The 57671-nt window shown below is 61.7% G+C and carries 46 protein-coding genes (2 of these 46 cut by a window edge); 29 read left to right on the forward strand and 17 right to left on the reverse strand.

Annotation, left to right across the window (positions count from 1 at the left end; all coding sequences use genetic code 11):
* The 13 genes from CAF73_RS22990 to CAF73_RS23050 form a co-directional block, all read left to right on the forward strand.
* A protein-coding gene (locus CAF73_RS22990) for a cytochrome c5 family protein (protein WP_085683848.1) crosses the window boundary here: on the forward strand, positions 1-245 show its 3' portion. It extends 109 nt beyond the left edge of the window; only the last 245 of its 354 coding nucleotides appear in the window; the start codon falls outside the window, past its left edge; it ends in the stop codon at positions 243-245.
* Between the two features lie 76 nt (positions 246-321).
* On the forward strand, positions 322-1650 hold the full coding sequence (locus CAF73_RS22995; protein ID WP_176247759.1) for a D-arabinono-1,4-lactone oxidase: 1329 nt from the start codon (positions 322-324) through the stop codon (positions 1648-1650).
* 74 nt (positions 1651-1724) lie between these two features.
* Positions 1725-2933, forward strand: coding sequence for a DSD1 family PLP-dependent enzyme (locus CAF73_RS23000; protein WP_176247760.1), 1209 nt, complete (start codon positions 1725-1727; stop codon positions 2931-2933).
* 186 nt (positions 2934-3119) lie between these two features.
* Complete coding sequence (locus CAF73_RS23005; protein ID WP_085703965.1) at positions 3120-3746, forward strand: transposase; 627 nt, start codon at positions 3120-3122, stop codon at positions 3744-3746.
* A gap of 55 nt (positions 3747-3801) precedes the next feature.
* The gene (locus CAF73_RS23010) at positions 3802-5397 is read left to right on the forward strand and encodes a ShlB/FhaC/HecB family hemolysin secretion/activation protein (RefSeq protein WP_085700723.1); all 1596 of its coding nucleotides are present in this window, start codon (positions 3802-3804) and stop codon (positions 5395-5397) included.
* A 14-nt stretch (positions 5398-5411) separates the two neighbouring features.
* Positions 5412-7211: a DUF2341 domain-containing protein gene (locus CAF73_RS23015; RefSeq protein WP_085703967.1), complete on the forward strand. Its 1800-nt coding sequence runs from the start codon at positions 5412-5414 to the stop codon at positions 7209-7211.
* 11 nt (positions 7212-7222) lie between these two features.
* The gene (locus CAF73_RS23020) at positions 7223-7648 is read left to right on the forward strand and encodes a biopolymer transporter ExbD (RefSeq protein WP_007955109.1); all 426 of its coding nucleotides are present in this window, start codon (positions 7223-7225) and stop codon (positions 7646-7648) included.
* A 3-nt stretch (positions 7649-7651) separates the two neighbouring features.
* On the forward strand, positions 7652-8356 hold the full coding sequence (locus CAF73_RS23025) for an energy transducer TonB (RefSeq protein WP_085700721.1): 705 nt from the start codon (positions 7652-7654) through the stop codon (positions 8354-8356).
* A gap of 39 nt (positions 8357-8395) precedes the next feature.
* A complete protein-coding gene (locus CAF73_RS23030) occupies positions 8396-10093 on the forward strand; it encodes a putative porin (RefSeq protein ID WP_085703969.1) in 1698 nt (565 codons plus the stop codon).
* 16 nt (positions 10094-10109) lie between these two features.
* Positions 10110-10739: a DNA repair protein gene (locus CAF73_RS23035; RefSeq protein ID WP_085700719.1), complete on the forward strand. Its 630-nt coding sequence runs from the start codon at positions 10110-10112 to the stop codon at positions 10737-10739.
* A 29-nt stretch (positions 10740-10768) separates the two neighbouring features.
* Positions 10769-11236, forward strand: coding sequence for a YbjN domain-containing protein (locus tag CAF73_RS23040; protein ID WP_085703970.1), 468 nt, complete (start codon positions 10769-10771; stop codon positions 11234-11236).
* Positions 11237-11247: 11 nt separating this feature from the next.
* Positions 11248-12180 (forward strand): peptidylprolyl isomerase, encoded by a 933-nt coding sequence (locus tag CAF73_RS23045; protein ID WP_371918980.1) that lies wholly within the window; start codon positions 11248-11250, stop codon positions 12178-12180.
* A gap of 171 nt (positions 12181-12351) precedes the next feature.
* On the forward strand, positions 12352-13329 hold the full coding sequence (locus CAF73_RS23050; RefSeq protein WP_085703974.1) for a LysR family transcriptional regulator: 978 nt from the start codon (positions 12352-12354) through the stop codon (positions 13327-13329).
* A 164-nt stretch (positions 13330-13493) separates the two neighbouring features.
* On the opposite strand, the gene CAF73_RS23055 is transcribed toward CAF73_RS23050, so the two are convergent.
* Entirely contained in the window at positions 13494-13865 is a 372-nt protein-coding gene (locus tag CAF73_RS23055; RefSeq protein WP_085703976.1) for a DUF6124 family protein, read from the reverse strand.
* 380 nt (positions 13866-14245) lie between these two features.
* On the opposite strand from CAF73_RS23055, the gene CAF73_RS23060 reads away from it, so the two are divergent.
* A complete protein-coding gene (locus CAF73_RS23060) occupies positions 14246-14764 on the forward strand; it encodes a GNAT family N-acetyltransferase (protein WP_085700714.1) in 519 nt (172 codons plus the stop codon).
* A gap of 158 nt (positions 14765-14922) precedes the next feature.
* Here CAF73_RS23060 and CAF73_RS23065 read toward each other — a convergent pair whose 3' ends face one another.
* Together CAF73_RS23065 and ccoN are read right to left on the reverse strand one after the other, a co-directional pair.
* On the reverse strand, positions 14923-15144 hold the full coding sequence (locus CAF73_RS23065; protein WP_085703978.1) for a CcoQ/FixQ family Cbb3-type cytochrome c oxidase assembly chaperone: 222 nt from the start codon (positions 15142-15144) through the stop codon (positions 14923-14925).
* 15 nt (positions 15145-15159) lie between these two features.
* Positions 15160-16587: a cytochrome-c oxidase, cbb3-type subunit I gene (ccoN, locus tag CAF73_RS23070; RefSeq protein WP_085703980.1), complete on the reverse strand. Its 1428-nt coding sequence runs from the start codon at positions 16585-16587 to the stop codon at positions 15160-15162.
* Between the two features lie 319 nt (positions 16588-16906).
* Between ccoN and CAF73_RS23080 the strand changes: the two genes are divergently transcribed.
* From CAF73_RS23080 to CAF73_RS23095, 4 genes are all read left to right on the forward strand, one after another.
* Positions 16907-18580: a nitrite/sulfite reductase gene (locus CAF73_RS23080; protein WP_085703982.1), complete on the forward strand. Its 1674-nt coding sequence runs from the start codon at positions 16907-16909 to the stop codon at positions 18578-18580.
* On the forward strand, positions 18577-19056 hold the full coding sequence (locus CAF73_RS23085) for a DUF934 domain-containing protein (protein ID WP_085700710.1): 480 nt from the start codon (positions 18577-18579) through the stop codon (positions 19054-19056). Before CAF73_RS23080 ends, CAF73_RS23085 begins: the two co-directional genes overlap by 4 nt.
* Positions 19057-19185: 129 nt before the next feature.
* Positions 19186-20160, forward strand: coding sequence for a hypothetical protein (locus tag CAF73_RS23090; RefSeq protein ID WP_085700709.1), 975 nt, complete (start codon positions 19186-19188; stop codon positions 20158-20160).
* A 156-nt stretch (positions 20161-20316) separates the two neighbouring features.
* On the forward strand, positions 20317-20988 hold the full coding sequence (locus CAF73_RS23095) for a DUF3313 domain-containing protein (protein ID WP_085703984.1): 672 nt from the start codon (positions 20317-20319) through the stop codon (positions 20986-20988).
* 49 nt (positions 20989-21037) lie between these two features.
* Here CAF73_RS23095 and CAF73_RS23100 read toward each other — a convergent pair whose 3' ends face one another.
* The 3 genes from CAF73_RS23100 to CAF73_RS23110 all read right to left on the reverse strand — a co-directional run bounded on the left by CAF73_RS23100 (position 21038) and on the right by CAF73_RS23110 (position 24263).
* Entirely contained in the window at positions 21038-22033 is a 996-nt protein-coding gene (locus tag CAF73_RS23100) for a DUF3829 domain-containing protein (protein WP_085703986.1), read from the reverse strand.
* On the reverse strand, positions 22030-23688 hold the full coding sequence (locus CAF73_RS23105) for a J domain-containing protein (RefSeq protein WP_085703988.1): 1659 nt from the start codon (positions 23686-23688) through the stop codon (positions 22030-22032). Before CAF73_RS23105 ends, CAF73_RS23100 begins: the two co-directional genes overlap by 4 nt.
* Before the next feature lie 149 nt (positions 23689-23837).
* Positions 23838-24263 (reverse strand): YciI family protein, encoded by a 426-nt coding sequence (locus CAF73_RS23110; RefSeq protein ID WP_074690904.1) that lies wholly within the window; start codon positions 24261-24263, stop codon positions 23838-23840.
* Between the two features lie 270 nt (positions 24264-24533).
* Here CAF73_RS23110 and tpx point away from each other — a divergent pair, with 270 nt between their 5' ends.
* The 7 genes from tpx to CAF73_RS23145 all read left to right on the forward strand — a co-directional run bounded on the left by tpx (position 24534) and on the right by CAF73_RS23145 (position 37418).
* On the forward strand, positions 24534-25034 hold the full coding sequence (gene tpx / locus CAF73_RS23115; RefSeq protein WP_085700705.1) for a thiol peroxidase: 501 nt from the start codon (positions 24534-24536) through the stop codon (positions 25032-25034).
* A 187-nt stretch (positions 25035-25221) separates the two neighbouring features.
* Positions 25222-26529 carry an MdtA/MuxA family multidrug efflux RND transporter periplasmic adaptor subunit gene (locus CAF73_RS23120; RefSeq protein WP_085703990.1) on the forward strand — a complete coding sequence of 436 codons (1308 nt, stop codon included), beginning with the start codon at positions 25222-25224 and terminating at the stop codon, positions 26527-26529.
* A complete protein-coding gene (locus CAF73_RS23125; RefSeq protein WP_085700703.1) occupies positions 26526-29630 on the forward strand; it encodes an MdtB/MuxB family multidrug efflux RND transporter permease subunit in 3105 nt (1034 codons plus the stop codon). The genes CAF73_RS23120 and CAF73_RS23125 overlap by 4 nt, the downstream gene beginning before the upstream one ends.
* Positions 29627-32734: an efflux RND transporter permease subunit gene (locus tag CAF73_RS23130; protein ID WP_085703993.1), complete on the forward strand. Its 3108-nt coding sequence runs from the start codon at positions 29627-29629 to the stop codon at positions 32732-32734. Before CAF73_RS23125 ends, CAF73_RS23130 begins: the two co-directional genes overlap by 4 nt.
* A complete protein-coding gene (locus tag CAF73_RS23135) occupies positions 32731-34200 on the forward strand; it encodes an efflux transporter outer membrane subunit (protein ID WP_085703996.1) in 1470 nt (489 codons plus the stop codon). The genes CAF73_RS23130 and CAF73_RS23135 overlap by 4 nt, the downstream gene beginning before the upstream one ends.
* Before the next feature lie 304 nt (positions 34201-34504).
* Positions 34505-36586, forward strand: a complete 2082-nt coding sequence (locus CAF73_RS23140; protein WP_085700700.1) for a bifunctional diguanylate cyclase/phosphodiesterase — start codon at positions 34505-34507, stop codon at positions 36584-36586.
* A gap of 85 nt (positions 36587-36671) precedes the next feature.
* Positions 36672-37418 (forward strand): SDR family oxidoreductase, encoded by a 747-nt coding sequence (locus CAF73_RS23145; RefSeq protein WP_085700699.1) that lies wholly within the window; start codon positions 36672-36674, stop codon positions 37416-37418.
* Between the two features lie 130 nt (positions 37419-37548).
* Here the strand turns inward: CAF73_RS23145 and mapR are convergent, their stop codons facing one another.
* The 3 genes from mapR to CAF73_RS23160 all read right to left on the reverse strand — a co-directional run bounded on the left by mapR (position 37549) and on the right by CAF73_RS23160 (position 40965).
* Positions 37549-38958, reverse strand: a complete 1410-nt coding sequence (gene mapR, locus CAF73_RS23150) for a GntR family transcriptional regulator MpaR (protein ID WP_039772397.1) — start codon at positions 38956-38958, stop codon at positions 37549-37551.
* 132 nt (positions 38959-39090) lie between these two features.
* On the reverse strand, positions 39091-40521 hold the full coding sequence (gene ccoG, locus CAF73_RS23155; RefSeq protein ID WP_085703999.1) for a cytochrome c oxidase accessory protein CcoG: 1431 nt from the start codon (positions 40519-40521) through the stop codon (positions 39091-39093).
* Positions 40522-40716: 195 nt separating this feature from the next.
* Complete coding sequence (locus CAF73_RS23160; protein ID WP_085700697.1) at positions 40717-40965, reverse strand: DUF3203 family protein; 249 nt, start codon at positions 40963-40965, stop codon at positions 40717-40719.
* A gap of 122 nt (positions 40966-41087) precedes the next feature.
* Here CAF73_RS23160 and CAF73_RS23165 point away from each other — a divergent pair, with 122 nt between their 5' ends.
* A complete protein-coding gene (locus tag CAF73_RS23165; RefSeq protein WP_085700696.1) occupies positions 41088-41624 on the forward strand; it encodes an MgtC/SapB family protein in 537 nt (178 codons plus the stop codon).
* Here CAF73_RS23165 and CAF73_RS30260 read toward each other — a convergent pair whose 3' ends face one another.
* Positions 41625-41783, reverse strand: coding sequence for a hypothetical protein (locus CAF73_RS30260; RefSeq protein WP_007952133.1), 159 nt, complete (start codon positions 41781-41783; stop codon positions 41625-41627).
* A 218-nt stretch (positions 41784-42001) separates the two neighbouring features.
* Here CAF73_RS30260 and CAF73_RS23170 point away from each other — a divergent pair, with 218 nt between their 5' ends.
* From CAF73_RS23170 to glgB, 3 genes are all read left to right on the forward strand, one after another.
* Positions 42002-43999 carry an alpha-1,4-glucan--maltose-1-phosphate maltosyltransferase gene (locus tag CAF73_RS23170; protein WP_085704001.1) on the forward strand — a complete coding sequence of 666 codons (1998 nt, stop codon included), beginning with the start codon at positions 42002-42004 and terminating at the stop codon, positions 43997-43999.
* A 167-nt stretch (positions 44000-44166) separates the two neighbouring features.
* Positions 44167-47508 carry a maltose alpha-D-glucosyltransferase gene (treS, locus tag CAF73_RS23180; RefSeq protein WP_085704004.1) on the forward strand — a complete coding sequence of 1114 codons (3342 nt, stop codon included), beginning with the start codon at positions 44167-44169 and terminating at the stop codon, positions 47506-47508.
* 2 nt (positions 47509-47510) lie between these two features.
* A complete protein-coding gene (glgB, locus tag CAF73_RS23185) occupies positions 47511-49751 on the forward strand; it encodes a 1,4-alpha-glucan branching protein GlgB (protein ID WP_085704006.1) in 2241 nt (746 codons plus the stop codon).
* Positions 49752-49944: 193 nt separating this feature from the next.
* Here glgB and CAF73_RS23190 read toward each other — a convergent pair whose 3' ends face one another.
* The 7 genes from CAF73_RS23190 to CAF73_RS23220 all read right to left on the reverse strand — a co-directional run.
* A complete protein-coding gene (locus tag CAF73_RS23190) occupies positions 49945-51015 on the reverse strand; it encodes an autotransporter outer membrane beta-barrel domain-containing protein (RefSeq protein WP_085704009.1) in 1071 nt (356 codons plus the stop codon).
* A gap of 323 nt (positions 51016-51338) precedes the next feature.
* Positions 51339-53942 carry an autotransporter outer membrane beta-barrel domain-containing protein gene (locus CAF73_RS23195; protein WP_256574795.1) on the reverse strand — a complete coding sequence of 868 codons (2604 nt, stop codon included), beginning with the start codon at positions 53940-53942 and terminating at the stop codon, positions 51339-51341.
* 112 nt (positions 53943-54054) lie between these two features.
* Positions 54055-54852 (reverse strand): endonuclease/exonuclease/phosphatase family protein, encoded by a 798-nt coding sequence (locus tag CAF73_RS23200; protein ID WP_085704053.1) that lies wholly within the window; start codon positions 54850-54852, stop codon positions 54055-54057.
* Between the two features lie 91 nt (positions 54853-54943).
* Entirely contained in the window at positions 54944-55705 is a 762-nt protein-coding gene (locus tag CAF73_RS23205) for a PIG-L deacetylase family protein (RefSeq protein ID WP_085700689.1), read from the reverse strand.
* A 183-nt stretch (positions 55706-55888) separates the two neighbouring features.
* Complete coding sequence (locus CAF73_RS23210; protein WP_085700688.1) at positions 55889-56548, reverse strand: glycosyltransferase family 2 protein; 660 nt, start codon at positions 56546-56548, stop codon at positions 55889-55891.
* Complete coding sequence (locus CAF73_RS23215; RefSeq protein WP_085704014.1) at positions 56545-57144, reverse strand: SAM-dependent methyltransferase; 600 nt, start codon at positions 57142-57144, stop codon at positions 56545-56547. Before CAF73_RS23215 ends, CAF73_RS23210 begins: the two co-directional genes overlap by 4 nt.
* Positions 57141-57671 carry the 3' portion of a PIG-L deacetylase family protein gene (locus tag CAF73_RS23220; RefSeq protein ID WP_085700686.1) on the reverse strand. It continues 228 nt past the right edge of the window, so 531 of the gene's 759 nt are visible here — the last part of the coding sequence; its start codon lies beyond the right edge, outside the window; it ends in the stop codon at positions 57141-57143. Before CAF73_RS23220 ends, CAF73_RS23215 begins: the two co-directional genes overlap by 4 nt.

Consider the following 57671-nt stretch of genomic DNA (forward strand, 5'->3'; position numbering starts at 1 on the left):
CGGCGCTGGCGCAGATCTACGCCAACAGCTGCCAGCTCTGCCACGCCAACCCTGCCGCGAATGCGCCGTTGACCGGTGACCGCAAGGCCTGGGAACCGCGCATCCAGCAGGGCGCCGACACGCTGCTCGACCACGCCATCAACGGCTACAACGGCATGCCGCCGATGGGCCAGTGCGTCGAGTGCTCGGAAGAACAATTCCTTCAGTTGATCGGCTTCATGGCCGACCAGCCGCTCCCACAATAAGGATCCTGGCATGCCGATAGATCTGACACGCCGGCAGCTGTTGCAACGGGCAAGCATCGTCGGCGCTTTCAGTGCGCTGGCGACGAATCCGGCCTTGGGCCAATTGATGCGCGCGCCCCGGTTGATCCCGTGGCGCAACTGGTCGGGCGGCCAGAGCTGCCTGCCGACGGCGCGGGTGGCGCCGAAGAATCTGGATGAACTGACGACGATCATTCAGCAGGCACCGGGCAAGATCCGCCCGGTCGGCTCGGCGCATTCCTTCAGCGCGCTGGTGCCAACCGACGGTACGCTGTTGTCGCTCAGCTACTTCAACGGCCTGCTCGATCACGACCCGAAAACCCTGCAAGCCGAATTCGCCGCCGGCACGCCGATGTCGCGCATGGGCGTGCCGCTCAAGGACGTCGGTCAGGCCCTGCAAAACATGGCCGACATCGATTATCAGACCCTGGCCGGGGCCATTTCCACCTCGACCCACGGCACCGGCAAAACCTTCCAGTCCTATTCCGCCCACGTCTGCGGGATGCAATTGGTCACCGCCAGCGGCGAGGTGCTGGATTGCGACAGCCAGCGTCATCCCGAGGTATTCAACGCCGCCCGTGTATCCCTGGGCGCGCTGGGCGTAGCGACCAAAATCCGCCTGCAAAACCGCCCGGCCTATCGCCTGCGCGAGCGACAGTGGATCGCCAGGACCGAAGAGTTGCTGGAAGACATCGACAAGAACACAAGCGAAAACCAGCACTGGGAAATGCTCGTCGTCACCCATTCCGACTACGCCTTGTCGATCGCCCTCAACGAAACCACCGACCCGCCCACGCCGCCGATCCCGCCTGAAGAGGAGGGCGGCAACGAGTTCGTGACCCTGATCGAGAAGATCGACAAGTACGGCAGCGATTTCCCGGACTTGCGCAGTTCGCTGCTCAACAGCCTGCGGCATCTGGCGAGCTTTGATGACCGGGTTGGTGACTCGTTCGACATCTACGCCAACGTGCGCACCGTGCGCTTCAATGAAATGGAATATTCGGTGCCCGCTGAACATGGCCCGGCGTGTCTGCGGGAGATTCTCAAGCTGATCCGCGACAAGGACCTGCGCACCTGGTTTCCCATCGAGTACCGCTACGTCAAGGCCGACGACATTCCGCTGAGCATGTTCGAGGGCCGCGACAGCTGCTCGATCTCGGTCCACCAGCATTACCAGATGGACCACCATAACTTCTTCGCCGCGATCGAGCCGATCTTCTGGAAGTACAACGGCCGGCCGCACTGGGGCAAATTGCACACGCTCAACGCCCGCACGTTGCAAACGCTCTATCCGCGCTGGCAGGAATTCATTCAGGTACGCCAGGCGCTGGACCCGAGCGGCAAGTTTCTCAACGGGCATCTGTCGTCGATTCTGGGGGTGAGCTGATGGCGGTCAATCGACGTAATTTCGTGCTCGGGACTTTGGGTGTCGGCGCTTTGCTGGCGGGGGTTGGCGCATGGCTGCGGCCGGGGGATCGCGGCGGGCCTTACAGCGACTATTTCCGGGCGCTGAACAATGAACTCAAGAGCAAAGGCCCGATGCGCCCGGTGTTGCTGATCGATCTGGATCGCCTCGACCACAACATCGACGTGGTGATGCGTTCGGTCAATCGTGCGGGCAAGCAGTTGCGGCTGGTGGAGAAATCCCTGCCGTCACAGGGCCTGCTCAGCTACATCGGCCAACGGGCAGGGACGCAGCGACTGATGTCGTTTCATCAGCCGTTTCTCAATCATGATGCGGTGATGTTTCCGCATTCGGACATCCTGCTCGGCAAGCCGCTACCGGTGCGTTCGGCGGAGATTTTCTACCAGACCCACAAAGGCCCTTTCGCCCCGGCGAAACAACTGCAATGGCTGATCGACAACCCCGAACGCTTGCAGCAATACCTCGCGCTGGCCCAGGGCTTGGGCACTCGCATGCGGATCAACATCGAACTGGACGTCGGCCTGCACCGGGGCGGTGTCAGCGATCTGAACGTGCTCGGGCAAATGCTCGCGCTGATCGCCGCCAACCCGCAGCATCTGGAATTCGCCGGGTTCATGGGCTACGACCCGTTCGTGGGTATGGGTGTGCCGGGGATTCTCGGTTCGCCCGAGGAACTGTTCGCCAGGGTGATGGTGATTTATCAGCGCTGCGTCGACTTTATCCGGCAGCAATACCCGGCGCTGTGGCACGACGGCTTGTGCCTGAACACTGCCGGCAGCCCGAGTTACCGCATGCATGAAAACGAGCACCTGAGCACTGAGGTGTCGGTGGGCACGGCGATGCTCAAGCCGACTCATTACGACTTGCCTTCTCTGGTTGAACACGAACCCGCCGCGTACATCGCCACGCCGGTGTTGAAAAGTACCGGAGCAGTAAACATCCCGGCGCTGGATGACAAGTCGAAACTGTTTTCGTGGTGGGACACCAACCAGCGCCAGACTTTCTTCATCTACGGCGGTAACTGGATGGCCGAGTTCGAATCGCCGCCGGGGCTTCAAAGCAATGGCGTTTACGGCCGTAGCTCGAATCAGGAGATGGTCAATGGTTCGAATGCCGTGGGGCTGACGGTGGAGGATCAAGTCTTTCTGCGACCGACCCAGACCGAAGCCGTCCTCCTGCAATTCGGTGATTTGCTGGCGGTACGTGGCGGCAAGATCGTCGATACCTGGCCGGTTTATTCCTGACCAATAAAACAAGCTCGCTCCCACAGGTTTTTATGGTGCCTGATCGATCTCATTCGATTTCTGTAATGAAGCTTTTATGACAAAAGTTCGGTAGCACATCGCCAGTCCGGTCATGCCTATGTAACGCGCTTGAGGGGCCCTTTGGGCGCTTTTCACAAGCCGAGGCGGGACGCCGGGAGTGAGGCAATGGGGACTATGGAACGCTACTCGAAAGTAGGCATGCAGGAACTCGATCAACGCCTGTCGAAGATCGTTGAAGCCGCGCGCAAGAAGCCGGTTTCGGTGTATCGCTACGGTGCGCCGTGGGTCTGGATCGTGTCGCAGGATGACTGGCAGGGCGCCTTGAAAGAGGTCTCCAGTTATATTCCGCCGGGTCATTCGCTGGTGCTGCTGCGCCCGCAGATCGACGACCTGCTCGATGCCCATCGCGACCTCCTGCACGACCTCGATGCCCAACCCGGCATGCTGATCGCCCCGCAGACGGTCATGCATATCCTGCTGCTGCAACTGCTGTATTCGGTGCCCAGCGAGCAGCAGCTCTATGAACAGCTCAATTACAACCTGCTGTTCCGCTGGTTTGTCGGCCTCGGCCTGAACCAGAAAGTCTGGAGCTTCAACGTCCTCAGTCGCGACATCGCCACGCTGCTCAACGAGCCGCGGGCGGTGCAGCTCATCCAGAAAATCATCGGTGAAGTGTTCTGCGGCGCGCTGCTGCAAATGCCCGAGTTCTCGCTGAACTTCGCGCTGCTGCACACCTGGCTGGGCAAACACACCGGGCCCCGCACGTCAGCAATTAACAACGCCAGTAATTGACGCACACGCAAGGCGCATGAGCGCCAACAGGTCATCGCGAATTTCAGGGGGTAGTGTGGAGCAGATTTTCACGTCACGGCTGGCGCTGTGGGGCTGGCTGCTGGTGACGGCCGGCGTGCAGCCGGCGTTCGCCGAGGAGGCCGCAAACGCAGGTGCGCAGCGGCTGGTGGACGTCAACGAATACTTCGTGCGCGGCAACACCGTGCTCGATGCCCGGGCCATCGAAGAAGCGGTGTACCCGTTCCTCGGCCCGCAAAAGGCCTTGAGCGACATCGAAGGCGCGCGAGACGCCTTGCAGAAGGTCTATCAGGAACGCGGCTATCAATCGGTGTTCGTCGAACTGCCGGAGCAAGCGGTGGCCGACGGTATCGTCTATCTGCAAGTCAGCGAAACCAAGGTCGGCCGGGTGCGTGTGGTCGGCGCCAAACACTATTCGCCGCTGGACATCCGCGACAACGTCCCGGCCCTGAAGGAAGGCGAGGTGCCGGACTTCGCCAAGGTCCAGGGCGAACTGGCGCAACTCAACAAAACCCCGGGCCGGCAGGTAATGCCGCTGGTGCGCGAAGGGCAGCGCCCCGGCACCATGGACGTGGATTTGCAGGTCGAAGACCAGAACCCGTGGACCGCCAGCGTCGGCCTGAACAACGACTACAGCGCCGACACCGAAAAACTGCGTACTGTCACCAGCCTCGGCTACAACAATCTTTGGCAGTTGGGGCACAGCGTCAACCTGACGTTCTTCACCGCGCCCCAGGAAACCGACAATGCCAAGGTCTGGTCGGGCTCCTACACCGCGCCGCTGACCGAGCGCTGGAGCGTGCAGTTCTCCGGCTACCAGTCCGACAGCAACGTCGCCACCCTCGGCGGCAGCAACGTGCTCGGCAAGGGCCATTCCTACGGGTTAGCGGCGATCTACACGATCCCGTCCAGCGGCAACTGGTCGAACTCGCTGTCGGCCGGCATCGACTTCAAGGACTTCGACGAGCGCCTGACCCTGTCCGGCGAAAGCGACAAGGTGCCGCTCAAATACGCGCCGTTCACCTTCGCCTACAACGGCTATCGCTACAGCGAAAAGAGCCAGCTCGGCCTCGGCCTGAGCCTGGTCGCGGCCACTCGAAGCTTCTTCGGTTACGGCAGCTCCGACGAAGACTTCGACTACAAACGCTACCGCGCCAACCCGAGTTTCGCCGTGCTCAAGGGCGATACCAACTTCACCTGGACCTTCGACAGCGACTGGCAGAGCGCAAGCAAAGCGGCGTTCCAACTGGCGTCGGGGCCACTGGTTTCCAACGAACAATTCTCCGCCGGCGGCGCGACTTCGGTGCGCGGCTATCTGGCCGCTGAACGTACCGCCGATGACGGCTTTCTGCTGAGCGAAGAACTGCGCACACCGTCACTGGCCAAGTACGTCGGCGGCTGGATGCAGGACTGGCGCTTCTACGCCTTCGCCGAGGGCGCGCAACTCTACCTGCGCGACGAACTGCCGGACCAGGATGCCAATTACGCCCTGGCCAGTGTCGGCCTCGGCACCCGCGCCAGCCTCAGCAAGTGGCTGTCCGGCAGCCTCGACTGGGGCTACCCGCTACTCGAAGGGCCGAACACCTCGAAACAGGAATCGCGCCTGCACTTCAACCTTCAGGCCACTTTCTAACAAGGAGCACCTCCATGCAGCGCCTTTTCCTTTCGTTGTTGATCTGCCTGGGCTTTGTGCTCCCGGCCACGGCTAAGGCCTGGTGGCAGGACGACTGGCACTACCGCAAACAGATCGCCGTCGACACCACGCCGCAAGGCGCCGCGATCAATCAGGCCCTTGGCCGCACCGCGCTGCTGGTGCGCCTGCACACCGGCAACTTCACATTTGACGGCGTGAAAGAGGACGGCTCGGACCTGCGCTTCGTCGCCGCCGATGACAAGACCGTGCTCAACCACCAGATCGAAAGCTTCGACGCGCTGATGGGCATGGCGCTGATCTGGGTCGACGTGCCGAATGTCGAGGGCGGTCAGCGTCAGGACATCTGGATGTACTACGGCAACCAGAAAGCCCCGGCCACCGGCAACGGCCAACTCACGTTCGATCCGAATTACACCGCGCTCTATCACTTCGAGGGCGCCACCGGCACCCCGGCAAAAGACACCACCGCCTACGGCAACACCGCGCAGAGCGCCACTGGCAGCGCGATTGACGGTGTAGTAGGGCGGGCCTTGCAGTTCAGCGGCCAGCCGTTGCTGTTGCCGGCCAGTCCGTCGCTGCAGCACAACGCCGGCAGCGCGTTCACCTTCAGTGCCTGGTTGCGACTGGATAAGGCTAACGGCGAGCAACTGATTCTGGCCCGTCGCGAAGGCGCCCACAGCCTGCTGGTCGGTGTGAATCAGGGCGTACCGTTCGTGGAAATCGACGGCCAGCGCGCCGTCGCCACGCAACCGTTGAATCCCGGCCAATGGCAGCACGTCGCACTGACCGCCGAAGGCGCGAAAGTGACGCTGTACATCAACGGTCGCGAAGGCGCGGCACTGGCTCAGGCGACGCCGGCGTTCAACTCGGTCATGGCCATCGGCGCTGATCTGCATGAAGGTCCTTTCCAGCCGTTCGTGGGTGCCATCGATGAGCTGCGTCTGTCGAAAGTCGCCCGTCCGGCGCCGCTGTTGCTGGCTGACGCCACTTCCCAGGGCGCCGAGTCGAAACTGGTGGCTTACGGCGTCGATGAAGAACAGTCCGGCTTCGGTTTCGGCAGCCTCGGTTTCCTGCTCAACGCCGTGCCGGTCGATGCCTGGGTGATCATCGCGGTGCTGGTGCTGATGATGTTCCAGTCGTGGATCATCATGCTGCGCAAGAACCGCACCCTCAGCCGCGTCACCGCCGCCAACGAAGACTTCCGCGTGCAATTCGCCAAGGTCGGCACTCGCCTGGAAATGTTCGCCGACGACACCCAGCTCGCCCAGCGCTTGCAACATTCGCCGCTGTGGCGCCTGTATCAGGTGGCGGTGAAAGAGATCCGCACCCGTCGCGAGCAGGGCGCCGATACCTCGTCGGTTTCGGCGGCGACCATCGAAGCGATCCGCTGCTCCATGGACGGCGTGCGCACCCGGGAAAACCAGCAACTGAGTTCGAAACTCTCGACCCTGTCCAACGCCATCGCCGGCGGCCCGTACATCGGCCTGCTCGGCACCGTGCTGGGGATCATGGTGGTGTTCCTCGGCACGGCCATGGCCGGTGACGTCAACATCAACGCCATCGCGCCAGGCATGGCGGCAGCATTGCTCGCTACCGCCATGGGCCTGTTCGTCGCGATCCCGGCGCTGTTTGGCTACAACCGCCTGATCACTCGCAACAAGGAAGTCAGCGCCGACATGCGTGTGTTTGTCGACGAGTTCATCACCCGTCTGGCGGAGATGCACGGCGAAGGCCAGTCCAGTGAAGCGGCGCATCAGCGCGGTCATCACGCCAATCACTCCGTACCGGCCTGAGGAGCACTGACATGGCGTCCGTAAATGCCTCCCACGACGATGACGAAGATGCAGCGGTGGACAGCATCAACATCACGCCACTGGTGGACGTGCTGATGGTGGTGCTGGTGATGTTCATCCTCACCGCCACCGCGCAGGTCTCCGGGATCCAGATCAACCTGCCCAAGGCCAGCGCCGCCGTGTCGCTGTCCGAGGCCAAGACCAAGGCGATTTCGGTCAACGACGGCGGCCAGGTGTTCCTCGACGCCTACCCGGTGACGCTGCCGGAGCTGGAAGAACGCCTGCGCATCGAGAAGGCGCAGAACCCGGACTTCCCGGTGATCGTGCGCGGCGATGCCACGGTGCAATACCAAAAGGTTATCGAAGTGCTGGATCTGTTGCGCCGGCTCGAACTGTCCCAGGTCGGTCTCGTTACCGGCAAACCGACGCAGGGCTGAGTGATGACTGCACAACTGCCAATCGAGCCTTTACCGGTGAAGAAGTCGCCACTGCGCTACGTGAAGTGGGGCGCCGGGCTGATCCTCGGTGCGCTCGCCGCGTGGTTCCTGTGGCAGTGGGCCAACGACATGAGCGGTATCCGTCGGGAAGCGCCGAAGGTGCCGACGATCATTCCCTTGCCGCCACCGCCACCTCCGCCGCCGGAAAAACCTCCGGAGCCGGAAACCCCGGTCGAGGAAAAAGTCGTCGAGCCCGAGCCAACGCCGGAGCCGCAAGAGGTCAAGCCTGAAGAGGAAGCACCGCCATCGCCGGCCGACGACCTGGCCAACCCGATGCAGATCGACGGCGACGCCCAGAGCGGCAGCGACGCGTTCAACATCGGCGCGGGCAAGGGCGGTGGCATGGCCGGCGCCGGCGGTGGGCGACTGGGCAACGGCACCTACAGCCAGTTCCTCGCGTTCACCTTCCAGAAGCTGCTGCGCGAGAACCCCGACCTGCGCAACCTGGCGTTTTCGCTGCAGGCCGATGTGTGGCTGAGCAGTGTCGGCGAGATCACCCGGGTCGAGCTGATCAAGTCCAGCGGCAACCCCGAGATCGATACGCAAGTGCTCGCCGCGCTGCGCAACGCGCCCGCTTTAAGCGAGCGGCCACCGGCCTCCATCACCTTGCCTGTGCGCATGTCCCTGCAAGGGCGGCGTCCGGGTTAACCGAATTCATAAAGCTGTATGAAAAGGAGTTGTGTGCAGATGATTTCCAACGTGAATCGATTGTCCCTGGCGGTCGGCATGGTCATCGCGACCCTGGTCGGTCAGGCCGCGGCAGCGCCAGCGCCCTCGGAGAACGCCACGATCAATCTGATCCGCTTGCTGGTCGAGCAGGGCATTCTGAAACAGGACAAGGCCGACGCGCTGATCGCCCAGGCCCAGAACGAAGCGGCCCAGGCCAAACAGGCTGCGGCGTCCACCGCTGTGGCAGCCGGGCCGGTCGCGGCACCGGGCGATGTGCGGGTGCAATACGTGCCGGCGGCGGTGCGCGACCAGATCCGTGATCAGGTCAAGGCCGAAGTCATGGCCACCGCCAAACAGGAAAACTGGGCCGCGCCCAACACTTTCCCGGACTGGGCGTCACGCATCAGCTTTGACGGTGACATTCGTCTGCGTGACGAATCGCGCTACTACTCGGGCAGCAACAGCAACGAAATCGTCGACTTTGCCAAGCTCAACAACAACGGCCCTTACGACGTGAATCCAAACAGCAGCACCGCGTTGCCGCCGTTGCTCAACACCCGCGAAGACCGCGAAAACCTGTTCCGCCTGCGCGCCCGGCTGGGCATGAAAGCGGAGATTTCACCGCAATGGACCGCCGGCATCCGCATCGGCACCGGCTCGGACAACAACCCGGTGTCGACCACCCAGAACCTCGGCGGTGGCTTCTCGAAAAAGGACATCTGGCTCGATCAGGGTTACCTGACCTGGAAGCCGTCGGATGAGCTGACCCTGACCGGTGGCCGCTTCGCCAACCCGTTCCTGTCCACCGACATGCTGTATTCCAACGACCTGAACTTCGACGGCGTGGCGGCCATCTTCGACCACAAGCTCAACCGCGACTGGGGCGTGTTCGGCACCCTCGGCGCGTTCCCGGTGGACTACACCAACGACACCACCACCAGCAACGGCTTCGACAAGGAAGAAAGCGATAACAAATGGCTGTACGGCGCGCAAATCGGCGCCAAATGGGCGATCAACAGCAACAACCGCTTGAAAGGCGCGCTGGCCTACTACCGCTTCGACGACATCGAAGGCCAGCGCTCCAGTCCTTGCGAACCGTGGGCCGGCGCACCGGGCTGCGACAGCGACGGCACCCGCGCAGCGTTCATGCAAAAGGGCAACAGCGTGTTCCTGCTGCGTGACATCACGCCGAACCCGCTCAACCCGAGCACCACGCCGCAGCCGCAATTCGTCGGCCTGGCGTCCGAGTTCAACCTGCTGGACCTCAACGTGGTGTGGGACGCCGACCTGCCGGAAGACTTCAAACTGCGCAGCCAGGGCAACTACATCCACAACCTCGGCTACGACGAAGGCGACATGCGCAAGCGTTCGGCCGGGCAACTGGTCAACAACCTCGACAGCAGCGGCAACATCGAAAGCGGCGCCAATGCGTGGATGGTCCAGTTCACCCTCGGCAACGCGCTGGAGCTGAAGAAGCAGGGCGACTGGAACCTGTTCGCCGGCTACAAGTACATCCAGCCGGATGCCTTGCCGGATGGCTTCAACGACTCGTCGTTCCACCTGGGCGGCACCAACGCCAAGGGCTATATCCTCGGCGGCAACTACGGCCTGGCAAAGAACGTTTACGCCACCGGCCGCTGGATGAGCACCGAGGCGGTGTACGGTGCGCCGTTCGACATCGACGTCATGCAGCTTGAGATCAACACGCGCTTCTAAGCGCCGGGAGAGGGTTATGAAAATCCGCTTTTTATGGCTTGGGCTCGGGATGTTGATCGCCACCGGGGCGAGCGCCGAAGGCATGGAGGAACGCCTGCGCACGCAATTGCGCAGCACCACCCAGCAACTGCAAACCCTGCAAAGCCAGCAGGCCCAGGCCAGCGCCGCGCAACTGGCGGCGCAGAACGAAGCCAAGGCAGCACAGGCGCAAATCAAGCAATTGACCGCTGAACTGGCCAAGGCCAAAGGCCTTGCCGAGCAACTGGCCGGGCAGCAGCAAACCTTGCACAGCCAGGCCCAGGCGCAAGTCGCGGCCAGCAACGAGCAGACCGGCAAGTTCAAGAAGGCCTACGAAGAGCTGTTGGTCCTGGCCCGTGCCAAAGAGGCAGAACGGTCTAAGCTTCAAGCGCAATTGACTGAGCGTGACACACAAGTGCAGCAATGTTCGGTCAAGAATCAGCAGATGTACGGCGTGGCCAAGCAGATTCTCAGCGCCTACGAAAACATCGATGTGGCCGAGGTGATGAAGATTCGCCAGCCCTTCGCCGGCAGCGCCCGGGTCAAGTTCGATGAGCTGGCTCAGGGTTTCGGCGATGAACTGTACAAGACTCAATTCGATGCGCCGCAAGCCGCGATTGCGCACTGATTAAAAGACTCATGGACAAGGAAGACGTAATGACTCAATTGATCTCCCACGTATCCCCGCAATCCCTGACCGACGTGCTGCAAGCCGCCGGTTATCGTGTCAACCAGACCGAACAGAACGGCATCGTCCAGTTGCTCAGCGCCAGCCAGGGCATCGGTTACGCCTTGCGTTTCGGCAACCCGGCGGTGGCGGAACAGGGCAGCTACGTCGACTTCACCTTCAGCTGCGCCTTGCGCGTGCAGGGTGAGCTGCCGGCCGGTGTGGCGGAGCAGTGGAACGCGACCCGCCGCTTTGCCCGGTTGTCGTTGCAGGGCGAGTTCCTGGTGATGGAAATGGACGTGGTGGTGGCCGCTGGCGTCAGCAACGATCACCTGCGCGGCAACCTGGAATTGTGGGATCGCCTGTTGCAGGAATTCATCGTTTACCTGCGTGATTTCACCCAGAACGCCGCTGCCGCTCAGGCTCCAAAGGTTGAGCAAGAGGAAGTTGCGCTGTGACGAAACCTGCCATGGTAATCAGCGCCGCTGCGGTGGCGCTGTTGGTGGTGGCCGTGGCGCTGGTGGTGCGGCCGGGCAATGACCCGGTCGCCGCCCAGCAACCGGCGCCGGTGATTGCGGCGAACAATGGACCAGCAGTGGCCAGATTAGGCAATCAGCAGGTTTCGCCGGAAGAATTGCAGGCGCTGCTGGCCGCCGTACCGCCCCAGACCCGCGAACAACTGCGCGGCAATCGTGAGGCGCTGGAGCGCTGGATACGTTCACGCCTGGCCGAAAAAGCCGTGCTGGAACAGGCCGACGCCCAAGGCTGGGCGCAACGTCCGGACGTGGTTCGGCAAACCCGTGCCGCCACTGAGCAGATCGTGTTCCGCGACTATTTGCAGTCGGTGAGCCAGGTGCCGGCGGATTACCCGAGCGACGCCGAGTTGCAGCAGGCGTATGACGCGGGCAAGGCCAACTGGCAGACGCCGGTGCTGTATCGGGTCAGCCAGATTTTCCTCGGGGTGAACGAGCCGCAGAATCTTGAAACCGTGCGCAAGCAGGCTACGGAATTGAGCAAGAAAGCCCAGGCGGCCCCGGCGGAGTTTGCAGCGCTGGCCAAGGAATTTTCCCAGGACCGCCTGACCGCTGAACGTGGCGGTGACACCGGCCTGCAACCGTTGCAGCAACTGGTGCCGCAAGTGCGTGGTGCCGTGGCGCGACTCAAGGTTGGCGCGGTGTCCGATCCCGTTCAAAGCAGCGCCGGTTTCCACGTCATCAAACTCACCGAACAGCAACCGGCCCGTATCGCGACCCTCGACGAACTGCGCGATCAACTGACCCAGGCCTTGCGGGCTCAACGTCAGGAGCAGATCGCCCAGGCGTATCTGGACGGCATGCTCAACACCGCGACGCTGAGCATCGACGGGGCCGAGCTCAATAAAGTGCTGGAGGAAAAACTGTAATTCAGATCCACCTCTGAACTCTGTGGGAGCGAGCTTGCTCCGGGCGGCGTTCCGACGAAAGCGGTGTATCTGGCAATGAGATGTTGCGTGTGCCGATGCCTTCGCGAGCAAGCTCGCTCCCACAATGGATTTATGCAAAGGCAAACAACAAAGATCGACAGGGAGTCATCGATGTCATTCACCGAACCCGCAGCACGACAAAGCAGCGCCGAATTTCGCTGGCCCAAGGACAAGGATGAACCCTGGCTGGCGCAAGCCGCGACGCTCGACAGTGACGTCGCGCAATACTTTCTGGTCAGCGCACGTTGCGGCTGCTTCATGCAGGCCGCCCGCAGCCTCAACGTGCGCTCGACCCTGCTGCGCAAACAACTGGCGCAACTGGAACAACAACTGCAATGTGCGCTGTTCAGCTTCCAGGGCAGCGCTCTCAGCCTGACCCGCGAAGGCCAGCAATTGCAGGCGCAACTGGTGGCCCTGGCCCACGAACGCAAACTCCCGGTGATCGAGCAGCCCCTGATCAGGCTGGCGGTCGCCGAATCGATCCTGCACGACATCCTCGGACGCGACCTCATCGCACTGCTGCGCCGCAACGCCAGCGTGCGCCTTGAGATCATCGCCCTCGACAGCGAACTGGCCCTGCGCGCCGTCAGCGCCGACATCGTGCTGTGGCTCGCCCACGGCGAAACCCCGCACCCCGGCCCGACCTTCGCCACCAGCGAACCGCAACGCCTCGCGCAACTGGAATATCAGCCGCACATCGCCAAACGCTACTCCCGCGTGACCGCACGACCAGAAAGCCCGGATGATCTTGCCGATTTCATGCTGGTGCAATGGCAGCATGACCGGCAGATCGACAGCTTCCGGCCCTGGAACAATCTGGTCGAACAGCGCCTGGCCGGAGTGGTGCAGATGCAGTCCTACGAGCTGATGCTGGAGATGATCCGGTGCAGCGCATGCATTGGTTTGTTGCCGATGTACATGAGCCGGTTTGATCGCGGGCTGGTGGCGTTGCCGGGGGTATTTGAGGAGGCGATGCGGTTGCAGGCGTGGTTGGCGGTGAACAGTGAATCGCAGGAGGTCGGGGAGGTGCAGACCTTGGTGGAGTTGATTCAACGCACGTTCAATGAGCGACAGGAGTGGTTTGAGTAGTTTTTCTCAGATCGTAGATCGTTCCCACGTCGAGGCGTCGAACCGTCCGCGTGGGAATGCCTCAAGGGACGCTCCGCGTTCCAGCTCCGGAAGGGACGCGGAGCGTGCCGGGCTGCATTCCCACGCAGACGGTTCGACGCCTCGACGTGGGAACGATCATCGAATTAAAGCGGCGCCTCAGTCTTCAACTCCAGATTATCCAGCGCTCGGTTCACCGCCAGTTCCCCCAGCATGATCAATTGCGCAATCCCCAGCAGCACATGCCGATGCGAGCCGTCCACCAGCCCGGCGAAATCGCTGGCCATGGTTTTGGCCGAGGTCAGGGTTTCGCAGGCGTCGGCCAGCAGTTCTTCGCTGTCGACGCCGGGGGCGATGAGGTAGCGGGTGTTGGGTTTGAGCAGCGGTTTTCTGGGGTGGAACGGATTGAGGTAGTGATCGAGGGCGCGTTCGGCGGCTTCGTGGAATTTCTTGGAATCGAGGGTTTCGTAGGGCGAGGTCGGGTCGGTTTCGGGTGGATTGGGTGTTGGTTTGATCATGATTGAATCTCCAGAGTCATGGAGCTGCCACGATTCGCTGCGATACGAAGGGGTGGCAGCTATACGCGGGTCGCAGACCGGGACTCTAGAACCGGCAGACCCGAGGGTCTCCCACGTACAGCCGCCATAAAACTGGAGGGTGTTGTGCGTCTAGAGATCGCGGGCTGCGAGACCCGATCACTGATTCATCAGCGACCCGGAAACGATAGAGTCGGCCCCCAAGGCACACAAGCCGGCGGATTCTGGCGGATGCGTAGGCAATGGCGCAAGGCGTTGTGGCTTGCTGGAAGTTTCGGTCAACGGCTTTAAACAGGCATGGCGAATCCGTGAGGAAGCGGTTTACATTGACCGGCCACGCACTGATCCAGGAGGGATCGTTCATGCTTGAGCACAACCCCGCGATTGATCTCGAACGCTTCAACGAATGCCATCTTGAAGGCGTCACCGCGCTCTACAACGACCCGGCGTTAGCGCGGCAAGTGTTGCAGATGCCGTTTCAATCCTCCGAGATCTGGCGCCAGCGCCTGATGCCGGACAGCGAGCGGGTGTTGAAACTGGTGGCACTGCACCAAGGGGTGGTGATCGGTTATCTGGGGCTGGAGGCTTTTTCCCGGATTCGTCGCAGTCATGCCGGCAGCATCGGGCTGAGTGTTGCGGTAGCCTGGCAAGGCAAGGGGGTGGGGACGAAACTGATGGCGGCGGCGCTGGACGTTGCCGACAACTGGATGAACCTGCACCGCGTCGAGCTTTCGGTGTACGCCGACAACGAGGCGGCCATCGGCCTCTATCGCAAGTTCGGCTTCGAAACCGAAGGGCTGTTCCGCGATTACGCCGTGCGTGACGGGCAATGGGTCGACACCCTGAGCATGGCGCGTCTGCGCCAGACGCCAAAGGTTTGAAAGATCGTTCCCACGCTCCGCGTGGGAATGCAGCCCGGGACGCTCCGCGTCCCTTCCGGAGCTGGAACGCGGAGCGTCCCTTGAGGCATTCCCACGCAGACGGTTCGACGCCTCGACGTGGGAACGATCAAGGGTGAGGGGGCTGTCCCAGACACAACTCACATTTCGAGGTTGACCCACCCCGGCTTCGCCACCTCCGGCGCCACCGCCTTCACGGTTTTACCCGTAGCCATCTCAACTCGCCGAGCCACCTCCGGATCATCCGCAAACGGCGTCAGACTCGCCTCATCCAGGCTTTCAGCCGTTTCATGGCGCAAGCAGTACTCAACCGCCAACCATAGAAACAGCACACCCAGCACATTCAAGAAAACATCGAACATGACCGGCTCCCTTTATCAGGCGATCTGCGCTTCACGGTGGGCAATTGCAACATCCGCCACCCGCACCGTGCGCCACACGTTGTAGGCCATCAGCAGCATGCCGCTGAGGAAGAACACCCCGCCTGCAAACCGCACCACAAACCCGGGATGGCTGGCCTGCAGCGCCTCGACGAACGAATAAGTCAGCGTGCCGTCCTCGTTGATCGCCCGCCACATCAGGCCCTGGGTAATCCCGTTGACCCACATCGAAGCGATGTACAAAACGGTACCGATGGTCGCCAGCCAGAAGTGCAGGTTGATCAGCGGCGTGCTGTGCATCCGCTCGCGGCCAAAGACTTTCGGCACCATGTGATAGGTCGCGCCGAAGGTGATCATCGCCACCCAGCCGAGGGCGCCGGCGTGGACGTGGCCGATGGTCCAGTCGGTGTAGTGGGAGAGGGCGTTGACGGTCTTGATCGCCATCATCGGGCCTTCGAAGGTCGACATGCCGTAGAACGCCAGCGACAGGACGAGGAAACGCAGGATCGGGTCGGTGCGCAACTGATGCCACGCGCCGGACAGCGTCATCATCCCGTTGATCATGCCGCCCCAGCTCGGCGCGAGCAGGATCAGCGACATCGCCATCCCCAACGACTGCGCCCAGTCCGGCAGCGCGGTGTAATGCAAGTGGTGGGGACCTGCCCAGATGTACAGGGTGATCAACGCCCAGAAGTGCACGATTGACAGGCGGTACGAATACACCGGCCGATTGACCTGTTTCGGCACGAAGTAATACATCATCCCGAGGAACCCGGTGGTCAGAAAGAAGCCCACCGCGTTGTGCCCGTACCACCACTGCACCATGGCGTCGGTGGCGCCGGAATACACCGGATAGGACTTGAACCAGTCCACCGGGATCGACAGGTGATTGACCACGTGCAGCATGGCGATCACCAAAATGAATGCGCCGAAGAACCAGTTGCCGACGTAGATGTGTTTGGTCTTGCGCTGCATCACGGTGGTGAAAAACACGATGGCGTATGCAACCCAGACCACAGCCATCCAGACCGCGCCGGAGAATTCGATTTCGGCGTATTCCTTGGTGGTGGTGTAGCCCATCGGCAGGCTGACCAGCATGATCACGATCACTGACTGCCAGCCCCAGAAAGTGAACGCGGCGAGTTTGTCTGAGTACAGCCGCACCTGGCAGGTCCGCTGCACCGCGTAATAACTGGCGGCAAATTGCGCGCTGCCGGCGAAACCGAAAATCACCAGGCTGGTGTGCAACGGTCGCAAGCGGCCGAAGGTGGTCCACGGCAAGTCCAGATTCATGTCCGGCCATACCAGTTGCGAGGCGATCCATACCCCCATCGCCATGCCCACGACACCCCAGAAAACAGTGGCGATGACGAATTGGCGGACGACCTTGTAGTTATAAGCCTGTCCGATTGTTGCTGTGCTCATGGTCAATTCTTCCACGGTTGCAAAGTCTTGCCAGGCCACCCGGTCTGGCACGAGCTGCACTGTAGAAACCCCACCGGAAACAAAACAGGCTCAGGAATTGTTCATTTATGCGGATCAGATCCAGGCGCTGCCTGCGGCCATCTGACGCGCCCTGATACGGTTTTTATGCGTTCAGCTGAATCTGTAACGGGCTGCGCTGCAACGTCATAGTGCTTTCAGGAATCTGTGGGAACGAGGCATCTAGAGATTGCGCCAGATCGCGCAATCTCTAGATGCCTCGTTCCCACAGGAGTTGTGCTGAGTGCTGATGAGGTAGCCGATGTATCAATACGACGATTACGACCGGGCGCTGGTGTTCGAGCGCGTTGCGCAGTTTCGCGATCAGGTCGAGCGCTTCATGGCCGGGGAGTTGAGCGAAGAAGAGTTCCTGCCGCTGCGCCTGCAGAACGGCCTGTACATGCAAAAGCACGCTTACATGCTGCGGGTGGCGATTCCCTATGGCACGCTGAGCGCCGAGCAGATGCGCACATTGGCGAGCATCGCCAGTGACTACGACCGAGGTTACGGCCACTTCACCACGCGGCAGAACATGCAGTTCAACTGGATCGAGCTGCACCAGGTGCCGGACATCCTCCAACGTCTGGCGCAGGTCAACATGCATGCGATCCAGACCTCGGGCAACTGCGTGCGCAACATCACCACCGAAGCTTTTGCCGGCGTCGCGGCGGACGAGTTGATCGACCCGCGCCCGCTGGCGGAGATCCTGCGGCAATGGTCGACGATCAACCCGGAGTTCCTGTTCCTGCCACGCAAATTCAAGATCGCCATCTGCTCGGCGAAGCAGGACCGCGCGGCGATCATGATGCATGACATCGGCCTCTATCTTTACCCCGGCCATGACGGGCAGATGCTCTTGCGAGTGATCGTCGGCGGCGGTCTGGGGCGCACGCCGATCCTCGGTTTGCAGATTCGCGACGGCTTGCCGTGGCAGCATTTGCTGTCCTATGTCGAGGCGGTGTTGCGGGTCTACAACCGCCACGGCCGTCGCGACAACAAGTACAAGGCGCGGATCAAGATTCTGGTCAAGGCGCTGGGCATCGAGGCGTTCGCCAAAGAGGTCGAGGAAGAGTGGCAACACCTCAAGGACGGCCCGGCGCAACTGACGGAGGATGAATACCAGCGAGTCGCCAGTGCTTTCGTGCCGCCGAGCTATCGCACGCTGGCGGATACGGATCTGGATTTCGGCACGCACCTTGCCGAGAACGCGGCGTTCGCCCGCTGGGTCGCGCGCAACGTGCAGCCGCACAAGGTGCCGGGCTACACCAGCGTGGTGCTGTCGACCAAACCGGGCCTGGCTTCGCCACCGGGGGATGTGACCGGTTTGCAGATGCTGGCCGTGGCCGACTGGTCCGAGTGCTTCGGTTTTGGCGAAATTCGCATCGCCCACGAGCAGAACATCGTCCTGCCGGACGTGCCCAAATCCCAGCTTTTTGCGTTGTGGCAACTGGCGAAAGAGCAGGGCCTGGGCGCGGCCAACGTCGGTCTGCTGACCGACATCATTGCCTGCCCCGGCGGGGATTTCTGTGCGCTGGCCAACGCCAAATCGATCCCGATTGCCCAGGCGATTCAGGCGCGCTTTGACAACCTCGACTACCTGCACGATCTGGGCGACATCAGCCTGAACATTTCCGGCTGCATGAACGCCTGCGGCCATCATCACATCGGCAACATCGGGATCCTCGGCGTCGATAAAAACGGCAGCGAGTGGTACCAGATCACCCTCGGCGGTGCTCAGGGCAAGAACAGCGCACTGGGCAAAGTCATCGGTCCGTCGTTCAGCGCCGCTGAAGTGCCGCAGGTGATCGAGCGGATCATCGGCACCTTCCTCCGTTATCGCGAGGCCGAAGAGTTGTTCGTCGATACCGTGGCGCGCATCGGACTGGAGCCGTTCAAGGAACGGATCTACCCGAAAGCGCTGGAGGTGCCGGCATGAACAATCTGCTGCGCATGGAGGCGGGCGGGGCGCGGATCGTGCTCGACGATCCATGGACGCTGATCCGCTCGCCTGAAACAGAGCCCGGCGCCGGGATGTTGATTCTGCCGCTGGCCCACTGGCTTGAATCGCCCTCGACCCACGCGGTCTGGCTCGGCCCGGACGATGGCGTCGAAAGCCTGCTGCCATGGCTGACCTCGCTGCCGTTGATCGCCCTCGACTTCCCGAGCTTTCGCGATGGCCGCGCCTACAGTCAGGCCTATCTGCTGCGCAGCCGTTTCGGCTGGAAAGGCGAGTTGCGCGCCATTGGCGATGTGCTGCGCGACCAGCTCAGCCATATGCGCCAATGCGGTTTCGACAGCTTCGCGGTGCGCGAGGATAAATCCGCCGAGGATGCGCTCAAGGGCCTGGCCGGGATGAGCGTGTTGTATGGGCGCTCGGTGATTGAACCGCGACCGCTGTTCCGGCGCAGGTGATGCAGGGGAAACCCCTAGAACCCTGATGAATCGGGGATTTTCCCTTGGGTCGATGGTGGCCTTTTGGTAGAGTCCCCGTCGCCAGCGGGTTTTCGGCTGGACGACGGAACGAAGAAGGGAGTCTGATCAGTGAGTCCGGGCAAAAAAATTCTGGGCATCACCGCGTTGCTGCTGATGGTGACGCTGTGGGCCGGTTACATCTATGTGTTCAACGAAAACCGTGGCGGTCAGCTCGGTGGCGTCGGCGAAAGCACCGCCTGGTGCGGCACGCCGCCGAACACACAAGCGGCGCTGCAGGGCAAGGATCAATTGACCTTGCGCATCACCAACAACCTGCGTGGCGAGTTCATGCTCAGCGGCGCGGTGGTGGTCTCCGAACGTACTTTCAACCGCTATGACCTGGGCCGCAACGAACTGCGTCTGCGCCTGGAACCGTTGCAATGGTCCTACGGCGTCACGCCGATCTTCCTTGAGCAAGTAAAAGTCCTGCCCCTGAGCCGCAACCTCGCCTCGACCGACAAGAGCGCCTTCGCCGAACTCGAATCGCGCCCGATCAGCGTTCAGGGCCGGGTCACCGAGTTTCCCTTCGACACCTATCGCTACGGCTACAAACCGGTGCTGTATTACCTCAAGGGCAGCGAGCGTATCGACCTGCGCTTCAAGAACATCACCACGCTGATGGAGATGTCCAACACCTTCACGCCGATCCAGAAGTACAACCGCGCTGACTACATCAACGAGAAAAACTCGATGATCCGCGACGAAGACTACAAGGCCTACGGCCCCCACGAATGCGCGTTCAGCGTCGAGCGCAAAGGCTCGTTCAAGGTCGTGGTGCTGTTGATGCTGCTGGTGCTCTGCCTGCCGTTGCTGCTGGTGTTCTACCGCGATGAACCGGGGATCGACTTCCTCGCCACGCTGGTGGGAATCGGCGTGGTACGCACTGTGCTGGTGGGGCCGGTGCAGGATTTCCAGCTGTACAACATCGATTTTCTGTTCGGAGCGGCAATTTTGCTGGTGGGCACGGTGTCGCTGATCAAGGCGATGCGGGCAAACAGCCGGCGGGAGATGGCGTTGAGGAGCGGGGAGACTTCGAGCTGGTAGCAGGAAGCTTCAAGTACCGGTGATGGCCCGGGCCCTTCAAAGGTCCGGGCCCGGCATTGCCCAGTGTCGGCGTTTCTGATCGCAAACGACGCGGATTCAGCTATACCTGTAACTCCCCCGACGCAATAAATTCGGCCTTCCGACAGGAGTTACAGCATGAAGCTAGCCGTAATGATGAGCACCCTGTGCATTGCCACGCTGGGCGTAGTGGGTTGCTCCAGCAAAACCGTCGCACCCGACGAATACTCAGGCTTCCTCAAGGACTACAGTCAGCTCAGGGAGGCCAAATCTCCGTCGGGGGCCGAAGTGATGCGCTGGATCGACCCGAAAATCGACATCGGCAAATTCACCAGCGTCTACGTCGAACCGACCCAGCTCTATCCCAAACCGCAACCCACCGTGAAGATTCCGCAGCAGACCCTCAACGGCATCACCAGCTATTACGATCAGGCACTCAAGCGTGAATTGGGCAAATCCCTGCCGCTGGCCTCAGGCCCCGGACCGGGTGTGATCGTGGTGCGCGCGGCCATCACCGCCGTGAGCAGCAAGACCGAAGGCCTGCATGCCTATGAAGTGATTCCGATTGCTCTGGTCGCCGCAGCGGTCAGTACCGCCAGCGGGATTCGTGATCAGGAAACCACCCTGGCGACCGAAGCGGTGTTCCTCGACGGCGGCACCAACAAGGTGGCGGCGCAAGTGGTGCGCAAGGGCACCGGCAAACCACTGGAAAACGATTCGCAGGTGATGAAGGCCGATGATGTGAAAAGCGTGATCGACGGCTGGGCGGCGGATCTGCATCAGTCCTACCTCAAGCTCAAGGCCAGGTAAGACCGGCACGCCGGGTTGCCCCAACGGGCGACCCGGCGTGTTCACTGCGTCAGAAGTTGGCGCGTGCCAGCCGGTTGTAATGGCTGAGCAAGCCGTCGTAACTGCGGGTCACGGCGTAATAGTCCTCGCTCAGGCGCTGAGGCTGTGCATGGTTCTGCCAGTCTGCCTGCAGGGTGTTCAACGCCTCGAGATAGTTTTGCCCCGGCTCGCCAATGCGCAGCCACAGATCACGCGCGGCATCGGTCTTGTTCTGGAACCCACCGGTGCGCGGCGCGAGCCAGGGTTCGCGACGGTTCCAGGCCTGTTGCAGCTTTGCGATGGTCTCGGCCAGCAATTTCGGGGTCAGGGTGCGGTTTTTCATCGCTTCGTCGAGCACATCGACGGTCTCCCGCGCCTGAATCATGTACGCCAGCAAGTCCCAGTGAATGTCCCTGCCCAGACGCGCTTCGATCAGCTTGAGCTGTTCGGGACGCTGCGCGGCGTCGAGCGGCAGCAGGTTTTGCCGCAAAGCCGTCGAAGCGCCGATGTACTCCTGTGACACGCGCTCGATCGCCGCGAGTTCGCCAGGGGAGGGCTGTTGCGACCCGGAGATGAAACTCGCCTCTCGGTAAAAGCGCGTTGGAGCAATGGTCGTCGTGACGTGATTCAGCGCCCGGACATACTCGTTGGCCTGTCGCGACAGCTCTGGTTGCCAGGTCAGCAGTTCGAGTTTTTCCGTGAGGCCCTGACCGCAGACATCACGCTGTATGTCGCGCACATTGAACGCGTCACTGTCGTCGAAATCCTTGAGGCTCTTCAACCAGCGCTGGTCGCGAGGCAAGGGCGGTTGAGGGTTCTTGTAGCGATCGTAGGCCGCTCGCCATTGCACGTCGATCCGGTTGACGCAGGCGATCAGCGGGCTCAGGGCATTGGCCTGAGCGGTGACCGGCGCATCGCGTCCATCCAGCCAGAGATCGAGCTGGAGGAAAGGTCGGGTCGCACTGGTCAGCGCCATCACCACCAGCGCGAAGAAGATACCGACGCAAAACATCACTCTGCTGCTCATGGTCGCGCCTCCTTGCCGTACCACTGTTCAACGGTGGCCGGTGCGCTGCATTCGGCGGTGGTGGCCGGCAAGCGGCTGCACAGGCGTTCGGTCCAGGGTTGCAAGCCCTGATTGCGATTGACTGTGCCTTGGCTGGCGACCACCTTGAACACGCCGAGCACAAGGGCCAGCACCACAATCCCGAGGATCGTCACGCCGACTTTCACGGCAGGTCGGCTCTCTTCCCAGGACACCCGTGGCCGGGACTGCCAGCGCCGCACCAGTCCGAACGATGCAAGGGTTGCGGCATACACCACGCCGGCAATCGGGCCGAAAAACCAGCCAAGCCCGGCCACCATCAGCGCGCCGGGCACGAAGTCGCGCAGCACGCCGAACGGCGGCGAGTCTTTGAGGGATCCGGGGCAAAGACTTGCGCTGAGCCGGTCATCCAGCCGCCATACGCGATGAGCAACGTTGTGCACCAGCCAATTGAGCCCCGCCACGATCACGCCAAACACCACGGTCGAAATCATGACGATATTGATCAGTCCACTGAGGCGTGCGCCCAGCGGAATGTAATGGGTGAACGCGCCGATCAGGCAGGCCAACACTACGCCCACATAGGTTGGCCAGTCATTGAAACTCAGTTCCCAGTCGCGCCAGAAAAACGCCGTGCCGCCGGGCATCTGCGCGCAGACATTGGGGTGATTGGCGTACAGCTCGGAACTCAACTTGCGGCACTGCGCCCAGTCTTCTTCGCGCAAGCGTCGGGCCAGCGCACGGCGGGCGCTGAACGAGCCGGTGCCCAGCAGCAGGCGGGCGGCGCGGTGTTCGGGGGTGGCGGGTGCTTCCAGGGCGAGCTGTTGCTGGCGTGCCACAAAAAACGGCGCATTTTGTCGAGCCAGCAGGCGTTGCCATTCGCCGTCAGGGCAGGGATTTCCTGTGCCGCCGTGCCAGCCCTGACCGGTGCGCACCCGTTCGAATACCTCGGGAGACCAGAAAGGCGAATCCAGCAGCATCTGGCTCAGGGCACGGTTGAACCATTGCTGATGTTGTTCAATCGCCAGCCAGTTGAAATCCGCACGGCGGGCGTAGGCCTGGAGGAATCCGTCGACGTCTTCGCGTTCGAGGGCATCACGCATCGGTTGCGTGATACGCGTGCGCTGCCGGGCCAGCAACAGCTCGATCGATTCCTCATCCAGCTCCAGCCGTTGCCAGGCGCTGAACCAGAAAAAGGTCGGCACTGCCCAGTCCACCAGAGTGTCGGAGGATTGCGGGTGTTCGATGCAGTGATGCAGCAGCGTGTCCTCGAAGATATGCGCACAGCCTTGTTCGAGGGCGACGGTGTGGCGACGTTCGAGCTCTTCAACGCTCAGCCCGTCCAGCGAGCGGGTTGCCAGTTGCAGGGCGTCGACCTCGACCACGGTCAGGCCGCTCAAGTCCCAGGATTCCTCAATGCGCTGCTCCTGCGCTTGTTCCTGCACTTCGTCCTGATCCTGCGCGTGATACTGCTGCCATTCCTTGTAGGCCAGCGCCTGCTCATAGGCATCGCGCAGTCGCTGGAAACCCTCGGGGTCGTCGTCGGGGCGGGTCTGTTTGAGCAGGACGGCATATTGGCGTTTGATAGTGCGCACATCGGCGTCGGCCGACAGGCCAAGGACGGTCCAGCAACTCATTGCGATGACAACTCCATAAAAACCGCGACGCGATCCAGTGGTGGCATTGTGATGTTGCGCACCCTACCTGTTTCGCGTCGAAAAGTCCTCGTGTCTCGTTCAGTCGCCACCGGCCTTACAGAAAATGCTGATGTTCTCCATTCGGGGCTTCAGTGTTTTTTGGCTTGTTCGCGTATGCGTTCTTCCTGCTCGCGCAGTTCCGGGGTGAACTCGGCACCGAAATCTTCCGCGCTGAACACCTGGCGAATCTCGATTTCCGATTCAGTGCCCGGCATGGGGTTCGGGCAGCGCTTGACCCATTCGATGGCTTCTTCTTTGGACTTCACGTCCCAGATCCAGTAGCCGGCGATCAGCTCCTTGGTTTCAGCGAACGGGCCGTCGATCACGCTACGGTTTTCGCCGCTGAAGCGCACACGGGCGCCTTTGCTGCTGGGGTGCAGGCCGTCGGCGGAAACCAGAATGCCGGCCTTGGCCAGTTCCTCGTTGTAGTTGCCCATGTCGGTCAGCAGTTGCTCGCTGGGCATCACGCCGGCTTCGGAGTCGTGGCTGGCTTTGACAATGATCATGAAGCGCATGGTGTTTCTCCACAGTCAGGTAAGGGATTCATGGCTTAGTCGAACGGCTCGGGTCGGAATCGACAGGTCGTTAAAGAAAAGATGCAGACTTGCGTTTTAACAAGCAGCACCTTCTTTGAGAGCAGGGATGTGGGAAGCCTGGAGAATGTGTATCCAGTTTTGGGCGCCAGCACATGACAATTTCAGTCCAGGCATAGGTCGTCGGACAATTTCGTGGTTAACTTCCGCCTCTTGCATGCTTTCCCAACAACGTTAAGAAGGACTCCGTTCATGGCTCAAGTCACTCTCAAAGGCAACCCGGTTCAAGTCAACGGCCAACTGCCACAAGCCGGTTCCAAGGCGCCAGCCTTTTCCCTGGTAGCCGGCAATCTGTCCGACGTCACCCTGAAAGACTTCGCCGGCAAGCGCAAAGTGCTGAACATCTTCCCAAGCGTCGACACCCCGACCTGCGCCACTTCCGTGCGCAAGTTCAACGCTCAGGCCAACGACATCAGCAACACTGTGGTGCTGTGCATCTCGGCTGACCTGCCGTTCGCCCAGGCTCGCTTCTGCGGCGCCGAAGGCCTGGAAAACGTACAAAACCTGTCGACCCTGCGCGGCGCCGAGTTCATCGAGAACTACGGTGTGGCCATCGCTGACGGCCCGCTGAAAGGTCTGACCGCCCGCGCGGTGGTTGTTCTGGACGAAAACGACAACGTCCTGTACAGCGAACTGGTCAAGGAAATTGCAGAAGAGCCTAACTACGACGCGGCACTCTCGGTTTTGAAATAAGTGTTCTGAACAGCGCTTTTACAATTGTTAACGGCCTGGCCCTGTCCAGGCCGTTTTCATTTGTGTATCAGTGTTTTGCCTCACACCTTGAAACGTAAGTGGAAGGTAAATTGCCGGTAAAGCTGCTTTGCTAAATCCCGGCCAGTGCTTATCGTTCAGCCTCCCGTAAAAGAAGCCCACGCGCCCAATGGTTAATCACTCCATGCAATCGTCTTCCCGAAACTCCCGTCGCTGGCTGTTGAGCCTGCTTGTCTTGCTGGTCATTGCCGGTCTGTGCTGGAAATTCTGGCCCGCCGGTTCGACCCACAAGGAGGGCGGCGAGAAGGCGCAGGCCGGTCACACGGGGCGTTCGGGGATGATGCGGCCGGGCTTCGGCGGCGCGGCGGGGCCGATTCCGGTGCGCGTGGCGCCGGCGGTCACCGGGGACTTCCCGCTGTATTACAAGGCACTGGGCACGGTCACGGCGCTTAACACCATCAACGTGCGCAGCCGGGTCGGTGGCGAGCTGGTGAAGATCTATTTCGAGGAAGGGCAGATGGTCAAGGCCGGCGACCTGCTGGCGGAGATCGACCCGCGTCCGTACCAGAACGCTTTGCTCCAGGCTGAAGGCACCTTGCTGCAGAATCAGGCGCAGTTGAAGAACGCCCAGGTCGATGTCGAGCGTTATCGCGGTCTTTACAAGGAAGACAGCATCGCCAAGCAGACCCTGGATACCGCCGAAGCGCTGGTCGGCCAGTACCTCGGGACCGTGAAAACCAATCAGGCGGCGGTCAACGACGCCAAGCTCAATCTTGAATTCACCAAAATCCGCGCACCGATTGCCGGTCGCGTCGGCCTGCGTCAGCTCGACGTCGGCAACCTGGTGGCGGCGAACGACACGACTTCCCTGGCGGTGATCACCCAGACCCAGCCGATCAGCGTCGCCTTCACGCTGCCGGAAAACAGCCTGGAAACCGTGCTTGCCCGCTACCGCAGCGGCGCCAAGCTGCCCGCCGAAGCCTGGGATCGTGGCGACACCAAACTGCAAGCCACCGGTGTGCTGCAAAGCCTCGACAACCAGATCGACGTGACCACCGGCACCCTGAAATTCAAGGCTCGCTACGAGAACCGCGATCAGTCGCTGTTCCCCAACCAGTTCGTCAACATCCACCTGCTGGCAGACACCTTGAAAGGTGTGGTGCTGGCGCCCTCGGCGGCCATTCAGTTCGGCACCAATGGCACCTTCGTCTACGCGCTGGACGGCGACAAGAAAGTCACCATCCGCCAGTTGAAGATCGGTGCCAGCGACGGCGAAAACACCGTGATCACCGAAGGCCTCGCCGCTGGCGATCGCGTGGTGCTGGAAGGCACCGACCGCCTGAAGGAAGGCAGCGAAGTGGAAGTGGTCAACGACAGCAAGGACGTACCGACCACTCCGACCGAGCACCTGCAAGGCAAGTCGGCCGCGACCGCGCCTGACGCCACCGTCACCGACAAGGCCAAGAAGGGCGCATGAACATTTCGCGCCTGTTCATCCTCCGCCCGGTCGCCACCACGCTGAGCATGCTGGCCATCGTGCTGGCCGGTCTGATTGCCTATCGCCTGCTGCCGGTGTCGGCGTTGCCGCAGGTCGATTACCCGACTATCCGGGTCATGACCCTTTATCCCGGCGCCAGTCCGGACGTAATGACCAGTGCCGTCACCGCGCCACTGGAACGTCAGTTCGGGCAGATGCCGGGTCTCACGCAAATGGCTTCGACCAGCTCCGGCGGTGCCTCGGTGCTGACCCTGCGTTTCAGCCTCGACATCAACATGGACGTCGCCGAACAGCAGGTGCAGGCCGCGATCAACGCCGCGACCAACCTGCTGCCGACCGACTTGCCGGCGCCGCCGGTGTACAACAAGGTCAACCCGGCGGACACCCCGGTGCTGACCCTGGCCATTACATCGAAAACCATGTTGCTGCCCAAACTCAATGATCTGGTCGATACGCGCATGGCGCAGAAGATCGCCCAGATCAGCGGCGTCGGCATGGTCAGCATTGCCGGCGGTCAGCGTCAGGCGGTACGGATCAAGGTCAACCCCGAGGCGCTCGCCGCCAACGGCCTGAACCTGTCGGACGTGCGCACGCTGATCGGCGCGTCCAACGTCAACCAGCCCAAGGGCAACTTCGATGGCCCGACCCGGGTGTCGATGCTCGATGCCAACGACCAGCTGACCTCGCCCAAGGATTACGCCAACCTGATCCTGGCCTACGCCAACGGCGCGCCATTGCGGCTCAAGGATGTCGCGCAGATCGTCGACGGCGCCGAAAACGAGCGTCTGGCGGCGTGGGCCAACCAGAATCAGGCGGTTCTGCTGAACATCCAGCGTCAGCCGGGCGCCAACGTGATCGAGGTGGTCGACCGGATCAAGGCGCTGCTGCCAAGCATCACCGACAACCTGCCGGCCGGTCTCGACGTTGTCGTGCTGACCGACCGCACCCAGACCATCCGCGCCTCCGTGACCGACGTGCAGCACGAATTGCTGATCGCCATCGCGCTGGTGGTGATGGTGACGTTCCTGTTCCTGCGACGGGCCAGCGCCACGATCATTCCGTCGGTGGCCGTGCCGTTGTCGCTGATCGGTACGTTTGGCGTGATGTATTTGGCCGGGTTCTCGGTCAATAACCTGACCTTGATGGCGCTGACCATCGCCACCGGTTTTGTGGTCGACGATGCGATCGTGATGCTGGAAAACATCGCGCGCTTCATCGAGGAGGGCGACAGCCCGATGCAGGCCGCGCTCAAGGGCGCGAAGCAGATCGGCTTCACCCTGATTTCCCTGACTCTGTCGCTGATCGCGGTACTGATTCCGCTGCTGTTCATGGCCGACGTAGTGGGGCGGTTGTTCCGCGAATTCGCCATCACCCTGGCGGTGGCGATCCTGATTTCCCTGGTGGTTTCGCTGACCCTGACGCCGATGATGTGTGCGCGTCTGCTCAAGCGTGAGCCGGAAGAACATGAACAGGGCCGCTTCTACCGTGCCAGCGGTGCGTTTATCGACTGGATGATTGCCGCCTACGGGCGCAAGTTGCAGTGGGTACTCAAGCACCAGCCGCTGACCCTGCTGGTGGCCATCGGTACGCTGGCCCTGACCGTGTTCCTTTATATGGTGGTGCCCAAGGGCTTCTTCCCGGTGCAGGACACCGGGGTGATCCAGGGGATTTCCGAAGCGCCGCAGTCGATTTCCTTTGCCGCCATGGGCGAGCGTCAGCAGGCGCTGGCCAAGGTGATTCTGGAAGATCCGGCGGTGGAAAGCCTGTCGTCCTACATCGGTGTCGACGGTGACAATGCCACGCTCAACAGCGGTCGGCTGCTGATCAACCTCAAGCCTCATGGCCAGCGTGATCTGACCGCCACCGAAGTGATTGCCCGCCTGCAACCGCAACTGGACAAACTGGTGGGCATCCGCCTGTTCATGCAGCCGGTGCAGGACCTGACCATCGAAGACCGCGTCAGCCGCACCCAGTATCAGTTCAGCATGTCCTCGCCGGATTCCGAATTGCTCAGCCTGTGGAGCGGGCGCCTGGTCGAGGCGCTGGCCCAGCGTCCGGAACTGACCGACGTTGCCAGTGACTTGCAGGACAAGGGCTTGCAGGTGTTCCTGGTGATCGACCGCGACGCCGCTTCCCGGCTGGGCGTGTCGGTATCGAACATCACCGATGCGTTGTACGACGCGTTTGGCCAGCGGCAGATCTCGACCATCTACACTCAGGCCAGCCAGTACCGTGTGGTGCTGCAGGCTCAGGCTGGAGAGAAGATCGGCCCGCAGGCGCTGGACCAGATTCACGTCAAGACCACCGATGGCGGGCAGGTGCGGTTGTCGAGTCTGGCCCACGTCGAGGAACGGCAGGCGCAACTGGCGATCACCCACATCGGCCAGTTCCCGGCGGTGATGATGTCGTTCAACCTCGCGCCGGGCGTGGCGCTGGGGCATGCGGTGGATATCATCGAGCAGGTGCAAAAGGACATCGGCATGCCGCTCGGCGTGCAGACCCAGTTCCAGGGCGCAGCCGAAGCGTTCCAGGCCTCGTTGTCGAGCACCTTGCTGCTGATTCTGGCGGCGGTGGTGACCATGTACATCGTGCTCGGCGTGCTTTACGAGAGCTACATTCATCCGATCACCATCCTGTCGACCTTGCCGTCGGCAGCGGTGGGGGCCTTGCTGGCGTTGCTGCTCAGTGGCAACGATCTGGGCATGATCGCGATCATCGGCATCATCCTGCTGATCGGGATCGTGAAGAAGAACGCGATCATGATGATCGACTTCGCCCTCGACGCCGAACGCACCCAGGGCATGGCGCCGGAGCAGGCGATCTATCAGGCGGCGCTGTTGCGCTTCCGGCCGATTCTGATGACTACGCTGGCGGCGCTGTTCGGTGCAGTGCCGTTGATGCTGGCCACCGGTTCCGGCGCTGAATTGCGTCAACCGCTGGGTCTGGTGATGGTCGGCGGGTTGCTGGTGAGTCAGGTACTGACGCTGTTCACCACCCCGGTGATCTACCTGTACTTCGATCGTCTCGGTCGGCGCTGGGGCCGTGCACCGTCGGCCGTGGAGCCGGTGGAACAGCCATGAACCTGTCCGGCCCTTTCATCAAGCGTCCGGTGGCGACCATGCTCCTGAGCCTGGCCATCATGCTGCTGGGCGGTGTGAGCTTCGGCCTGCTGCCGGTGTCGCCGCTGCCGCAAATGGACTTTCCGGTGATCGTCGTGCAGGCGAGCCTGCCCGGCGCCAGTCCGGAAGTCATGGCCTCCACGGTGGCCACGCCGCTGGAGCGCTCGTTCGGCGCCATCGCTGGCGTCAACACCATGAGCAGTCGCTCCAGCCAGGGCTCGACCCGGGTGATTCTGCAATTCGACCTCGACCGCGACATCAACGGCGCGGCGCGGGAAGTGCAGGCGGCGATCAACGCTTCGCGCAACCTGCTGCCGAGCGGGATGCGCAGCATGCCGACCTACAAGAAGGTCAACCCGTCGCAGGCACCGATCATGGTGTTGTCGCTGACCTCGGACGTGCTGGAAAAGGGTCAGCTCTACGACCTGGCCTCGACCATCCTGTCCCAGAGCCTGTCCCAGGTGCAGGGCGTCGGTGAAGTGCAGATCGGCGGCAGCTCGCTGCCGGCGGTGCGCATCGAACTCGAACCCCAGGCGCTGAACCAGTACGGCGTAGCGCTCGACGATGTGCGCAAGACCATCGCCGAATCCAACGTGCGCCGGCCCAAGGGCTCGGTCGAGGATGGCCAGCGCCTGTGGCAGATTCAGGCCAACGACCAGTTGGAGAAAGCCAAGGATTACGAATCGCTGATCATCCACTACAACGGCGGCGCGGCCCTGCGTCTGAAAGACGTGGCCAAGGTCAGCGACGGCGTGGAAGACCGCTACAACAGCGGTTTCTTCAACGATGACGCGGCGGTGCTGCTGGTGATCAACCGCCAGGCCGGTGCCAACATCATCGAGACGGTCAACGAGATCAAGGCGCAGTTGCCGGCGTTGCAAGCGGTCTTGCCGGCCAGCGTCAAACTGAACCTGGCGATGGACCGTTCGCCGGTGATCAAGGCTACCCTGCATGAAGCGGAGATGACCCTGCTGATCGCCGTGGCACTGGTGATTCTGGTGGTGTTCCTGTTCCTCGGTAACTTCCGCGCGTCCCTGATTCCGACCTTGGCGGTGCCGGTGTCGCTGGTCGGCACCTTTGCAGTGATGTACCTCTACGGATTCTCGCTGAACAACCTGTCGCTGATGGCGCTGATTCTCGCCACCGGGCTGGTGGTGGACGACGCCATCGTGGTGCTGGAGAACATTTCCCGGCACATCGACGAAGGCGTAAAACCGATGAAGGCCGCCTACCTCGGGGCCAGGGAAGTCGGTTTTACCTTGCTGTCGATGAACGTCTCGCTGGTGGCGGTGTTCCTGTCGATCCTGTTCATGGGCGGGATTATCGAAAGCCTGTTCCGCGAATTCTCCATCACCCTGGCGGCGGCCATCGTGGTGTCGCTGGTGGTTTCCCTGACGCTGACCCCGATGCTCTGCGCCCGCTGGCTCAAACCCCACAAGCCGGGCGAGGAAAACCGCCTGCAACGCTGGAGCCGGCGCACCAACGACTGGATGGTCGGCAAATACGCCACCAGCCTCGACTGGGTGTTGCGTCACCGTCGCCTGACGTTGCTGAGCCTGATCATCACGGTCGGGGTGAACGTCGCCCTCTACGTAGTCGTGCCGAAAACCTTCATGCCGCAGCAGGACACCGGCCAGTTGATCGGTTTCGTGCGCGGTGACGATGGTCTGTCGTTCAGCGTGATGCAGCCGAAAATGGAGACCTTCCGCCGAGCGGTGCTCAAGGACGACGCGGTCGAGAGTGTTGCCGGGTTCATCGGTGGTACCAACGGCACCAACAACGCGTTCATGCTGGTACGCCTGAAGCCGATCAAGGAACGCAATATCTCGGCGCAAAAGGTCATCGAGCGCCTGCGCAAGGAAATGCCCAAAGTGCCCGGCGCACAACTGATGCTGATGGCCGACCAGGATCTGCAATTCGGCGGCGGCCGCGAGCAGACCACGTCGCAGTACAGCTACATCCTGCAAAGTGGTGATCTGGGCGCCTTGCGCGAGTGGTACCCGAAAGTGGTCACCGCGCTGCGAGCCTTGCCGGAACTGACGGCCATCGACGCCCGTGAAGGGCGCGGTGCGCAGCAGGTGACGCTGATCGTCGACCGCGATCAGGCCAAGCGCCTGGGCGTGGACATGAACATGGTCACCGCCGTGCTCAACAACGCCTACAGTCAGCGGCAGATTTCCACGATCTACGACAGCCTCAACCAGTATCAGGTGGTGATGGAGGTCAATCCGAAATATGCCCAGGATCCGGTGACGCTCAAGCAGGTTCAGGTGATCACTGCCGACGGTGCGCGGATTCCGTTGTCGACGTTCGCCCATTATGAAAACAGCCTGGAAGACGACCGGGTCAGCCACGAAGGCCAGTTCGCCTCCGAGAGCATTGCCTTCGACATGGCCGAAGGCGTGACGGTGGAGCAGGGCAGCGCCGCCATCGAGCGGGCGATTGCCAAGGTCGGCCTGCCGGAAGACGTGATCGCGAAAATGGCCGGCACCGCTGACGCTTTCGCCGCGACTCAGAAAAGTCAGCCGTTCATGATCCTCGGTGCGTTGCTGGCGGTGTACCTGGTGCTGGGCGTTTTGTATGAAAGCTACATTCACCCGCTGACAATCCTCTCGACGTTGCCGTCGGCCGGCGTCGGTGCGTTGCTGTCGATCTATGCGCTGGGCGGCGAGTTCAGCCTGATCTCGCTGCTCGGGCTGTTCCTGCTGATCGGCGTGGTGAAGAAGAATGCGATCCTGATGATCGACCTGGCGTTGCAACTGGAGCGTCATCAAGGCATGGCGCCGCTGGAATCGATCCGCAGCGCCTGTCTGCAACGTTTGCGGCCGATCCTGATGACCACGCTGGCGGCGATCCTCGGCGCCTTGCCGTTGTTGCTCGGCCGGGCTGAAGGCGCCGAAATGCGCCAGCCGCTGGGCCTGACCATCATCGGCGGGCTGGTCTTCAGCCAGGTGCTGACCCTTTACACCACGCCTGTGGTTTACCTCTATCTCGACAAGCTGCGCCATCGTTTCAACAAATGGCGTGGCGTGCGCACCGATGCCGCTCTGGAAACTCCGCTATGACTGACCGTTCGCTTATCAATCTGGCTACCGTTCGCGGTTCGCGCCTGCTGAGCCTGTCCCTGTGCGTGGCGATGCTCAGTGCCTGCGCCGTCGGCCCGGACTACCAGCGCCCGCAGACCGCCGAAATCGCCCAGTACAAGGAAGCCGAAGGCTGGCGTCAGGCCAACCCGAGCGATTCCCTGGCGCGCGGTGCCTGGTGGGAGCTGTATGGCGACCGTCAGCTCAACGAGCTGATCGAGAAACTCAACAGCTCCAACCAGACCGTCGCCCAGTCCGAAGCCCAGTACCGTCAGGCCCAGGCCCTGGTGCGCAGCGCGCGGGGGGCGTTTTACCCGAGCGTCGATCTGAGCGCCGGCAAGACACGCTCCAGTCAAGGCACCGGCAGCAGCAGTTCGAGCCTTAGCAGTTCCGCCAGCGGGATTCGTGACACCTACAACGCGCAACTGGGCGTGAGTTGGGAAGCGGATGTCTGGGGCAAATTGCGTCGTGGCCTCGAAGCCAATGAAGCCAGTGCCCAGGCGAGCTACGCCGATCTGGCGGCGATGCGTTTGAGCCAGCAGTCGGAACTGGTGCAGAACTACCTGCAATTGCGGGTGATCGATCAGCAGAAACGCCTGCTCGAATCGACAGTCGCGGCTTACGAGCGCTCGCTGAAAATGACCATGAACCAGTACAACGCCGGGGTTTCCGGGCGCGATGCGGTGGCGCAGGCGCAGACCCAGCTGAAAACGGCCCAGGGCGATCTGGTGGATCTGGTCTGGCAACGGGCGCAGTTCGAAAACGCCATCGCGGTACTGACCGGCCAGCCGCCCGCCGAATTCAACATTGCCGAAACCCAGGACATTCCCAAGCTGCCGCAGATCCCGCTGAGCCTGCCGTCGCAATTGCTCGAACGCCGCCCGGACATTGCTTCGGCCGAGCGTTCAGTGATCGCCGCCAATGCCAACATCGGTGTGGCCAAGGCTGCGTACTACCCGGATTTCAGCCTGAGCTTGAGCGGCGGCTACAGCAGCAGTACCTCGCAGAACCTGATCAGCCTGCCGAACCGCTTCTGGTCGGTGGGGCCGAAAATGACCCTGCCGCTGTTCGACGGCGGCATCCGTTCGGCCGAAGTCGACCGCACCGAAGCGGTGTACGACCAGACCGTGGCCAAATACCGCCAGACCGTGCTCGACAGCTTCCGTGAAGTGGAAAACTACCTGGTGCAGTTGAAGGTGTACGAGGACGAAGCGGCGGTGCGCCAGGAAGCCCTTGATGCGGCACGGGACTCGTTGCGTCTGACCGAAAACCAGTACAAGGCTGGCGTAATCGCTTATCTGGATGTGGTGGTGGTGCAGGCGACTGCCCTGAGTAATGAACGCACTGTCCTGAATATTCTGCAGAACCGCTTGATCGCCAGCGTGCAGTTGATCGCGGCGCTGGGCGGTGGTTGGGACGGCCAGTTGGAAACCACTGATAACCGCTAGTCTCATTGATCGTTGATCGTTGATCGTTGATCGTTCCCACGCTCTGCGTGGGAATGCCTCCACGGACGCTCTGCGTCCTGCCTTGGAAGGGACGCGGAGCGTCCCGGGCTGCATTCCCACGCAAAGCGTTGGAACGATCAGAACCCTGAATCAGAGGCTTGTCAGACGATCAAACAAGCGTTTCATCGGGTTGATGGCTATTTGATAACTTTGTCAGTGAATTCTTTTACGCAATCAGTACAATCGGCGCATTTGACCCCGCCGAGAACGGACGCAGTACAGCGGGGTGGTCACGAGAATTTTCATGCTCATCGGTAGCTATTCCTTCACGCTGGTTTTCATTTCGCTGTGTGTGGCGATCCTTGCTTCCTATACCGCGCTCGATCTCACCGGGCGCATTGCCACTGCCAAGGGCCGCGCCGTGCATTTATGGACGGCCGGCGGGGCGTTTGCCATGGGCATCGGCGTCTGGTCGATGCACTTCATTGGCATGCTGGCGTTCAAGCTGCCGATCAGTCTCGGTTACGACATTTCGATCACGGCGCTTTCATTGCTGATCGCCGTGCTGTCCTGCGGATTCGCCCTGTGGCTGGTCAGCCAGCCGAAACTGCCGGCCTGGCAACTGGCCTTTGGTGCGCTGATCATGGGCGCCGGCATCAGCGCCATGCATTACACCGGCATGGCCGCGATGCGCATGCAACCGGGCATCGACTACGATCCGACGCTGTTCGGCGCCTCGTTGCTGATCGCGGTCGGTGCGTCGGCCGCAGCGCTGTGGATCGCCTTTCGTCTGCGTCAGCATTCGCCTTACGTGCGACTGTTCCGTGCCGGGGCGGCGATTGTCATGGGCGTGGCGATTGTCGGCATGCATTACACCGGCATGGCAGCGGCGCGGTTTCCTGACGGCAGTTTCTGCGGTGCGGCACTCAGCGGCCTGAACGGCAATGGCCTCGACAATCTGGTGTTGATCACCACGCTGGCGGTGCTGGCCATCGCGCTGCTGACCTCGATTCTCGACGCTCGCCTTGAAGCCCGCACCGCCGATCTGGCCCATTCGTTGACCGTGGCCAACCGCGAACTCACCCAGCTGGCGCTGCACGACACCCTGACCGGCCTGCCCAACCGCATGCTGCTGGATGACCGGATCAATCAGGCGATGAAAAAGGTCAACGAGCAGGGCGGTTGCTTTGCTTTGATGTTCATCGATCTGGACGGCTTCAAACCGGTCAACGACGCTTTTGGCCACCACATGGGCGACCAGTTGCTGCGCGAAGTGGCGGTGCGTCTGCGTGAAGACTTGCGCAGCCTGGATACCCTGGCGCGGATCGGCGGCGATGAATTTGTCCTGCTGGTGCGCCTGACCGAACCCAATGATGCGCTGGGGCTGGCGGCCCGTCAGGTCGGCCTGATCGCGCAATCGTTCCGGGTCGCCGAACATGACCTGCAGATTTCCGCCAGCGTCGGCATCGCGCTGTACCCGGGCAACGGCCAGAACGCCCAGGAACTGCTGATGAACGCCGACGCCGCGATGTACCACGCCAAGGGCGGCGGCAAGAACGGTTACAGCTTCTTCGACGCCTCGATGAACAGCAACGCGCGCAAGCAATTGCAACTGCTGCAGGATCTGCGCGCTGCACTGGAACACGGCGAGTTCAGCCTGCATTACCAACCCAAATTCCATGCGGCAGACGGTCGTCCGGTCGGTGCCGAGGCGCTGTTGCGCTGGGAACATCCGACCCACGGCATGCTGATGCCGGACAAGTTCATCGATCTGGCAGAGAAGACCGGGCTGATCATTCCGATTGGCGAATGGGTGCTCAACGAAGCCTGCCGGCAGATGCGCGAGTGGTACGTGCTGGGCTACACCGACTGGCGGATCGCGGTGAACCTGTCGGCTTTGCAGTTCTGCCACTCAGGGCTGGTGCGCAGCGTGGCCAAGGCCTTGGCCACTCATCATTTGCCGGCCAACAGCCTGACCCTGGAAATCACCGAAACCACTGCCATGAGCGACGCCGACGCGAGCATGACGGTGTTGCAGGAGCTGGCCGATATGGGCGTCGACCTGTCCATCGACGACTTTGGCACCGGTTATTCAAGCCTGATGTACCTCAAGCGTTTGCCGGCCAATGAGCTGAAGATTGATCGCGGTTTCGTCCGCGATCTGGAGCACGACAGTGATGACGCGGCCATCGTTTCGGCGATCGTCGCCCTCGGTCAGGCGCTGGGCCTGCGCATCGTTGCTGAAGGTGTAGAAACCGATTCGCAACAGGACTTCCTGACGCAACTGGGCTGCGATTCGCTGCAAGGTTATCTGCTCGGTCACCCGATGCCGGCGGATCGCTTCCTGCAGGACATCGTGCGCGGCAAACAATTGGCGGTGAGTTGAGCCGCTAATCGCAGGTCATGCAAAAGCCGGCAATGGCGGTTATTCTTGCCCCGACTGTTACGTGTGCATCGGGGGAAAGGCCAGCATGGATAAAGTCATTGTGATCACTGGCGGCGGTCGTGGAATCGGCGCCGCCACTGCGTTGTTGGCTGCCGAGCAAGGCTATCGGATCTGCATCAATTACCAGACTGACGAACAGGCGGCCCACCAGGTGCTCGACCAGGTACGCGAGCGCGGCGCCACGGCCATCGCCGTGCGCGCCGATGTCAGTATCGAAGACGAAGTGGTCGCGCTGTTCAACCGGGTCGACAGCGAACTGGGCCGCGTCACCGCCCTGGTGAACAATGCCGGCACCGTGGGACACAAGTCCCGGGTCGACGAAATGTCCGAATTCCGCATCCTCAAAATCATGAAAACCAATGTGCTGGCGCCGATCCTCTGCGCCAAGCACGCAATCCTGCGCATGTCGCCCAAACACGGCGGGCAGGGCGGCAGCATCGTCAACGTCTCCTCGGTCGCCGCCCGGCTGGGTTCTCCTAACGAATACGTCGATTACGCAGCGTCCAAAGGTGCGCTGGATACGTTCACCATCGGCCTGTCCAAGGAAGTGGCGGGCGAGGGGATTAGGGTCAATGCGGTGCGTCCGGGCTACATCTATACCGATTTCCACGCCTTGAGCGGCGACCCGGATCGGGTCAGCAAGCTGGAGTCGGCGATTCCGATGGCGCGGGGCGGGCGGCCGGATGAAGTGGCGGAAGCGATTGTGTGGTTGCTGTCGGACAAGGCTTCGTATGCCACCGGGACCTTTGTCGACCTCGGCGGCGGGCGCTAAAACCCTACCGATCGTTCCCACGCTCTGCGTGGGAATGTAGCCCGGGACGCTCCGCGTCCCTTCCAGAGCTGGAACGCGGAGTGTCCCTTGAGGCATTCCTACGCAGAGCGTGGGAACGATCACCGGTAACTCAAAACGACCGCACAATCCGCCCCAGTGTTTCCATCGCCTTCTCCGCATCCTCGGTCCACGGGCTGCCGTAGTTCAATCGAATGCAATTGCGAAAGCGCTGAGTCGGCGAAAATATCGGCCCCGGCGCGATGCTGATCCCCTGCGCCAACGCCATCTGAAACAACTTCAACGAATCCATCTGCGGTGGCAGTTCCAGCCACAGGAAGTAGCCGCCAGCCGGTTGGCTCACGCGCGTCTGCGCCGGGAAGTAGCGGGCAATGGCCGCGAGCATCGCGCTTTGCTGTTCTTCCAGGGCGTAGCGCAGTTTGCGCAGGTGGCGGTCGTAGCCGCCGTGTTGCAGGTAGTCGGCGATAGCCGCTTGCGCGGGCATCGAGGCGCATAGCGAGGTCATCAGCTTCAGTCGTTCTATTTTCTGTGCGTAGCGCCCGGCGGCGACCCAGCCGATGCGGTAGCCGGGAGCCAGGCTCTTGGCGAACGAGCCGCAATGCATCACCAGACCTTCGGTGTCGAAGGCCTTGGCCGGTTTCGGCGCCTGCTGGCCGTAATAGAGTTCGGCGTAGACGTCGTCTTCGATCAGTGGCACCTGATGCTGCTTCAACAGCTCCACCAGTTCCTGTTTCTTGGCCTCGGGCATGGTTGCGCCCATCGGGTTCTGGAAACTGGTCATGCACCAGCAGGCCTTGATCGGGTGCCGCTCCAGCGTTTGGGCGAGCACGCCGAGGTCGATGCCGTCGCGCGGGTGCACGGGGATTTCCACGGCTTTGAGTTTCAGCCGCTCCAGCACTTGCAGGCTGGCATAAAACGCCGGGGCTTCGATGGCCACCAGATCGCCGGGTTCGGTGACCGCTTGCAGGCACAGGTTCAGCGCTTCGAGGGCGCCGTTGGTGATCAGCAATTCTTCCATCGGCAGCATCAGGCCGCCGACCATGTAGCGCAGGGCAATCTGCCGACGCAATTGCGGATTACCCGGCGACATGTCGGTGACCACCATGCGCGGGTCCATTTCCCGCGCAGCACTGGCCAGTGAACGGGACAGGCGTTGCAGCGGGAACAGGGTCGGGCTGGGGAACGCCGAGCCGAACGGCACGGTGCTGGGGTCCTTGATCGACTCAAGCACCGAGAACACCAGTTCGCTCACGTCGACCTTGGTGGATTCGTTGACCTGGCTGCTGATCACCGGCTCCGAGAACGGGCTCGGGGCGTGGGTGTTGACGAAGTAGCCGGAACGCGGGCGGGCACGGATCAGGCCGCGGCGCTCCAGCAGGTAATAGGCCTGGAACACGGTGGACGGACTGACGCCGTAGGTCTGACTTGCGTAGCGCACCGACGGCACCCGCTGGCCGGGGCCGAGGACGCCGGAGCGGATCAGTTCAGCGATGTCGTCGGCGAATTTTTCGTAGCGTTTCATCTTGGGTCCGGATTGATTTCTTTCTGGAAGACCGTGTCGCCTTCGTTCGCGAGCAAGCTCGCTCCCACAGTTGACCGTATTCCTCTGTGGGAGCGAGCTTGCTCGCGAATGGCCGCGCCGCAGTCTAAGGGATCATCGATTCATCGGCGCAACAAACCGGCTCTTCGCCACGCTATAAATCTCTGGCTCATTACTGTCGGCAATCCTGAAGCTCAAGGTCTGCGAGCTGCTGGCCGCACGTTCGGCAGTCATCGCCACCGACACCGGCACATCGACAATCTCGCCCGGCGCCAGGCTCAGTTGGGTCTTGCCTTGCAGCTGGAAGCCATCACCGTCCACCAGGCTCAGGTTGTAGTCCTGGCGCTGCTGGGTCTTGTTGATGACCTTTAGTGTGTAGATGTTTTCGATCTGCCCCTGACCATTCTCGCGGAACAGGCCACGGTCCTTGGTCACGTCCAGCGACACCATTGGCCGTTCGACCAATGCCAGGGCGAGTGCGCCGATCATCACGACCAGTACTGCAACGTAGCCGATCAGTCGCGGACGCAGCAGATGCGTCTTGCCACCCTGCAATTCGCGTTCGGAGGTATAGCGGATCAAGCCACGGGCGTAATTCATTTTGTCCATGATCGAATCGCAGGCGTCGATGCACGCCGCGCAGCCGATGCATTCCATTTGCAGGCCGTCGCGGATGTCGATGCCGGTCGGGCAGACCTGTACGCACAGCTGGCAATCGATGCAATCGCCGAGCCCGGCTTCGGCGGGTTTCACGTCGCGTTTGCGCGGGCCGCGGTTTTCGCCTCGGGCGGCGTCGTAGGAAATCGCCAGAGTGTCCTTGTCGAACATCACGCTCTGAAACCGCGCATACGGGCACATGTGCATGCATACCGCTTCGCGCAGCCAGCCGGCATTGATGTAGGTGGCGGCGGTGAAGAACAGCACCCAGAACAGGCTGACACCGCCGATCCGCAGGGTCAGCAATTCTTCGGCCAGTGGCCGGATCGGGGTGAAATAGCCGACAAAGGTCAGGCCGGTCAGCACACTGATCGCCAGCCACAACGTGTGCTTGGCCGCGCGCCGGGCGAGTTTGTTCAGGCTCCAGGGCGCTGCTTGCAGCTTGATGCGCTGGTTGCGTTCGCCTTCGGTGATTTTTTCGCACCACATGAAGATCCATGTCCACGAACTCTGCGGGCAGGTGTAACCACACCAGACCCGGCCGGCGAACACAGTAATGGCGAACAGGCCGAACGCGGCGATGATCAGCAGCGCCGACAGCAGAATGAAATCCTGTGGCCAGAAGGTTGCGCCAAAGATGTGGAATTTGCTTTCGGAAAGGTCCCAGAGCACTGCCTGACGACCGCCCCAGTTCAGCCATACGGTGCCGAAGAACAGCAGGAACAGAAATCCCGCACCGCTCATGCGCAAGGTGCGGAACAGGCCGGTGAAGCTGCGGGTGAAAATCTGGTTATCGCTGGTGGCGTGCTTCGCCTTCATTGGGCGCGCCGGTACTGTTTTTATCTGGGGAGATGCTTCTACGGTTCGGACGGGGATTCGTTCGCTCATGGTCGTTTGCTCATCAGCCTCCATCAGGCCGGGGAACTATGAGCGCCGATCTGTTTGCATAACAGACTCAGGTATTTCAATAAAAAGCGTATCAGATGGCTTTTTCAGGCATGCCTGCGACAACTTGAAGCAGCACGCCGGCCAGGGCGCAGATGCCTATCCCAGACGTCTGCGCCGGTCGTTGATCAAGGTCAGTCAAATCACCGAATCACTGTCGTCGGCCTTCAGGTGTTTGCGTCCATCGCTGGCACCTGCCACGGTCAATGCATCCGCTTCGGCTTCGGTGACGTAGATGCGCCGGCCGTCCACTTCGACGAACGACATGGATTTTTCGCTATCTGTCCTGACTTCCAGGGTGTCGCAGATCCGGATTTCCTCACCATTTTCAACGGTGAAAAAACACACTTTCGATTCCGGATTGCTGTCATCGATACGCAGGGGCATGGGCCAGTCCTTTTTCACAGGGGATCTGAAGGGTTAGGGCCTACGCTGCGCCGATCGTTCTACGCAACCGATTAATGGTCGCTGCTGTCCACCTTTTATCGCCTCTTTACAAGGACTGCAGGATGAACGCCTGGTGGCATGAAGTGTGGGAAACCCTGCAAGCGGAATTCGCCGACATCGGCGATGCATCGCAGCTGACGCGGATCACCGTGCGCCTGCTCATGGCGGCGCTATTGGGCGGGATTCTCGGGTTCGAGCGCGAGCACAAGGGCAAGGCTGCCGGGGTGCGAACGCACATGCTGGTGGCCCTCGGCGCGGCGTTGTTTGTGCTGGTGCCGCAATTGTCCGGGTCTCAGGCCGATGCCATGAGCCGGGTGGTGCAAGGGGTAATCGCCGGCATCGGCTTTCTCGGCGCCGGGACCATCCTGAAGAATCACGAAGGCGACGAAGGCCACGTCAAGGGTCTGACCACCGCCGCGGGTTTGTGGATGACCGCCGCCATCGGCGTCGCGGCCGGGTTGGGCCGTGAGGCGACGGCGGTGTTCAGTACGTTGCTGGCGCTGGGGATCTTCAGTGTCATGCCGCGGATCGTCAGCGTGTTCGAGAAGGATCAGCCGGATAAGGACCGCATCGAGAAGGATCACAGCGATCCTCGCTGATCAGACAATCACCGGCGGCATGGTCGTCGGCGGTTCCTCCTTGGGCGGTGGTGTGGTGCCAGGGGGTTCCTGTTCGGGGATCGGTTGCGGTTCGGTCTCGGGCAGGACCGGTTTGTCGATATTCGGGTCAGGTGTTTCGGCCGGAATCGGAATAGTCATCGGGTAAACCTCCGTGTGGCACTTGGCGTAGGAAGTGCTTAAGTGGATTGACCACTGCACTGCGAAATCGATCCGATTTTGTGGCGGGGCAAATCCCTGTGAACTTTTCCCGGCGATGGCCGCTCGGAACCTGAGAGATTTCATCACCGGGCGCAGGCCCGGCCGTGACCGCCAAACAGGCAAACGAGCGTCCTTGGGGCGTTAAGGAGAGATGCTCAATGACTGCTGAAAAACCCTCCGAACTGAGCTACAACCCGCACATCCCGCTGTCGCAGGCGCTGTTGCTGCCGCGCATCGTTATTGAAAACACCGCACCGACCCTCGACGGTGGACAGTTTGCCGTCAAGGCGATCGCCGGTCGCGAGATCGTGGTCACCAGCAAGGTGTTCGCCGACGGTCACGACAAACTCGCAGTGCGCATCCGCTGGCGCGAAGAGGGCGATGAGACCTGGCAGACCGAAGTTATGAGCGATCAGGGCAATAACGGCTGGCGCGGTGTGTTTCAGCCGCAGCGCATGGGCCGTTATCTGTTCCTGATCGAAGCGTGGATCGACCAGTTCGCCAGTTTTCAGTACGAACTGGAGAAAAAACACACCGCCGCCGTCCCGGTCAGTCTCGAGTTGCAAGAGGGGCGGAACATGGTGCAGCAGGCCGCCGAGCGCAGCGAAGGGCAGCTCAGCGAACAGCTGGCCGGCCTGCACCACGAATTGTCCGGCCTGCTCGAAACCGAGCAGGTCGCGTTGTTTCTGCACTCGCGCAGTGCGCAACTGATGGCCGAGGCCGATCATCGCGCCTACTTGAGCCTCAGCCCGGAATTTCCGGTGGACGTCGAGCGCGAACTGGCGGAATTCGCCAGTTGGTATGAACTGTTTCCCCGCTCGATCACCGACGATCCCGCTCGCCACGGCACTTTCAATGACGTGCACTCGCGGTTGCCGATGATTCAGGACATGGGCTTCGACGTGCTGTACTTCACGCCGATTCACCCGATTGGCCGCAGTCATCGCAAGGGCCGCAACAATTCCCTGACCGCCGGCCCGGATGATCCCGGCAGCCCGTATGCGATCGGCAGCGAGGAGGGCGGCCACGAAGCGATTCACTCGCAACTCGGTACCCGCGAAGACTTCCGTCGGCTGGTGGCTGCTGCTGCTGATCATGGTCTGGAGATCGCCCTGGATTTCGCCATCCAGTGTTCCCAGGATCACCCGTGGCTCAAACAGCATCCGGGCTGGTTCAACTGGCGGCCGGACGGCACGATCAAATACGCGGAGAACCCGCCAAAGAAATATCAGGACATCGTCAACGTCGACTTTTATGCGCCGGAAGCGATTCCGAGCCTGTGGGTCGAGTTGCGCGACATCGTGGTCGGCTGGGTGCAGGAGGGCGTGAAGATCTTTCGCGTGGACAACCCGCACACCAAACCGCTGCCGTTCTGGCAATGGTTGATCGCCGATGTGCGCACGCTGTACCCGGAAGTGATCTTCCTCGCTGAAGCCTTCACCACCCCGGCGATGATGGCGCGGCTGGGCAAGGTCGGTTACACCCAGAGCTACACCTATTTCACCTGGCGCAACACCAAGACCGAACTGGCGACCTACTTCAGCGAACTCAATGAATCGCCGTGGCGCGAGTGCTACCGGCCGAACTTCTTCGTCAATACTCCGGACATCAACCCGGCGTTCCTGCATGAATCGGGGCGCCCCGGATTTTTGATTCGCGCGGCGCTGGCGACCATGGGCTCAGGTCTGTGGGGCATGTATTCGGGGTTTGAGCTGTGTGAATCGGCGCCGGTGCCCGGCAAAGAGGAATACCTCGATTCCGAGAAGTACGAGATCCGCGTCCGCGACTTCAACCAGCCCGGCAACATCATTGCCGAGATCGCCCAGCTCAACCGCATCCGCCGCCAGAACCCGGCGTTGCACAGCCATCTGGGCCTGAAGATCTACAACGCCTGGAACGACAACATTCTGTATTTCGGCAAGCGCAGCGCGGACGGCAGCAACTTCATTCTGGTGGCCGTCAGCCTCGATCCGCATAACGTTCAGGAAGCGAATTTCGAGTTGCCGCTGTGGGAAATGGGCCTGCCGGACGATGCCACCACCCACGGCGAAGACCTGATGAACGGCCATCGCTGGGACTGGTACGGCAAATACCAGTTCATGCGGATCGACCCGGCGTATCAACCGTTCGGAATCTGGCGCATTACTTCTTCCTGATGATGATCGTTCCCACGTCGAGGCGTCGAACCGTCCGCGTGGGAATGCATCCCGGGACGCTCCGCGTCCCAGCGGTGGACGCAGAGCGTCCAAGGCGGCATTCCCACGCAGAGCGTGGGAACGATCAGTAGCAGCTTCGGCTTCAATGAATTCAACAGGAGTTTCACATGGCGAAGAAACCCAAGGCAGCCACCTTCATCAAGGACCCGCTCTGGTACAAGGACGCGGTGATTTATCAAGTTCACGTCAAATCCTTTTTCGATTCGAATAACGACGGAATCGGCGACTTTCCCGGCCTGATCGCCAAACTCGATTACATCGCCGAACTCGGCGTCAACACCATCTGGCTATTGCCGTTCTATCCCTCGCCACGCCGTGACGACGGTTACGACATTGCCGAATACCGTGGCGTGCACAGCGATTACGGGACGATGGCCGATGCCAAACGGTTCATTGCCGAGGCGCACAAGCGTGGCTTGCGGGTGATTACCGAGCTGGTCATCAACCACACCTCCGATCAGCACCCATGGTTCCAGCGGGCGCGCAAGGCCAAGCCCGGATCGGCGGCGCGCGACTTCTATGTGTGGTCGGATGACGACCAGAAGTACGATGGCACGCGGATTATTTTTCTCGACACCGAAAAGTCCAACTGGACCTGGGACCCGGTCGCCGGCCAGTACTTCTGGCACCGTTTCTATTCGCACCAGCCGGACCTGAACTTCGACAACCCGCAAGTCATGAAAGCCGTGCTCTCGGTGATGCGTTACTGGCTGGACATGGGCATCGACGGCCTGCGCCTGGACGCGATTCCGTACCTGATCGAACGCGACGGCACCAACAACGAAAACCTCCCGGAAACCCACGACGTCCTCAAGCAGATCCGCGCCGAAATCGACGCCAATTATCCGGATCGCATGCTGCTGGCCGAGGCCAATCAATGGCCGGAAGATACCCAGCTGTACTTCGGTGATACCGACGCCGAGGGCGTGAATGGCGATGAATGCCACATGGCGTTTCACTTCCCGCTGATGCCGCGCATGTACATGGCGCTGGCCCAGGAAGATCGCTTTCCGATCACCGACATCCTGCGCCAGACTCCGGAAATCCCGGCCAACTGCCAATGGGCGATCTTCCTGCGCAACCACGATGAACTGACGCTGGAGATGGTCACCGACAAGGAACGCGACTACCTCTGGAACTACTACGCCGCCGACCGCCGTGCGCGGATCAACCTCGGCATTCGCCGGCGCCTGGCGCCGCTGATGGAGCGCGACCGTCGTCGCATCGAGCTGCTCAACAGCCTGCTGCTGTCGATGCCCGGCACGCCGACCCTGTATTACGGCGATGAAATCGGCATGGGCGACAACATCTATCTGGGCGATCGCGACGGCGTGCGCACGCCGATGCAATGGTCGATCGACCGCAATGGCGGCTTCTCCCGCGCCGATCCGGCCAGCCTGGTGCTGCCGCCGATCATGGACCCGCAATACGGTTACCAGTCGGTCAACGTCGAAACCCAGGCCGGCGATCCGCACTCGTTGCTGAACTGGACCCGGCGTCTGCTGGCCGTTCGCAAGCAGTCGAAGGCGTTCGGTCGCGGCACGCTGAAAATGCTCTCGCCGGCCAATCGTCGCGTCCTGGCCTACACCCGCGAATACACCGGGCCGGACGGCAAGCATGAAATCATCCTGTGCGTGGCCAACGTGTCGCGCAGCGCGCAAGCGGTGGAGCTGGACTTGTCGGCCTACGTCGGCATGGTGCCGGTGGAAATGCTGGGTGGTAACGCATTTCCGCCCATCGGCCAGCTCAACTTTCTGCTGACCCTGGCGCCTTACGGCTTCTACTGGTTTGGCCTGGCGGCGGAAAACCAGATGCCGAGCTGGCACGTTGAGCCCGCGCAGAGCCTGCCGGACTTCACCACGCTGGTGCTGAAAAAACGCATGGAGGAACTGCTGGAGGCGCCGTCCCGCGCCACCCTCGAACAGGGCATCCTGCCAAACTGGCTGCAAAACCGCCGCTGGTTCGCCGGCAAGGACGCCGCCATCGACCAGGTGAAACTGGCCTACGGCGTGCGTTTCGGCGACGCACAGCATCCGGTGTTGCTCAGCGAAATCGAAGTGCACAGTGACGGGCAGACCAGCCGTTATCAGCTGCCTTTCGGGTTCATTTCGGAAGATCAGGTCGGGCCGGCGTTGCCCCAGCAACTGGCCTTGGCGCGAGTGCGCCGGGTGCGTCAGGTCGGGTTGATCACTGACGCCTTCAGCCTTGAAGCGTTTATTCGCGCGGTTCTGCAAGGCATGCAGAGCGGCACGGTGCTGGAATCCAGCGATGGCGAGATCCGTTTCGAAGCAACGCCGCAACTGGAAAAACTCGGCCTGGGCGCGGAATCCGAAGTGCGCTATCTGTCCGCCGAGCAATCCAACAGTTCGGTGGTGATCGGCGGCAGTCTGGTACTGAAGCTGATCCGCAAAGTCGCTTCCGGCGTACACCCGGAACTGGAGATGAGCGCTTACCTGACCGATGCCGGATTTGCCAATATCTCCCCGCTGCTCGGTTCGGTGATTCGCCGCGGCGCCGGTGGTGAAGACAACCTGCTGATGATTGCGCAAGGCTATTTGAGCAATCAGGGCGATGCCTGGGAATGGACGCAGAACAACCTCGAACGGGCGCTGCGCGATGAGCTGGCGGATGCCGTGTCCGAGCAGGCGCAGCATTACAACGCCTTGGGTGAACTGAAGGATTTCGCCGGCATGCTCGGCCAGCGTCTGGGGGAAATGCATCAGGTGCTGGCGGCGCCGAGCGACAATCAGGACTTCGCACCGCAACTCAGTTCGGCCAAGGATGCACAGGCGACCGGCAAGGATGTCGGAGCTCAGGTCGAGCGCGCGTTGCAGCTGCTCAAACAGCATCAGGGCGAACTCGACGGGGCGGATCAGAAGCTTGTTGCCCGGTTGCTCGACAACAAGAAAACCATTCTTGCCCACGTGCAGGAACTGGCGAAGCAATCTGCCGGCGGCTTGCGCATTCGTGTGCACGGCGACCTGCATTTGGGGCAAGTGCTGGTGATCAAGGGCGACGCGTACCTGATCGATTTCGAAGGCGAACCGGCGCGACCACTGGCCGAACGCCGAGGCAAGCACAGTCCGTACAAGGACGTCAGTGGTGTGCTGCGCTCCTTCGATTACGCCGCCGCCATGGCGTTGAATGTGCACAACGTCGACAACAGCCCCGAGGCCGAAGCCGCGCGTCGGCGGGTCACGGAGCGTTACCTGCGTGAAGCCCGGGAAGCATTTCTCCAGGCATATCGCCAAGCGGCAGCTAGTCTTGATCATGCCTGGCAAGATCCTGAAGGTGCCAACGCCGCACTGGCGTTGTTCGGTCTGGAGAAAGCGGCCTACGAAGTGGCCTATGAAGCCGAAAATCGCCCCACCTGGCTGCCCGTGCCGCTGCACGGTCTGTATGGGTTATTGACGGGGCTCAAACCCTTTTCCGATCTTGGTGGAGAGTAGTCATGAGTTTCTCGAACAAGGAACAGGGTCACGTTAACGAACGATTGCTGCCCAGGGCGAAGGACATCGATGCCCTGGTGCGTGCAGAACATCACGACCCGTTTTCCATTCTTGGCCCCCACGGCGATGGTGCCGGCGGGCAATTCATCCGGGCGTATCTGCCCGGCGCGTTAAGCGTTTCGGTACTGGACAAACACAGTGGCGAAGAGCGTGGCCCGCTGGAGGCTACCGAAACACCGGGGCTGTTCGTCGGCCATTTCGAGGACGCGCGGCCCTACCTGTTGCGTACCCGTTGGGCCGGCGGTGAGCAGGTCGCGGAAGATCCCTACAGCTTTGGCCAGTTGCTCGGTGAAATGGACTTGTATCTGTTCGCCGAAGGCAACCATCGCGACCTCAGCAGTTGCCTCGGTGCGCAGCTGAAAACCGTCGATGGCGTCGACGGTGTGCGCTTTGCCGTGTGGGCACCGAATGCCCGACGGGTATCGGTGGTCGGCGACTTCAACGTCTGGGACGGGCGCCGGCACCCGATGCGCTTGCGGCATCCGTCCGGCGTGTGGGAGTTGTTCATTCCGCGCCTGCAAGCGGGGGAGCTGTACAAGTACGAAATCCTCGGGCCCCACGGCATCCTGCCGCTCAAGGCCGACCCGATGGCGCTGGCCACCAGTCTGCCGCCGGACACTGCGTCGAAAGTCGCCTCGCCGCTGCAGATCGACTGGCAGGATCAGGACTGGATGACTGGCCGTCGCGAGCGCCAGCAGCACAATGCGCCGCTGTCGATCTATGAGCTGCATGCCGGATCCTGGCAATGCGAACTCGACGATCTCGGCGAAGTGGCGCGTCAGTACACTTGGCCGGAGCTGGCCGAGCGACTGATTCCCTACGTGAGGGAACTGGGTTTCACCCACATTGAACTGATGCCGATCATGGAGCACCCGTTCGGCGGTTCCTGGGGTTATCAGTTGCTGTCGCAGTTCGCCCCGAGCGCCCGTTACGGCACGCCGGACGAGTTCGCGGCGTTCGTCAACGCCTGCCATCAGGCCGGTATCGGGGTGATTCTCGACTGGGTGCCGGCACATTTCCCGACCGATGCTCACGGTCTGGCGCAGTTCGACGGCACCGCGCTGTACGAATATGGCAACCCGCTGGAAGGCTTCCACCAGGACTGGGACACGCTGATCTATAACCTCGGTCGCACCGAAGTGCACGGTTACATGCTGGCCTCGGCGCTGCACTGGTTGAAGCATTTCCACATTGACGGCCTGCGGGTCGATGCGGTGGCGTCGATGCTCTATCGCGACTACTCGCGCAAGGCGGGGGAGTGGGTGCCCAATCGCCATGGCGGTCGCGAGAATCTGGAAGCCATCGATTTCCTTCGCCACCTGAACGACGTGGTGGCGCTGGAAGCTCCGGGCGCGCTGGTGATCGCCGAGGAATCCACGGCGTGGCCGGGTGTCAGCCAGAGTACCCAGCAGGGCGGGCTCGGTTTCGCCTACAAATGGAACATGGGCTGGATGCACGATTCGCTGCACTACATTCAGCAGGACCCGGTTTACCGCGCCCATCACCACAACGAGCTGAGCTTTGGCCTGGTGTACGCCTGGTCCGAGCGTTTCATCCTGCCGATTTCCCACGACGAAGTGGTACACGGCAAGCATTCGCTGATCGACAAGATGCCCGGCGACCGCTGGCAGAAATTCGCCAACCTGCGCGCTTACCTGAGCTTCATGTGGACCCATCCGGGCAAGAAACTGCTGTTCATGGGTTGCGAGTTCGGCCAGTGGCGCGAGTGGAATCACGACCAGCAGCTGGACTGGTATCTGCTGCAATATTCGGAGCACAAAGGAGTGCAGAAACTGGTCGGCGACCTCAACCGGCTCTACCGCGAAGAGCCGGCGCTGCACGAGCAGGACGATGCGCCGCAAGGCTTTCAGTGGTTGATCGGTGACGATGCGATCAACAGCGTTTACGCGTGGTTGCGCTGGAGCAAGGACGGCACGCCGGTGCTGGTGGTAGCCAACTTCACCCCGGTGCCGCGCCAGTCGTACCGCGTGGGCGTGCCGTTTGCCGGGCGCTGGAAGGAATTGCTCAACAGTGACGCCGACACCTACGCCGGTTCCAATTATGGCAACGGCGGCGGTGCGTTCACCGATGAGGTCGCGAGCCATGGGCAGGCGTTGTCGCTGGAACTGAACCTGCCGCCATTGGCGGTGTTGATCCTTAAGCCCGAGGGCCCAAGCGAGTAACGGGACGCCTCCACGCGAGATCGCTCCCTCGCGGATTACTGATCGTTCCCACGTCGAGGCGTCGAACCGTCTGCGTGGGAATGCCTCTAGGGACGCTCCGCGTTCCAGCTCTGGAAGGGGCGCGGAGCATCCCGGGCTGCATTCCCACGCGTACGGTTCGACGCCTCGACGTGGGAACGGTCAATAGAAGAGCTCACCAGCGCATCCGGACTCCCAGGCTACCAATCAACCCGTTCAGGTCGTTGTCGTCGACATCGCTGCTGTAATCGGCGCTGACGTACAGGCTCACCGTCGGCGTCATTTTCGCCACCAGCCCCAGGCCGAGTTCCACGGTCGAGGATTTTCGGCTGCTGCTGATCTTGTCCACCTGATCCAGCGTCACCGTATTGCCGGTGTACACCGTGTGCCACAAGTTCGTGCGCACGTAGGGTTCGACCGGCAGACCGTTCAGGTCGTAGCTACCTTTCAAACGCGCACCGACCCGGCCGCTCCACGACGAAATATCACTGGAAGATGCTTTGCCCGAACCGGCATAGGGCGTGTCCAGGGTGATGCGCTGGTTGATCAATTGCGCCTGCGGTTCAACCACCCAGTTTTCACTGAGGCCGATCGGGAATCCGCCTTCCACCGACAAGGTCATCGCGCTGCCTTCTGTGGCCAGGCGTGCGCCTTGCTCGTTTCGGCTGAACCCGCTGACCCGGCCGCCACTGGCTGACAGATCGACGTGCCAGCCCTGGGGACCGATCAAACTGTAGTAAGCGCCCAGGCTCTGGCCTTGCAGGTTGAGGGTGTCGGTGGTCGGGTCGGCGAGGGCGCGGCTGGTGATCAGGCCGTTGCCATTGGCCTGGATCCGGTTGATCCCGCCGATCAGGCCGACCTGCTGGGTATGGCCGCTGCTGCTTTTCAGGGTCAGTACGGCCGGGCCTTTGAAGTCACCGGTGCCGGGCGTGGCGAAGCCCGGGCTGAGGACGTCGGTTTGTGCCTGGCGGGACGTCTGGCCGTAGAGTTGATCCCAGGCGGAGGGCGCAAGGTCTTCGGTGATCAGGTCGGCGCCGCGCAGATCCGGTTGCGGGCTCAGGCGTTGCGGGCCCGGGGTCACGATCGTGGCGGGGAGGGTCATGACGGGGATGTTCTGGCGATACCAGGGCGTGGCCTCGTCCGTCGCAGGTCCCGCCTGCGCCTCCATGGACGAGCACAGCAAGATAGAACTTGAAACAGTGCAGAACGTGACTTTGATCTCTTGTGAGGTGAGTGAGGTTTTCATGGAGTTCTACCTTGCTAGCGCATGTGGTATCTCGCCTTGGCGTCTCTCCTACCCCGAACGAGGGGCGACCGAATGGAGCGTGGCGAACCCGTGGCCGCCCGTTTTGACGAATGACCTGAGGTTCGCCCCGAGTAGTACTTCCGGGGGTAGTAAGGTACAGCTAAGAAGACCGGAGCCCATGCGTCAAGAAAATGGACGATGAGTGGTATGGCTGAATCAGAGATTGCAAGCGTTTGTTTTTATGCACATATCTAAGTTGTTGTTTGCTGGGGAAAACACGCTTCGAGCCGCGAAACAGAGCGCTTGCTTAGCCTGCTATCGACTTACCAACTGATGCGAATACCCATATTTGCCGCCAGGCCACGCAGGTCGTTACTGTCAATATTGCTGCTGTAGTCGGTGCTGGCGTAGATACTCACGGCGCGGTCGAGGGTCAGTACGACGCCGAGACCGACATCCGCCGTCGACGATTTCTGATCACTGTCGATGGTCGTGGTGCCGTCGAATGTCACCGAATCGGTGCCGGAAAACGTGTGCCACAGATTGGCCCGAAGGTATGGCTCCAATGGTAGTCCGTTGAGCTGATAACGCCCTTTGAGCCGGGCACCGAGGCGACCGGTCCATGCACTGTCGGAATCGAACGATACCCGCGAGATGCCATCGTTTTGACTGTCGAGCGAGATCTTTTGGTGGATCACCTGCGCTTGCGGCTCGATCACCCAAGTGTCGTTCAGGGCGAACGGGTAACCGGTTTCTGCCGAGAGCGTCAGGGCGTGGCCGCGATTATCCAGTTTCAGCCCACGGTCGGAGCGGCTGTCGCCGTCGAAACGCGTGCCCATCACTACCGTGTCGATGTACCCGCCGTGCGGATCGGTCAGCGTCCAGTACAGGCCATAGCTGTCGCCCTCCAGTTTGATCTTGCCCGCGCTGTTGTGTTCGAAGCCTTCGTTGAAGCCGTCCACATCGCCCCTGATCCGGCTATGGCCGACGAACAGGCCGAGGCGTTGGGTTCGCCCGCCCGAGGTCTGTGAGCTGTACAAATCGTTGCCGACCTGAAACCCATTGAGTGAACCGTCCAGTCGTGGCGTGACGGTGCCGGCCCAGGTCTGGTCGAGGTTCTTGCCGTAGACCCGGCCCCAACCGGCGCTGAAAGCTCCCGTTTCGCTTAACAGACGTTGCTCGCCCTGACGGTCGTGGAAAGTGCCAAGTGCGCTGAGGGTCAATTGGGCGGCCGCGGGTGGCAGGACCGACCAGGTGGGGACTTCCGGACGATAGATCGGAATCGGCGCTTTACCTGCCACGGCGACGGGAAGCACCGGCTGAACGGCCAATGACAGATCCGGTTGCCCGGATGCCGGAATGATCGCGGCCGCCACCGGCACAGGCACTACCGGCACCAGAATCGGCGGCAGTGTCGGGTCGGGATTGGGCACGCTCAGCACTTGAGGGGCGACCACAGCCGAGCGCAAATACCAGCTGTTTTCGGTGCCGGCGGTGACACCACCCTTGAACAGATAGTAGTCATAGGCCCCCGCCGAAATCGGGCCGTTGAGGACGAAGGCGGAATTGTTGCTCACGGCAGTGCCTTGGGCCTGCACCAGTTGAATGCCGTTTTCCAGCGTCAGTCCGCCCGGCCCGCCGAGGTTGCTCACCGTGATGGCGGTTGCGCCGCTCAAGCTGCCGTTGTTGACCACCAGTCTGTCACTGGGTGCGCCGTCGCCGTCGAGTACGCTTTGCAATAACAGTTGCCCGCTATTGCCGACGTAGTTGCCGTTGATCGTCAGCGTGTCATTGGTGCGGCTGTTGTTGTGGGTCAGGTCGATGATGCCGGCGTTGTTGAACGTCACCGCTTGTCCGGCCACGGCGGGCGACACCGCGCCCTGGGTGGAAAACACGCTGCTGCCGGCGTCCACGTTCAGCGCACCGGTGCCGCTGACAGTGTCGCCGAGCAGCAAGGCGCCCGAGCCCAGGTCCAGCTGCGAGGCGTTGTTCAGGTTCACCGTTTCCCAATTGCTGAAACGCGCCGGCAGCGCAGTGCGAGTATTGTCGAACGTCAGCACATCGTTGCCTGCACCGCCATCAAGGTTCGGCGTCAGTGCCAGCACGCTGTCATCAAGGTTGCGCAGCGTGGCGTTGTCATTGCCGCCACCCATAAGAATCGCCGATCGGACAATGCCGCCGCCGTCCCACAGCAAACGGTCTTCACCGGTACTGGCGCGAATTTCACCGACAATTTCTCCGCCAGTGATCGTGATGGCGTCATTGCCTCCACTGACACTCAGATTGCCGCCTATCAGCCCGCCGGAGATCCGAATCGTGTCATCGTCGAAACCTGTCACCAGATTATTGATGATCCGCCCACCGGATAATTCGAAGACGTTTTTATCGAGCTTCATGTCGACGCGTCCGATCGTGCCCCCGCTCATTTGCGCAAAGTCGCCGTCCTCAAAGGCCCCGGTGATAGTGCCACCGGTCATCTGGAAACTGTCGAAGCCATCGCCTTGTGCCAGTGAGCCGATAGTGCCCGCGTGCATGATGAACGTGTCGACAGCGTTGCGCTGATGAACCTCACCTGCGATAACGCCGCCGTCGATCTGCAACACATTGGCGCCGTTGCCCATATCGAGATCGCCGGTGATTGTCCCGGACTGCATGAGCACGCGATCAGCCCCGGCGCCGAACGTGACGTTGCCGGGAATATTGCCGGTGCCATTGGCGGGAAAACTCAAGCTGTTGTTGCCCGACAGATCGGAAAGAGGCGCGCTGCCAGGACTGTCACAGGTGTATTGATCGTCACCCGCTGTCGGGCTGAAGGCGCACTGGGCCAGCGCCGATTCCGAGGAGTCCAGTAGCAGCCAGATTGAAAAGGCCAGCAAATGATGGCGGGCAAGGAAAGTGCCGCAGGCGTTCATAAGGTCACCACGCATTGGCGCCGGTGTTCGGCGCAACGGTTTCAACCTAACAAGGGCATGAGGAGCTGCCTACTGTCAGAACTGACAGGGGAAGCGGGCGAATCGGCAGACAAATGGCGTCTACGCCCTAAATGTGCACTTCTACTGCCAGCGGTAAATGATCCGACAGATGCGTCCACGGTTTGTTGCCAAGGATCTGCGGGTCGTGGCTGCTGGCATTGCGCAGGTATATCCGGTCCAGTCGCAGCAACGGGAAACGCGCAGGGTAAGTCTTGGCCGGACGGCCGTGATGACGTTCGAAGGCTTCGTGCAGGTAGTCGCGGCGGGCGAGGGCGACGTTGCCCTGCAACTGCCAGTCGTTGAAGTCGCCGGCGATGATCACCGGGGCATCGTCGGGCAGGGATTCGAGCAACTGGCAGAGCAGCTGCAACTGCAATTGCCGATGGCTTTCGAGCAAGCTCAGGTGCACGCAGATGGCATGCACTTCGGCATGCCCCGGCACATCCAGGACGCAATGCAGCAGCCCGCGCCGTTCCGGGCCGGTGATCGAGACGTCAAGGTTGCGGTATTCGCGGATCGGGTATTTCGACAACAGAGCGTTGCCGTGATGGCCATCGGGATACACCGCATTGCGGCCGTAGGCAAAGTCGCTCCACATGCTGTCGGCGAGAAATTCGTACTGCGAGGTCTGCGGCCACTCGTTGTAGCGGCTGGAATGCCGCTCGTGTTCACCCACCACTTCCTGCAGAAACACCAGATCGGCCGAGGTGCTGCGTACCGCTTCACGCAGTTCCGGAAGGATGAAACGTCGATTGAGCGCGGTGAAACCCTTGTGCGTATTGACCGTCAGCACCCGCAGGCGATGGATGGCGGACGGGGTCGAGGTCTGTGCGTCGACGGCATGACGCTTCGGATCACTGGACACGTTCACTCCTCTGAATCATGACTGCCTGTTCATGCGACTGATCCGGACGCGGGCAGTTCACTTTGAGTGGCTGACCGCGCCCGACGGATCATCAGTCGACGAAGACGATTTCGTAAGGCAGGCGCATGCGTTCCAGAATCGACTTGGGCAGCAGCGGTGCGATACCGATCGCCGGTTCGCCAATGAGCTGGCTGGCGTAGGCATGGGTGGCGTGGCTCTTGCGCGCGACGGTCCAGGTATCGAGTCGCAGTTTGCGTGCGCGATGCCACGGTATCTGAGCCTGGTCCCGCTCCGGCCAGTGCCAGGCCCAGACCGGCACGTCGTGAAAAGTGGCGCCGACCTGTCTTGCGGCTTTGGCGCTGGCCCGGCCGACCGCTTCATGATCGGCGGTGCCGTCCTGGCACCAGGTGCTGAAGACCACGTCGCCGGGGCGCAGGTAGCGGGCGATGAACTCGGTCAGTTGGGTTTCCTGGTCGAGCAGGGCGTTGTCGGTGAAACCGCCGCGTACCCATTTCAGGCTGTGCATCGGCATGCCCAGACGGCGCAGGGCTTCGACGCTTTCCTGCGGGCGGAACACGCTCAGGCGTTTTTCCGACCACTGACGCGAGCCCGGATGACTGGCGCTGCCATCGGTGATCGACAGCAGTTGCAAGGGATGCCCGAGGCTGGAAAGCAGTTGCAGCAGGCCGCCGCAGGTCACCACTTCATCGCCGGGGTGCGGGGCGATGACCACGGCGCGAACGCCGGGTGGCACCAAAGTGTGAGTATTGATGACGGGAATGTTGTCGAGCTGCGGGGCGCTGTTCCAGATCTGCGCCGGCAGGCCGCTCTCGCTGAGGGATAACGATTTCATCAGTGATACGTCCTTGTTGAGTCTCGCCCTCAGTCGTACAAGCGCTGGTCATTCCAGGCGTGTTCGACCCGTGAAGGCTGGTGGAAAGCCCTGCAGCGCTCCGAACCCTGGATTGCTGCGCAGCAGAGTATTGCTCAAGACGGGCGGTTCGTCGCGTCACAGATCAACCTGATCCGCTTTTTTTTATTCAGTCTGTGCCAACTGTCGCAGATAGTCGCCAAAACCGCCCCGTGCGCGACTGTCCAGACGGGCGCTGGTGATGACTTGCGGACGATGGCTCCAGGCGATGCTGGCTCCTGAACGCTCGAGTTGACGCACCAGCTGCACGTCCTCATCTCGGGGCAACGGCTCGAAGCCGCCGGCGCGGACATAGGCTTGCGCGCTGACACCCAGATTGGCGCCATGGATGTGCCGGTGGCCATCGCAGGCCCGGTAATCACGGTGATAGCGAATCTGTGCCGCCTCATCGAACCCGTCTTGCCAGCGGTCAACGGTCACCGTGCCGCAGACCGCATCGGTGCCCAGCCCCAGCTGTGCCACCAACCAATCCTCGGCGACGCGGCTGTCGGCGTCCGAGCAGGAAATCCAGCGCGCACCGCGCTCAAGCAGGTGTTGTGCGCCAACGGCACGGGCCTGACCGACATTGCGCGCTTCGATGCTCAATGCTTGCACCGGATATTGGCTGACGATGTGCGCCGAGCGATCGGTACAACTGTCGAGCACTACGAGGATTTCCACCGGTTCACCGGCCAGCAGGGAGTTTTCGGCGGCCCGCAAGGCCGCGCGCAGGCATTCATCGAGCCATTGCTCTTCGTTGTGCGCAGGAATCAGGATGCCGATCATCGCAACCCCTCCAGCGCGGCCACCGAACGGGGTTCGCGGCTCCAGACTTCCAGCAGAAAGTCCGCTTCCTGATGCAGAACCAGTCGCGGCAGGTGCAACTGTTCGTGAATCAGGTCGTGGACCTGTCGCGCATTGAGCGGGCAACCTTCGATGGGCGGGCGCCAGTGACAGGCCAGCAGTTGCCCGTCCGCCGTCAATGAATCGCTGATGCGCCGGATGACTTCCGTCAGATCCTGCCGGTCGAGGTAGTAGCCGATTTCGCTAAATACAATCAGGTCGAATTTTTCCTCAGGCCAGTCGCTCGGCAAGCGTCCGTGCCGTACCTCGGCGTGGTCAAACAGGCTCAGCCGAGTACGCGCCAGATCGGCAGCGGCGGCGCTGGTGTCGCAGCACAACAGCCGATCGCAGCGCCCGGCCAGCGCCGCACTCAGTTCACCATTGGCGCACCCCGGTTCGAAGATGGCCCGATAGTGCGGACGGGGCAGGGCTGCCAGCGTCACGAGGCGTTTGCGTTGTTCGTACCAGCGCTGGCGAAATCCCCAGGGGTCGTTGTTGCCCGTGAACAGGCCTTCGAAGTAGCGGTCCTCGACACTCATAGAAAGACCACCTCGAACGGTTGCAGCAATCGATCGATGACATAGGGCGCGAGCACCGGAGCGAGTCCGGCTTGCGGATCGCCTTCCAGCTGGCTGGCGAACGCATGCACCGCGTGGCGTTTGCGCGCGACCTGTGCGGGGCTGAGCAAAATCTTGCGTGCCCGCTCCCACGGCACGACGGCGTCTTCGGGGGTTGCCCAGTGCCAGGTCCAGACCGGCAGTTCGTGGCAGATCGCGCCCACGCGCCGGGCCGCCTCGACACTGGCGCGGCCGACAGCTTCGTGGTCGCTGTGGCCGTCTTCGCGCCAGGTGGTGAAGATCACATCGTCGGGATGCAGGTAGCGGGTCAGGTATTCGCACAGCATCGACTCGCTCGCGGCGACCTGGGTGTCGGGGAAGCCGCCGCGCAGCCATTGCAACTGGTGCATGGGCAGGCCGAGGCGGCGCAGGGCTTCGGCGGACTCCTGCGGGCGCACCACGCTCAGGCGCTCCACCGGCCAGCGATCCGATCCCGGATGACTGGCGCT

The sequence above is a fragment of the Pseudomonas sp. B15(2017) genome (assembly GCF_002113215.1).
GTDB lineage: Bacteria > Pseudomonadota > Gammaproteobacteria > Pseudomonadales > Pseudomonadaceae > Aquipseudomonas.

Coding starts and splice junctions, on each gene's coding strand:
- ccoN (WP_085703980.1), bottom strand. CDS start 16,587: ATGAGCACAGCAACAATCGGACAGGCTTATAACTACAAGGTCGTCCGC.
- CAF73_RS23020 (WP_007955109.1), top strand. CDS start 7,223: ATGGCGTCCGTAAATGCCTCCCACGACGATGACGAAGATGCAGCGGTG.
- CAF73_RS23130 (WP_085703993.1), top strand. CDS start 29,627: ATGAACCTGTCCGGCCCTTTCATCAAGCGTCCGGTGGCGACCATGCTC.
- CAF73_RS23080 (WP_085703982.1), top strand. CDS start 16,907: ATGTATCAATACGACGATTACGACCGGGCGCTGGTGTTCGAGCGCGTT.
- CAF73_RS23110 (WP_074690904.1), bottom strand. CDS start 24,263: ATGCGCTTCATGATCATTGTCAAAGCCAGCCACGACTCCGAAGCCGGC.
- CAF73_RS23215 (WP_085704014.1), bottom strand. CDS start 57,144: ATGAGTGTCGAGGACCGCTACTTCGAAGGCCTGTTCACGGGCAACAAC.
- CAF73_RS23095 (WP_085703984.1), top strand. CDS start 20,317: ATGAAGCTAGCCGTAATGATGAGCACCCTGTGCATTGCCACGCTGGGC.
- CAF73_RS23060 (WP_085700714.1), top strand. CDS start 14,246: ATGCTTGAGCACAACCCCGCGATTGATCTCGAACGCTTCAACGAATGC.
- CAF73_RS23050 (WP_085703974.1), top strand. CDS start 12,352: ATGTCATTCACCGAACCCGCAGCACGACAAAGCAGCGCCGAATTTCGC.
- CAF73_RS23170 (WP_085704001.1), top strand. CDS start 42,002: ATGACTGCTGAAAAACCCTCCGAACTGAGCTACAACCCGCACATCCCG.
- CAF73_RS30260 (WP_007952133.1), bottom strand. CDS start 41,783: ATGACTATTCCGATTCCGGCCGAAACACCTGACCCGAATATCGACAAA.
- CAF73_RS23045 (WP_371918980.1), top strand. CDS start 11,248: ATGGTAATCAGCGCCGCTGCGGTGGCGCTGTTGGTGGTGGCCGTGGCG.
- CAF73_RS23025 (WP_085700721.1), top strand. CDS start 7,652: ATGACTGCACAACTGCCAATCGAGCCTTTACCGGTGAAGAAGTCGCCA.
- CAF73_RS23210 (WP_085700688.1), bottom strand. CDS start 56,548: ATGATCGGCATCCTGATTCCTGCGCACAACGAAGAGCAATGGCTCGAT.
- CAF73_RS23015 (WP_085703967.1), top strand. CDS start 5,412: ATGCAGCGCCTTTTCCTTTCGTTGTTGATCTGCCTGGGCTTTGTGCTC.
- CAF73_RS23165 (WP_085700696.1), top strand. CDS start 41,088: ATGAACGCCTGGTGGCATGAAGTGTGGGAAACCCTGCAAGCGGAATTC.
- CAF73_RS23145 (WP_085700699.1), top strand. CDS start 36,672: ATGGATAAAGTCATTGTGATCACTGGCGGCGGTCGTGGAATCGGCGCC.
- mapR (WP_039772397.1), bottom strand. CDS start 38,958: ATGAAACGCTACGAAAAATTCGCCGACGACATCGCTGAACTGATCCGC.
- CAF73_RS23030 (WP_085703969.1), top strand. CDS start 8,396: ATGATTTCCAACGTGAATCGATTGTCCCTGGCGGTCGGCATGGTCATC.
- CAF73_RS23125 (WP_085700703.1), top strand. CDS start 26,526: ATGAACATTTCGCGCCTGTTCATCCTCCGCCCGGTCGCCACCACGCTG.
- glgB (WP_085704006.1), top strand. CDS start 47,511: ATGAGTTTCTCGAACAAGGAACAGGGTCACGTTAACGAACGATTGCTG.
- CAF73_RS23205 (WP_085700689.1), bottom strand. CDS start 55,705: ATGAAATCGTTATCCCTCAGCGAGAGCGGCCTGCCGGCGCAGATCTGG.
- treS (WP_085704004.1), top strand. CDS start 44,167: ATGGCGAAGAAACCCAAGGCAGCCACCTTCATCAAGGACCCGCTCTGG.
- CAF73_RS23005 (WP_085703965.1), top strand. CDS start 3,120: ATGGGGACTATGGAACGCTACTCGAAAGTAGGCATGCAGGAACTCGAT.
- CAF73_RS23190 (WP_085704009.1), bottom strand. CDS start 51,015: ATGAAAACCTCACTCACCTCACAAGAGATCAAAGTCACGTTCTGCACT.
- CAF73_RS23105 (WP_085703988.1), bottom strand. CDS start 23,688: ATGAGTTGCTGGACCGTCCTTGGCCTGTCGGCCGACGCCGATGTGCGC.
- CAF73_RS23085 (WP_085700710.1), top strand. CDS start 18,577: ATGAACAATCTGCTGCGCATGGAGGCGGGCGGGGCGCGGATCGTGCTC.
- CAF73_RS23040 (WP_085703970.1), top strand. CDS start 10,769: ATGACTCAATTGATCTCCCACGTATCCCCGCAATCCCTGACCGACGTG.
- CAF73_RS23100 (WP_085703986.1), bottom strand. CDS start 22,033: ATGAGCAGCAGAGTGATGTTTTGCGTCGGTATCTTCTTCGCGCTGGTG.
- CAF73_RS23135 (WP_085703996.1), top strand. CDS start 32,731: ATGACTGACCGTTCGCTTATCAATCTGGCTACCGTTCGCGGTTCGCGC.
- CAF73_RS23035 (WP_085700719.1), top strand. CDS start 10,110: ATGAAAATCCGCTTTTTATGGCTTGGGCTCGGGATGTTGATCGCCACC.
- ccoG (WP_085703999.1), bottom strand. CDS start 40,521: ATGAGCGAACGAATCCCCGTCCGAACCGTAGAAGCATCTCCCCAGATA.
- tpx (WP_085700705.1), top strand. CDS start 24,534: ATGGCTCAAGTCACTCTCAAAGGCAACCCGGTTCAAGTCAACGGCCAA.
- CAF73_RS23120 (WP_085703990.1), top strand. CDS start 25,222: ATGGTTAATCACTCCATGCAATCGTCTTCCCGAAACTCCCGTCGCTGG.
- CAF73_RS23055 (WP_085703976.1), bottom strand. CDS start 13,865: ATGATCAAACCAACACCCAATCCACCCGAAACCGACCCGACCTCGCCC.
- CAF73_RS23195 (WP_256574795.1), bottom strand. CDS start 53,942: ATGCGTGGTGACCTTATGAACGCCTGCGGCACTTTCCTTGCCCGCCAT.
- CAF73_RS23065 (WP_085703978.1), bottom strand. CDS start 15,144: ATGTTCGATGTTTTCTTGAATGTGCTGGGTGTGCTGTTTCTATGGTTG.
- CAF73_RS23160 (WP_085700697.1), bottom strand. CDS start 40,965: ATGCCCCTGCGTATCGATGACAGCAATCCGGAATCGAAAGTGTGTTTT.
- CAF73_RS23140 (WP_085700700.1), top strand. CDS start 34,505: ATGCTCATCGGTAGCTATTCCTTCACGCTGGTTTTCATTTCGCTGTGT.